Origin of the sequence: Corynebacterium sp. HMSC065H09, from assembly GCF_001812845.1 — a bacterium.
GTDB lineage: Bacteria > Actinomycetota > Actinomycetes > Mycobacteriales > Mycobacteriaceae > Corynebacterium > Corynebacterium jeikeium_D.
This window is the reverse complement of the sequence record NZ_KV810589.1, coordinates 57,672-115,342: the sequence shown is the minus strand read 5'-3', so window position 1 is coordinate 115,342 and position 57,671 is coordinate 57,672. Positions and strand designations below refer to the sequence as shown.

Here is a 57,671-nt window from a genome sequence, read left to right as displayed (position 1 = left end):
TGGAGAATGGCTCAGCCTACCAGCTCACCGATGACGAGTACCCGGATGTGTACTTCCGCAAGACTGCCACTGAGAACTTTGGTTACGAGTCCAATTACTCGGCAGAGCAGATGGCGGAGTTCTTTGCGGAGCGCGGTGGCGACCCGGATCGCCCGGGCAAGGAGGACCCACTGGACGCGCTGGTGTGGCGTGCCGCTCGCCCCGGGGAGCCAAGCTGGGAGGCTCCTTTTGGTGCGGGCCGGCCGGGTTGGCACATTGAGTGCTCGGCGATTGCCACCAACCGCCTGGGGAAGAGCTTCGACATTCAGGGCGGTGGCTCGGATCTCGCGTTCCCGCACCACGAGTTCTCGGCGGCTCACGCTGAAGCCGCTACTGGCTGTGCACGTATGGCGCGCCATTATGTTCACGCTGGCATGATTGCGCTCGATGGCGTGAAGATGTCCAAGTCGCTGGGCAACCTGGTGTTTGTCTCCAAACTGGTGGCCGCCGGCGTCGACCCGAGTGCTATTCGTATTGGCGTGTTCGCCAGCCATTACCGCTCTGATCGCGATTGGTCGGACGAGGTGCTGGAGGCGGCCAAGGCACGTCTCGAGGCCTGGCGAGCGGCTTGCGCAGCTACTAAGACTGCCACCGATGAGAAGGCTGTACGCGCAGCAGCGGCACTGGTTGCCGATGTGCGCGCAAGCCTGGCCAATGACCTGGATACGCCGGCTGCTCTGGCCGCTATCGATGCCTGGGCTGCGGAGTGGTCCTCGGCTACCGGCAACAAGGCAGATGCTGGCACAGTAACCGGCGCAGCGGGTGCCGGAGAATTCGTTGCCGCCGCGCTGGACGCGCTGCTTGGCGTTAAAATTTGAGCATGAGCAACTCAGATCTGTCTGCTGTCGAAGTAACGCAAGAGAACATCGATAAGCTAGTTGCCGATTTGCGCATGTTTGCCACCGGCAGCTACCTGCAGCCCGAGGAACGCGAGTTCTGGGAGCCACTTTTTGACGAATCGGTAGCCGACCAGGTCGGGGAAGCCCTCCGTGGGGCCGCCGCTGGTATTGATCAGGCGGCGGAGCTGGCCGTCGATAAGCGAGAAGAAGCCGCAACGCAGGCGGTAGAGAACTGCCTACAGCGCGTGGCTGCGATTGAGCATGAGCACGGTGGCTCGATTTTTGATGAGGAGCTCGACGAGATTCTCGCGATTATCAATTCCGCAACGAAGGCTGTCGGTTTGGACCTGCCTGCGGTGAAGGCGGAAAGCTACTTTGAGATGGAATAACCAGCCCGATTAACGGCGCGGTTATGAAAGTAGACTAAGGTGTCTATTCATGACTGATCGCCACTCTTCCGAGTTCCTCACCGCACTGCACAGCCGTGTACTCATTGGCGATGGCGCCATGGGTACCCAGCTGCAGTCTTTTGACCTCGACGTTGACGCGGACTTCCTCGGCTACGAGGGCTGTAATGAGATTCTCAATGACACTCGTCCCGACATCATCGAGACGATTCACCGGCGTTATTTCGAGGCCGGCGCCGACCTGGTGGAAACCAATACCTTCGGCTGCAACTTCCCGAACCTCGCGGATTACGACATTGAAGACCGTATTCAGGAGCTAGCGCACAAGGGCACCGCAATCGCCCGCAAGGTCGCTGACGAAATGGGGCCGGGGCGCGAGGGTATGCGACGCTTTGTCCTCGGTTCGCTGGGCCCGGGCACGAAGCTGCCGTCTTTGGGGCACGCTCCGTACGCTCAGCTTCGCGACGCTTACACGGAGGCCGGACTCGGCATGATTTCCGGTGGCGCGGATGCGTTTTTGATTGAGACCTGTCAAGACTTGCTGCAGGTCAAGGCAGCAGTCAATGGCGTCAAGGCCGCCATGCGACAGGCTGAGAAGAAGATTCCGATTGTCGTCCACGTGACTGTCGAGACCACAGGCACCATGCTGATGGGCTCGGAGATTGGTGCAGCCCTGGCAGCGCTGCAGCCGCTGGGTATCGACATGATTGGCCTGAACTGTGCAACGGGTCCGGACGAGATGAGCGAGCACCTACGCTACCTGTCCAATTTCGCCTCCATCCCGGTATCGGTAATGCCGAATGCGGGTCTGCCAGTGCTGGGTAAGAACGGTGCGACCTACCCGCTGACCGCCCCAGAGCTGGCCACAGCGCTGCGCGGCTTTGTTGAAGAGTTTGGCCTGGCGATGGTCGGTGGCTGCTGTGGTACCACACCGGAGCATGTTTCCGCTGTTCGCGATGCTATTACCGGTGCAGGCGCTTACGCTGAGCAGGGCCCTGCTGTTCAGGCAGCACGCCCATCGACGGATCCGAATGCAAAGCCAATCGATGAGGTCGCTTCTCTGTACTCGGCAGCCCCGCTGACGCAGACAACCGGCATCACCATGATTGGTGAGCGCACCAACGCCAACGGTTCCAAGGCTTTCCGCGAGGCCATGCTGGCCGGCGATTGGGAGAAGTGCCTTAACACCGCCCGCGGTCAGGTCACCGATGGCGCACACATGATTGACCTGTGTGTGGACTACGTGGGGCGCGACGGTCGCGATGACATGGCAACCCTGGCATCGCAGATCGCCACCTCGGTGACGTTGCCGGTCATGCTGGACTCCACGGAACCGGAGGTTTTGAAGACTGGCCTGGAGCACCTCGGTGGTCGCTGCGCGGTCAACTCTGTGAACTTTGAAGACGGCGATGGCCCGGACTCGCGCTACCAGCGCATTATGCGCCAGGTTGTTGAGCACGGTGCTGCCGTGGTCGCTTTGACTATCGACGAAGAAGGTCAGGCGCGTACAAAGGACAAGAAGATTGAGATCGCCGAGCGTCTCATCGCCGACATCACCGGCACGTGGGGACTGCGCGAGCAGGACATTATTGTCGACTGTCTGACTTTCCCGATTTCCACTGGCCAGGAGGAAACTCGCCGCGACGGCATCGAAACCATCGAAGCCATCCGCGAACTTAAGCGTCGCCACCCGAACGTGCACACCACGCTCGGCCTGTCCAACATTTCCTTCGGTCTGAACCCGGCGGCTCGCCAGGTACTCAACTCGGTGTTCCTCAACGAGTGCATCGAGGCCGGCCTGGACTCCGCCATTGCCCACAGCTCCAAGATCTTGCCGATGAACAAGATTGACAACAAGCAGCGCGAAGTCGCTCTCGATATGGTGTACGACCGCCGTCGTGAAGCGGGACACCCCGACGGGGAGTACGACCCACTGCAGGTATTCATGGAGCTCTTTGAAGGAGTCTCCGCCGCTGACGCGAAGGACGCCCGGGCCGAAAAGCTTGCCGCCATGCCGCTGTTCGACCGCCTGGCGCAGCGCATCATCGACGGTGAGCGCACGGGTATCGAGGCTGACCTCGATGAGGGCATGAAGGAAAAGGAACCGCTGGCGATTGTTAACGAGGACCTGCTGCGTGGCATGCAGACCGTTGGTGACCTGTTCGGTTCCGGCCAGATGCAGCTGCCATTCGTGCTGCAGTCGGCCGAGACGATGAAGGCCGCGGTGGGCTACCTCGAGGGCTTTATGGATGCCGAGGATGCCACGGGCTCCAAGGGCTCGATTGTGCTGGCCACGGTGAAGGGCGATGTCCACGACATCGGCAAGAACCTGGTGGAGATTATTCTTTCCAACAACGGCTACACCGTGCATAACCTGGGCATTAAGCAGCCAATCGCTACGATTCTGTCCGCCGCCAAGGAACTGGATGTCGACGCCATCGGCATGTCCGGCCTGCTGGTGAAGTCCACTGTGGTGATGAAGGACAACCTGCTGGAGATCAACTCCGCCGGCGATGCCACCCGCTTCCCAGTACTGCTCGGCGGCGCCGCGCTGACGCGTAGCTACGTGGAAGACGACCTGTCCGAGCTCTACCACGGCGATGTCTACTACGGCAGGGATGCCTTCGAAGGACTGCGCATCATGGACGAGCTGATGGCAGCTAAGAAGGGCCTCGGCCCAGACGAGAATTCGCCAGAGGCCATTGCTGCCCGCGAGAAGAAGGAAGCTCGCCGCGCCCGCCGTGAGCGCTCCAAGCGCATCGCCGCGCAGCGCGCCGCCAAGGCTGCTGCTGAAGCCCCCGAGGTGCCGGAGCGTTCCGATGTCGCCGCTGATGTCCCCGTTGCGACACCGCCGTTCTGGGGAACCCGCATTGTCAAGGGCCTGCCCCTCGACGACTACCTGACCACCCTCGACGAACGCGCTCTGTTCATGGGGCAGTGGGGACTGCGCGGCACCCGCGGCGACGAGGGGCCGAGTTACGAGGAACTGGTCGAATCCGATGGTCGTCCACGCCTGCGCGCATGGCTGCAGCGCCTGCGCGCCGAGAACATCCTCCAGCATGCGGCTGTCGTCTATGGCTACTTCCCAGCAGTTTCTGAGGGCGATACCGTACACGTACTGCCGCTACCTGCGGAAGGGGAGCAGCCCGACCCCGCGGCAGAGCCAGTGGTGTCCTGGACCTTCCCGCGCCAGCAGCGTGGTCGCTTCCTATGCATTGCTGACTTCATTCGCTCGCGCGAAGATGCCATCGCCGCAGGACAGACCGACGTCATGCCGTTCCAGCTGGTGACCATGGGACAGCCCATCGCTGACTTCGCCAACGATATTTACGCCAAGAACGAATACCGCGACTACCTGGAGGTTCACGGTATCGGCGTGCAGCTCACCGAGGCGCTGGCCGAGTACTGGCACCAGCGCATTCGCTCCGAGCTCGCGTTCTCCGACGGCACAAGTGTTGGCGCGGAAGACTCCGACGATACCCAGGACTTCTTTGACCTGAAGTACCGCGGCGCTCGTTACTCCTTCGGCTATGGTTCCTGTCCGGATCTGACCTTCCGTCAGGGCATGATTGACCTGCTGCAGCCGGAGCGCATCGGCGTGGAGCTCTCTGAGGAGCTCCAGCTGCACCCAGAGCAGTCCACCGATGCGTTCGTGCTCTACCACCCGGAAGCGAAGTACTTTAACGTGTAGCTTCGCGTTATCCCTGCGGTCGCACCAGCAAGGTCTGCATGCTGCGGCCGATGGGGCCGTGCACATCGTAGAGCTCGCCCGCGGTCATGCCGATTCCGTCCGGCCCAATGGAACCGCGGGCGGCGATGCCCACCCAGCCGCCGTCTTCCGACTGCAACTCCGATTCCGCCGACTTCTCCGAGGCGCCGAGCTGGGGGAGTCGGTGCAGGTGAACCACTAAGTCGGTATTCATAAACGCCCACTGGTGCGGGCTCAGCGTGGCCCCGATACCGTTGGCGGTATCAGCTACCTGCATGACTCGCTCCACCGCAGTCGGCTCCTCCCCGAGCACGATTGGGTACTGCGCGCGAACCCAGTGAATTTGCGTCTCGGCCAGCTCTTCCGTCGCGCCGGCGCGGGCTTCAATTGATTCGATGTAGCCGCCACTCCAATCGTCGGTAAGCGGAATGTACTCGGCGCTGCATTCCTCGGGCCCGGGCACCTGCTTGTCGAATGCACGCTCAATATCCCGCGTATCCGCAGTGGCCATCATCCATGCGGACGCGGTGGCAACTGGTCGCCAGGCACCCTTGACGTCGGCAAGCAATTCGGCTTCGACCTTGGCGATCTGCCGCCCCGGGCGCGAGACCCATGAGCGCGCGCGGAGCTCCGTGTACGGTACAGCCGACAACAGATCCACGGCGATGCGAGTAATACGCATCCCCTCGCTTTCCAGACGGCGGCGCTCCAACATGCGCGTCAGCAGCGCCGACGGCGGCGCACCGTGCTGAAACGGCCCCCACGCCCCATAAGTGAAGCTGGTGGGCATGAAGCGCTCGTAGCTGAGCTCGCCTTCGGTGACCGTCCCTAGCGGAATGAAGTATGCCTCGGGTTGGTCGATAGCCTGGGCGAGCGAATCTTCAGTGGTTGTCATAGCTAGTCGATGCCTTTCATTCACGCGGGACACGTTCATGCGGTGATTTCATGCAGCACCGCAACATACTTTCCTTCCTGAAACTCTAAACCTTCATCCGACGGTTTTGCTGACATAATCGCTAAATGCTTGATTGCCTGGCATAGTCGCATGGTGTGAAAGCAATTTTGTGGGACATGGACGGCAGCCTCATCAACACGGAACCTCTGTGGGAGATTGCCACGTACGACCTCTCGGAATTCGTAGGCCGCCGCCTGACTCCGGAGTTGCGCATGCAGTGCGTCGGCAACACGCTCTGGGACACGCTGTCGATTTGTGCTGATCATGCGGGACGCACGCTTGACGACGAGCTGTTTGCCTCGGGCTCCCAATTCGTCGAAGGTCGCTTCACTGAATTGGTTCTAGAACATGGGGTGGAGTGGCGCCCGGGTGTGCCGGCGATTTTGGACCAGGCCCGGGCTGCTGACATTCCGGTGGTGTTGGTGACCAATACCCGTCGGCACGTGGCGCAACCCTGCATTGATGTCATGGGGGAGCAGCACTTCGCCGCAACAGTGTGTAGCGATGAGGTGGCCAACGGCAAACCGGCACCGGATCCGTACTTGCGTGGCGCAGAGCTAGCCGGATTTGCGCCAGAGGACTGCCTGGCTATCGAAGATTCCTCAACGGGGGTGCGCTCTGCACTCGCTGCGGGATGCACGGTGGTGTGGAATCCAATGCCGGATGTGAGCGTTTCGCAGGCTGATGTGGGGACGTTAGTACCCCCGGCGCGCTTCATTTCGGGCAATTTGGATACCTCGAATTTGGGCTTTTTGCGGGCTGCTTTCGCGGGCGAGTAGACGACATGGAACAATAGACCGGGTGAAGAACTTTGATGACCTGTTTGCAGAGCTGAAGGAAAAAGCACAGTCGCGCCCCGAGGGATCGGGCACAGTCAAGGCGCTGGACGCTGGTGTGCATTTCCAGGGCAAGAAAATTGTCGAAGAGGCCGGTGAGGTCTGGCTTGCAGCTGAGCACGAATCTGACGAAGCCCTCGCAGAGGAGATTTCGCAGCTGTTGTACTGGCTGCAGGTGGTCATGGTCGGTCGCGGGCTGAGCCCCGAGGATGTTTACAAGTACCTGTAGGAGAAATCAACACCATGCTGCGTATTGCCGTGCCCAACAAGGGATCGCTGTCCGAGGCGGCAGTCGAAATCCTGAAGGAAGCTGGCTACCCGGGTCGAGGCGACTCCAAGAGCCTGACCATCCACGACGAAGCCAACGACATTGAGTTTTTCTTCCTCCGCCCGAAGGATATTCCCATCTACGTTGGCAACGGCCATCTGGATTTGGGCATCACCGGCCGCGACCTGGCCGCTGACTCGCTGGCTCCGGTCGATGAGGTTCTGAATCTGGGCTTCGGCGCCTCGACCTTCCGCTACGCCGCTCCGGCCGATGAGGAGTGGACCGTAGAAGCTCTGGAGGGCAAGCGCATTGCCACCTCGTACCCGAACCTGGTGCGCGAGGATCTGAAGGCTCGTGGCATTAACGCCACCGTCATTCGCCTTGATGGTGCAGTGGAGATTTCCATCCGCTTGGGAGTTGCCGACGTAATCGCCGATGTTGTCTCCACCGGTCGTACCCTGCGCAAGCAGGGATTGAAGCCATTCGGCGATGTTTTGGTCAGCTCTGAGGCAGTTGTTGTCGGACGCAAGGGCGTAGAGGTCACCGAGGAGCAGCAGGTGTTCCTACGTCGCATGACCGGCATTCTGCATGCCAAGACGTACTTGATGATTGACTACAACATCCGTGCGTCCGCGCTGGAAGAGGCATCCAAGCTCACCCCGGGCCTGTCTGGTCCGACCGTGTCGCCGCTGGCTAACGAGGATTGGGTAGCAGTTCGCGCGCTAGTTCCGAAGGCAGAGGCCAACCCGCTCATGGATGCCCTGGCGAAGATTGGTGCCGAGGCGATCTTGGCTTCGAATATACGTATCGCGCGTATTTAGTGGAGACGTGACCTGCTCGAGGGGTGAGGGGGCGTGCCGTCTCAAGTAGGGGCCCATTTCGAGATGGATCCCCATCTCGAGCGGGGAACTGACCAATGCATTTTCACTCCCACCTACGTCGACGTAAGTAGTAGGCTTGGCACTGAGCATGCGCACGGCGTTAGCCGTACTGACATAGTCCCCTTATGCCGGAAAAGCGGCAGTTGCGCCAGCGCTGTAGTTTTGACGGTGTAACCGCAGCGCCACGAATTGTGGTTCATAAGACTGCGCCTACGAGAAGGGATTGCTTCCACATGTCCGCAACACGTACCGAGGTCGACCTGCTTGGCTCTATGGAGGTTCCGGCAGAGGCTTACTACGGCATCCACACCCTGCGCGCAATCGACAACTACCAAATCTCAGCCAAGACCATCAACGACGTGCCCGAATTCATTCGTGGCATGGTGATGGTAAAGAAGGCCACGGCCATTGCCAACCAGCGCGTCCACACGCTGCCCAGCGATGTTGCAGACATCATTGTCGCCGCATGTGATGAAATCCTGGAAAAGGGACGCTGCATGGATCAGTTTCCAATCGATGTCTTCCAGGGTGGCGCTGGCACCAGTCTCAACATGAACACCAACGAGGTCATCGCTAACCTCGCTCTGGAACTGCTCGGTCTGGAAAAGGGCCGATACGACGTCATTCACCCCAACGATGATGTCAACCAGTGCCAGTCAACCAACGACGCCTACCCAACAGGTTTCCGTCTTGCTATCCACATGTCGCTACTGAGCTTGCAGAAGCACTTCGACTCCCTGGTTGAGGCCCTACACGCCAAGGGTGATGAATTCAACGACATCATCACAATGGGCCGCACGCAGCTGCAGGATGCCGTTCCAATGACCCTGGGACAGGCTTTCCACGCATTTGCCCACAACCTTGAGGAAGAGCAGGAGTCCATCGCAACTGCGTCGGCACGCCTGCTGCAAATCAACCTGGGAGCAACCGCTATCGGTACCGGCGTGAATGCGCCGGCAGGCTACCGCGAGGCCGTGACCCAGGCACTACGTGAGGTCAGTGGCTTTAAGGTGACCTCTGCGAAGGACCTGATCGAAGCCACCAGCGATACCGGCGCCTACGTCAGCGTGCATGCATCCCTGAAGCGTGCGGCCATGAAGATTTCCAAGATGTGCAACGACCTGCGCCTGCTGGCATCGGGTCCACGAGCAGGACTGAATGAAATCAACCTGCCGGAGCGCGCCGCTGGGTCTTCGATTATGCCGGCAAAAGTTAACCCGGTAATCCCGGAGGTCGCGAACCAGGCCTGCTTCAAGGTCTTCGGCAACGACGTGACCCTGACCTGGGCAGCCGAGGCCGGTCAGTTGCAGCTAAACGTGATGGAGCCTGTCATCGGCGCATGCCTCTTCGAATCGATTGAACTGCTGCGCAACGCTACCGATACTCTGCGCGACAAGTGCATTACCGGCATCACCGCTAACCCGGAAGTCTGCCGCGGCTATGTGGAAAACTCCATCGGTATCGTGACCTACCTGAATCCGGTCATTGGCCACCACGAGGGCGATATGGTCGGCAAGGAAGCCGCTCGCACCGGCCGCTCCGTCCGGGACATTGTCCTCGAACGCAGGCTGATGGACGAGAAGGAGCTCAACCAGGTCCTGAGCACCGAGAACCTCATGCACCCGGAATATCGGGGTAAGCGCTATGTGGCAGGGGAGTCTCGCCTCGACGATTTGTCCTAAGCGGCAACAAGTCTAACGAGTGACTTTTCGGAGATACACATGTTAGTTGCCGTCCAAATCTCTATCGTTCTAGCAGCGATCCTCCTTGGCGCGCGTCTTGGTTCAATTGCTATCGGGTTCGCCGGTGGGCTGGGCGTTTTGGCGCTGGGCATCACCGGGGTTCCGGTCACCAAAGACGACATTCCGTTCGATGTCATCGGCATCATTATGTCGGTAATCGCGGCAATTGCCGCTATGCAGAAGGCCGGAGGCATGGACTATCTCGTCCACATTGCCGAACGGTTGCTGCGCAAGAATCCGCGACACATCACCTACTGGGCCCCGGTTGTCACCTACCTGATGACACTGCTCGCCGGCACCGGCCACACCGCATTTTCCACCCTCCCAGTTATCGCCGAAGTATCCAAGGAGGGAGGCGTTCGCCCGTCCCGTCCGCTGTCCGTGGCGGTCATCGCATCTCAGTTGGCGATTACGGCATCACCCATCTCAGCGGCTGTGGTGCTCATGGCTTCGCTCATGGAACCCCGCGGCGTTGGTTATCTCACACTCCTGGCGATTGTCATTCCTTCGACGTTCCTCGCCATCCTTCCGACCGCCTTTGTCACGAATCACCTAGGCAAAGAGCTTGACGACGATCCGGAGTATCAAAGCCGCTTGGAAAAGGGGTTAGTCTCCAAGCCACGTGGCCAGATGAGCGAATACGTGCCAACCAAGTCGGCCAAGTGGTCCGTGGCGGTTTTCCTACTCTCGATTCTCGCGGTGATGGTCTATGCGACCATCAGCACTGAACAGGTCGGCCTCATCGCTGATCCCACGCTCCCACGAAACGAGGCAATCATGTCAATCATGTTGACCGCCGCCACCGTTATCGTGCTGGCCTGCAAGTTGGACGCGGCAACCATTTTGAACACACCGGTGTTCAAATCGGGCATGTCCGCCAGCGTCTGCGTTCTCGGTGTGGCGTGGCTGGGAACCACAATTATCAACCACTACATCGACGACATTAAGGCCGCGTCCGGCAGCCTACTGACCACAATGCCGTGGATGCTGGCAATCGTGCTCTTCTTCGCGGCCGCATTGCTGTACTCGCAGGCGGCCACGGCAAAGGCCATCATGCCCGCTGCACTCGCGGTGGGAGTTTCTCCCATCACTGCGATTGCTTCCTTCGCAGCGACTTCCGCGCTATTCGTACTGCCTACTTACCCGACGCTCCTTGCCGCGGTGGAGATGGACGACACTGGCACAACCCGAATTGGCAAATACGTGTTTAACCACTCGTTCATCATCCCAGGAACCTTATGTATTGCCCTGTCCGTCGCGTTCGGATTCGCCTTCGGCAGCGCACTGCTGTAGTGGGGGACTACCTAAAACACCGCATAGAGAAACTGACTAGGTTTATGACAAAATCGAAGCTGTGAATTCCATTCACCTGTCATAAACCTAGTCAGTAACTTTTACTGGCACCGTTACCGCCGACGGCGGCACCCCGCGAAAGCTAACATCGCCGCGAGAGCCACCGCCATCCGCAGCTTTTACTCAGCGCCACCATCGCCGACAGCACCCGGCCAACCGGGGTACTCCGGGGTGACCCCGCCATAGGCAGGGCACAGCTCCTGGAAAGAACACCATCCGCAGAGTTTGGACTTCTTCGGCACAAAGTCACCGTTTTCACCGTCGCGCACGATCGCCGACCACAAGTCGGCAATCTCCGCTTGGAAGGCCTCTAATTCCGCCGAGGTGGGGCTGAGCACCAGGTCATCGGCAACCTTCAGGTACATCAACCGCAGCTGTTCCGGGATACGACCGGTGAGCCGCCACCACACCAGCGCGTAAAACCGCATCTGGAAGAGCGCCTCATCCTGGAAGCGAGGAGAGGGCTTCTTGCCCGTCTTGTAGTCGACAATCCGGACCTCACCGGTCGGGGCAATATCGACGCGGTCGATAAAACCACGAAGTGGCACTGACAATGGCACAGTCTGATCCGCATCCGGATCGATAACCAGCTGAACGAACTTTTCCATCTCGGCCGCATCGAAGCCCATGGGGTTTTCCATCATGAAATACCCCTTGAGCAGGCCGCGGCATTCGACCAGGAAGTCGTAGTAATCATCCTCCGGAACTAGCTCAATCAGTTCCTCGTCCTTTGCACGCATGTCCTCCCAGGTCGGCTTCAGCCGTTTCACCGCTGCGGGGTAAGTGCGTTCTTCACGGGGCCAGGCATGCATCTGTTCGAGCACAGCATGCACCAACGTGCCCTTGACCTGCGCGACAGTCGACGGCTCCGGAATCTTGTCAATCGCACGGAACCGGTACTTCAGCGGGCACTGGCGGTAGTCATTAGCTCTCGACGGCGACAGCGCCAACTTAGAGCGGCGGGAAGGTTGAACTGCTGACTTAGAACTTTGGGCATTGTCGGGCATACTAGCCAGGTTAGAGTACCGCCCGGATTTGGCTGCACCCGACATGACCCGACCCAACCAAACCGAACCAGACCCAACCCGACATGACCCGACCCAACCAAACCCCAAAAGGAGCCCACACACCTATGGCATTGAGCGGACCATTCCAAGTCGGCGACCGAGTCCAGCTGACTGACTCGAAGAATCGCCACTTCACCGTCATCCTCGAGGAGGGTGGCAAGTTCTTCACTCACCGCGGCACCATCCTCCACGACGACCTCATCGGCGCCAAGGAAGGCACCACCGTCACCTCCAGCGAAGGCACCGTCTACCTGGCCATGCGTCACTTGCTGGTCGATTACGTCCTGTCCATGCCGCGCGGTGCTGCGGTGATTTACCCGAAGGATGCTGCACAGATCATCGTCGAGGGCGACATCTTCCCAGGTGCGCGCGTGTTGGAGGCCGGCGCTGGCTCCGGCGCGCTCAGCCTCAACCTGCTCCGCGCCATCGGCGCTGACGGGCAGCTTATTTCCTACGAGGTCCGCGAGGATCACATCGAGCACGCGGAACGCAACGTTGTCGACTTCATGGGTCACAAGCCCGACAACTGGGACTTGCGCCTGGGCGATCTCAACGAGGCCTCCGTCGAGTCGCTCGGCGGCCCGGTCGACCGAGTCATTCTGGACATGCTCGCTCCGTGGGAATGCCTGGACACCGTTTCGAAGGTGCTCCAACCGGGCGGCGTGCTCATGGTCTATGTCGCCACCGTTCCGCAGCTAATGAAGGTCATGGAAGGCATCCGCGCGCAGAAGTGCTTCACCGAACCACGCGCCTGGGAATCCCTGGTCCGCGACTGGAATGTTCAGGATCTCTCCGTCCGCCCGGCGCACCGTATGCAGGCGCATACCGCGTTCCTGGTGTGGGCACGCAGGCTTGCCGACGGCACGGTGCCTCCGCGTCCACAGCGACGAAATCAAAAGAAGCTGTAAGACCGCCGCTTCGCGCTGGGAGGTGTAGCCGTCGTAAAGCGTGATACGACATACGGTCTAAATCGACCAAGCGACAACAGCGGCGGACCCAATGGGTAATCTGGGGTACATGACAACGCCGTCTGACAAAATCCGTGATCTAGAGCAGAAGAACTACAACCTCGGCATTCGAAATAATCGCCTGGTTGAGCTGTTGCGGGACTCCCGTAACAAGCTAGAGCTACTGCGCCAAGACATGGAGGACATGCTGGAGCCGCCTAGCACGTACGGTATTTTCCTTAAGCCGGGACCGGAGAAGAGCACCGCAGAGGTGTTTACCGGAAACCGCCGGATGCGACTGAGGGTGCAGCCGGAGATTAACGAGCGGGCGCTTCGGCCGGGCGCGCAGGTGCGCCTGAATGAGGGCTCGATAATCGTGGAGGACTGCGGTTATCCGGAGAGCGGCGATATCGCCAATGTTCGTGAGGTGCTGCCGGATCGGGAGCGCATTCTGGCCTCGGATACTCACGGTGAGGAATTCGTGGTGTCTCTGGCTGGGGACTTGTCGCCGAAGCCGGGGGACTCGGTGATGATTGACCGCAAGTCGGGCTATGCGTTTGAGGTCATTCCGAAGTCCGAGGTGGAAAACCTGGTGCTGGAAGAGGTACCGGATGTCACCTACACGGATATCGGTGGTTTGGACAGTCAGATTGAGCAGATTCACGACGCCGTGGAGATGCCGTTCCTGCAGCCAGAACTGTTTGAGCAATACAACCTGCGTCCTCCGAAGGGTGTGCTGCTCTACGGCCCTCCCGGCAATGGTAAGACGCTGATTGCCAAGGCTGTGGCTAATTCGTTGGCTCGCAAGATTGCGCTATCCCGAGGTAAAACCGAGTCGGAGGCGCAGCGGGCGCAGTCGTACTTCTTGAATGTCAAGGGCCCGGAGCTGCTGAACAAGTTCGTGGGTGAGACGGAGCGTCAGATTCGCCTGATTTTTGACCGCGCTCGCGACATTGCTGAGGATGGCAAGCCGGTTATTGTCTTCTTCGATGAGATGGACTCGATTTTCCGCACTCGTGGTTCGGGCATCTCCTCGGATATGGAGAACACTGTGGTTCCGCAGCTGCTCAGTGAACTTGACGGTGTGGAGGGGCTGGAAAACGTCATCGTGATTGGTGCCACCAACCGCGAGGAGATGATTGACCCAGCAATTCTGCGCCCGGGACGCCTGGATGTGAAAATCCGCATTGAGCGCCCGAATGAGGCTGCGGCGAAGGATATCTTCCGCAAGTACTTGCCCCCTGAGCTGCCGTACAACGCAGCCGAGGTGGAAGCGCGCGGTGGGGTGGAGCAGAATGTCGCACACCTCATTGACCAGGTTGTTGAGCGGATGTACGCCAAGACAGTAGAAAACGAGTACGTGCGAATTCGCTATGCAGATGGCACCAGCGAGGTTATGTACTACCGCGATTTCAACTCCGGCGCGATGATTTCCAACATCGTCGACCGTGCGAAGAAGTCCGCCATCAAGTCGGTTATCGCTGGCGGCGAGGCTGGTATTAGCCTGGATCACCTGCTGTCCGCAGTGGCGGAGGAGTTCGCGCAGAACGAGGACCTGCCGAACACCTCGAACCCGGATGAGTGGGCTCGCATCTCCGGTCGTCCAGCGGCGCGCGTTGCCTCGGTTGAGGTGATTCGCCATGGCTAATTCCGCCGCCAGTTCTGCACAGCCGAACCGCTTCTTCGGCACGGAGATTGAGTACGGCATTTCCAGCCCAGACAACCCCGATGTCAGCCCAATTCTCACCTCCACGCAGGCCGTGCTGGCTTTCGCGCATGAGCAGGAGGAGAGCCTGTCGGGGCGCATCCGCTGGGATTACGCACCAGAGTCGCCACTGCGCGACAGTCGTGGCTTCGACCTGCGGCGTTACCACCAGCCACCGATCGTGGACCCGAACGCCGTCGGCGCTGCAAACCTGCTGGTGCAAAATGGTGCTCGCTTCTACGTCGATCACGCGCACCCGGAGTACTCCTCACCGGAAACGGCAACTGCCCGCGAAGCGGTTATCGCTGACCGCGCAGGTGACAAGATTATGCTGCGGGCAGCTCAGCTTGCCGCAGAAGCCACCGATGCCGAAGGCAACCCCGGCCCGGTGCTCAAGCTCTACCGCAACAATGTCGATGGCAAGGGTGCCTCGTATGGCGCCCACGAGAACTACCTTTTCTCCCGGGAAACCGAGTTCGATGACATTGTCGCCGGTCTGACGCCATTTTTCGTCACCCGCCAGGTATTCACGGGCGCTGGTCGCGTAGGTCTGGGGCAGACGGGGCAGGAGTCGGGTTTCCAGATTTCGCAGCGCGCGGACTACATCGAGACTGAGGTCTCGCTGGAGACCACTTTGAACCGCGGCATCATCAACACCCGCGATGAACCACACGCCGACTCCGATCGCTTCCGCCGCCTGCACGTCATCATCGGGGATGCCAACATGAGCGAGGTCGCCACCTTCCTCAAGCTGGGCACCACAGGTTTGGTCATCGACGCCATCGAGGACGGCGTGCGTTTCGACGACCTGCAGCTCCGCAACCCCGTCGAGGCCGTCCATAAGGTCTCCCGAGACTTGACTTGCACCGAGAAGCTGCAGCTGGCAGACCATGTCACGTGGATGTCCGCAGTGGAAATGCAGTACGAGTACCTGCGTCGCGTGGAGAGCTACGACCAGCAGGGCGACGTCGTCAAGCTCTGGCGTGAAGTGCTCGACGTGCTTTCCGACGACCCCCGCAAGGCAGCCCATCTGCTGGATTGGGTGGCGAAATACAACCTCATGGAGGGCCTGCGTACCCGCCTGGGCGCGGGCTGGGACCACCCGAAGTTGGCGTTGATTGATATTCAGTACTCGGATATTGACCCTGCTCGTGGGCTGTACCATGCGCTGGTGCGCCGCGGTTCGATGCGCACACTCGTGACCGAGGAAGAAGTCGACCGAGCGGTTGAATACGCACCGGAGTCTACGCGTGCGTATGTACGCGGTGGCATTCTGCGCCGCTTTGGCAAGGATGTCGTCGCGGGCAGTTGGACCAGCTTGGTGGTGGACACCGCGGGGGTGTATCGGAGCACTCGTGACGTGGAGTCGCCTGGAATTACGCTGGCCTACATTACGCTGGATGAAGTTGACCGTTTCACTGCCGCAGAATGCGGTGACGTGTTGGAGTCTGCGGAGACAGTGGCCAAGGTGGTTGAGCATCTGCGTACTCTCGGGGCTATCCGCGAACAATAGGCACACATAGTGCAGTAATAGAGCAGTAATACTCAAAAGTTCATTTTTAAGGAGCAATATCATGGCTGGTAACACTCAGGTTTTCGGCGGCGGTTCCGGCGGAGGCGACGAGGAAGAGTTCGGCGAGGTCGCTGGCGGCGGTCAGGCTCAGGAGCACGTTGCAGCTGCTGACGACCTGCTGGATGAAATTGATGGTCTGCTGGAGAACAACGCCGAGGAGTTCGTGCGTTCGTATGTCCAGAAGGGTGGCCAGTAAAAAGTGACTGACCAGCAGGTAGGGCAGCAGGAGCCGGAAGCAACGCCGACACCGGTACCGGCACAGGCGTTGACCCGACGCATCACCGGTATTGAGACCGAGTTCGGCATCACTCTGACGCTGGATGGCTCGCGCCGTCTGGGACCGGATGAGATTGCCCGCTACATGTTCCGCCCGGTGATCGCTAAGTACGGGGCAACCAACATTTTCACCCCCAATGCTGGTCGTATGTACCTCGATGTCGGAAGCCACCCGGAGTACGCTACCGCTGAGTGCGATTCGGTCTCGCAGCTGGTAGCGTACGACCGCTCGGGCGAGGTCATCTTGAATGAACTCGCTGAAAAGGCTGAAGCAGAGCTTGCCGACGAGGGCATCGGTGGCAAGGTCTACCTGCTGAAGAACAACGTTGATACCGTCGGTAACTCCTACGGTTGTCACGAAAACTACCTGGTTGGACGTGAACTGGGACTGAAGTCCCTGTCCAAGCTGCTGCTACCTTTCTTGGTTACGCGACAGCTCATCTGTGGCGCGGGGAAGATTTTCCTGCCGTACCCAACCTCGCCGTATCACAACGATCCGATTCAGTACTGCTTCTCGCAGCGCGCGGATCATGTGTGGGAGGGCGTCTCCAGTGCAACGACGCGCTCCCGGCCGATTATTAACACTCGCGATGAGCCACACGCGGACTCCAACCGATTCCGCCGCTTGCACGTCATCGTGGGCGACTCCAACATGAGTGAGACGACGACTGCGCTCAAAATTGGCTCCACTCAGCTGGTACTGGAGATGATTGAAGCCGGCGTGAAGTTGCCGGACTTCGAAGTCGCCAACGAAATCAAGTCCATCCGTGCGGTGAGCCGCGATATGACCGGCAAGGCCGAGATTCCACTGCGAAGTGGCGAAACTGCCACCGCACTGCAGATTCAACGCGAGTTCCTGGACGCTGCGACGGAGTGGCTGAAGGTCCGCGAAGAAAACATGGTCAACGAGGACAAGGGCATTGCCGGTGCCGGCACGTCCAACGAAGAAATGAGCCGCATTGTCGAGCTGTGGGGTCGCGCGCTCGATGCCGTGGAAACCGGTGACTGGTCTCTCATTGAGCACGACATTGACTGGGCCATTAAGTACTCGCTCATGAAGCGCTACCTGGACCGCGGTCTAACGCTGGAGGACCCCAAGCTTCATCAAATCGACTTGGCCTACCACGACATCCGTCCCGGCCGAGGCATCTTCCGCGCGCTGGAAGCCCGTGGTATTGCCTCGCGGTGGATTACCGATGAGCAGGTCGCTGAGGCGGTCCGCATCGCACCGCCAACTACTCGTGCGAAGCTGCGCGGTGATTTCCTCGTTGCAGCCGAAGACTCCAGTTTGAAGACCGTAGTGGACTGGACACACCTGAAAATCTCCGGCGACGATCCCATCTCCACTATGCTCGGCGACCCCTTTGCCACGGAAAACGATGAGGTCAATGAGATGATCGAGATTCTGACGGCCGCGAAGAAGACCTCGGATACGGATTCGAATAACTAGTTCCGTCCCCGGAAACTGCCCCAGGAAAAGGAGCCCCACAGTCGTGTCTGTCTCACCGGTATCGGAAAACCCCGGATCCGCTGCGATCAGTGAGACCCAACGCCAGGTTCAGCTGCTGTTGGCGCTTGCCGACGACACCGGGTGGGTCAGCGAGTCGTGGATCTCCAAACATGTCGAGGGTTACTCCCGTGTTTCCGAGGATTCCCGGGCTCGTTATTTACGTGCGGACACCGCGGCGCTCCTGGCAGCCGGGGTCCCGGTGGAGGTTTCGTCGTCAAGCGCGGGCGATAAGGTCAAGCGTCTGCGCCTGAACAGACTACGGTGGACCCAGCACGACCCCGAGTTCACTGAAGCGGAGGCTTCGGTGGTTTTCCAGGCGGCGAATGCGGCGTTTGGTTCGGAGGAGCTGAGCTCGACGGCTGTGGCGGCGTGGCGGAAGCTCGCATCGTTTGCGCAGCGCAGCGCCATTGCGAAGCCGGATGAGTCGGTGGTGGTGGCCGATGCGGTGGATATGAGTCGAGTGGATTTCAGCACACTGCTGACTGCAATGACCTCGCCGCGCCGGACGGTGGAGATGTGGTACTCCCGCCAGTACGGCGTGGATGATGAACTGCGCATGCTGGAGCCGTGGGGTCTGATTAACCTGCGCGGGCGCTTTTATGTGTTGGGCTTTGATTCGCAGCGTGAGGCGGCGCGTATGTTCCGGCTCAGCCGTATCCGCGATGTGTCGGATACAGGGACGTCGGCGACCCAGCCAATGCCCGATGGTGACTTGCAACAGATTGCGGAAAACATGTTGCACCGCGGTGGCAAGACCTATCAGGCGGTTGTTCGTATCGCTCCGAATACCTGCGCTGATGTGGTGATGAAAGCGACCGCGTTGGGGGATGGGCGCTACGAGTTGCCAGCGGCACCTGTGAGTGAGATTGTGTCCACAGGTTTGAGTTACGCACCGGATTTGATTGTGGAATCACCTGAAGAGGCACGGTCGGAGATTATTGCTCGGTTGGAGCAGGTACTCGCTCGCCATGGCGGATTGAATGGTGCGAAGAACGCTTTGGAGGGCAACTAATGACAGTGCATGCAGCCCGGGAACTGGACGCAGGTGTCAGCGTCGACGAGTTGTTGGCGGTCGTACCGTACTTTTCGCAGCACCGTTCAATGACAGAGGCCGCTACCGAGCTGGCCATACCTTTTGCCCGAATTCGGGCAATCGTGGAGCAGATTGCCGACATCGACCAGCCGGGACTCCTCGGAGTGCGGGCTTTTGAAGTTGATTACCGCAACAGCTTTGATGTCCGCATTCGGCCTCAGGCAAGGGTGCTCAGCCAGCCACGTGCGCTCACAGCCGAAGAAACCGCGACCTTGCTGCTCATCCTGGAAACCATCGAGGACTCCGCAGCCACCACTTCCTCCGAGGCCGCGCAGACGGCCGCGACAAAACTACGCAGTGCTCTGGGAATAAACGTCCCCATCATTGACTCGACCGCTGCGGAAAATGGCAAGGCCTTTTCCTTTTCTGAGCAGATTTATTCCGCGCTGCATCAGCGCAAGGTGTTGAAGGTGCGCTACCGGAATGCCTCAGGGCAGATTACAGTCCGTGAGCTTGACTGTGTCAACGTTTATACAGTTGAATCCACGACGTACCTCCGCGCTGTGGACCGTGCGCAGGAAGACCGTCGCCAGAAGAGCTTCCGCGTCGACCGCCTGGAGGCCGCCGAGGTCCTCGACACTCCCGCCGGTTTCCACCGCCCCGAGCCTTTCGATATCCGTGATCCCCACGCCTTTGGTGCGGAAACGGGAACGTCCGAATGGGCAAGTGTGCTTATCGACGCCGACGCCACCTGGATCGCAGACTATGAACCGGTCTTCTTTACCGAAGATGAGGGAGAAGAAGAGGATACCGAACTGGTCTCTGACCAAGGCTTAGGGCAGTCGGAATATGTCGCTGACGTGCCGATGTCCGACTTGGCCGCAACAGTCTCCTTTGTGCTCCGCCGTTCACCGAGCGTAACGGTCGCTGAGCCCTTAAAATTGAAAAACGCCGTTGTTGCGCGAGCCCGCGAAGCTTTGGCAGAGTATGGTCGAAACGACAAGGCTTAAATCAAAGCTTTAATCGCGCACGATGTGGCAACTTGCCACTTGTATTTGTATTCATTCGAAAGGTCTCTAAGCGGATGCCGAACCTAGGTCCCTGGGAAATCATCATTATCCTGGTCGTTCTTGTCTTGCTCTTTGGTGCAAAGAAGTTGCCGGATGCCGCACGTTCGCTCGGCCGCTCCATGCGTATCTTCAAGTCCGAAGTCAAGGAAATGCGCAACGATGACGAGCACCAGGAGCAGGCTGCAATTCAGCAGGCTCCGCAAGCCCAGCCACAGCAGCCGTACCAGCCGCAGCAGCAGTACCAGCAGCCGGCACCGCAGGCTCAGCCGCAGCAGCCGTACCAGCCGCAGCCTGGCCAGAACAACCCTGGCCAGCCGCAGCAGTAGTAGAAGGCCGGTTGAAGCGTGACTTCAGCTACATCCACATCACGTCCTCGGAAGCGCCAGCGTAGGCGCAATCCCGAGGGCGTGATGACTATTGTCGAGCACATTCAAGAGCTCCGGCGTCGCCTCGTTCTCGCCCTCGCTGGTATTGCCGTTGGCACTGTTGTGGGCTTTATCTGGTATCAGACAGCCTTTACCATTGGTCAGTTCCGCATACCGCTTACCTCGGTCAATGTTGGCCCTGTGCACTTTAAGTCCCTGGGTGAGTTGCTCAAGGATCCGTACTGTCAGCTTCCACCCGAGATGCGTCTCGGCGGCGGTGAGGGCGCGGAGTGTCGTCTGCTGGCGACCAGTCCGTTTGAAATGTTCATGCTGCGTCTGAAGGTCGGTGCGCTGGCCGGTCTGGTGATGTCGTCGCCATGGTGGCTCTACCAGATTTGGGCCTACATCACTCCCGGCTTGGTTCGGAAGGAACGCCGCACCACGCGCAGAGTTGTGACTGCCGCCGCGCTGCTGTTTGTCATGGGTTCCGTCCTGGCCTACTACGTTGTCGCCATCGGTCTGGAGTTCTTGCTCCAGATTGGTGAAGAGACGCAAATTTCTGCACTCACCGGTTCGCAATACTTCGGTTTCCTCTTGGCGCTCATCGTCTGCTTTGGCGTGAGCTTTGAGGTTCCGCTTTTCCTGGTCATGCTGAACATGGCCGGTGTCGTTACCTACGAGAGCATCAAGGACAAGCGCAGCATCATCATTATGTCGCTGTTCATCTTTGCGGCCTTCATGACTCCGGGGCAGGAACCAATATCCATGGTCGCAATGGCAACGGCACTGACGTTGCTGGTGGAAATCGCAATCCAGATTTGTCGTCTCCATGACCGTCGTAAAGCAAATGAGCGACCTGATTGGTTGGACGTCGATGACGAGCAAGGCTCCGGACCCATTACAGCGTCCGGCCCGATTGGCTCCGCCGGCGGTATCGGTGATGTGGGCGGCATTGACGCCCCGACTTCAGTAAGTGCGCCGACGTCGATTCAGCCGGGCGGCATGCCGACGGCATCAGCGGCCCCGACGACCTCTCCGGTCTCTGGCCCCACGCCAGTGAACGCGCCGACGCCGACGCGGGCATCCCAGATGCGTCCTACTCGCAATTCGCGTCCACCACGGCCACAGGGCATGATTCCGGAGACTCCGATGCCGACGCAGGACTTGCGAAATCGTCCGACGAGCGACTTTGATGATGTTCTCTAGCGCGGTTTATGACACTCTAGAGGCATGACTCTTCTCGGCGATTTCGTCAGCCAACAGGATTTCGATCTTGACGACTTTCAGCTCCGCGCCTGCCAATCAATTGAGGCAGGGCGGGGCGTTGTCGTCTGTGCACCCACCGGTGCGGGCAAGACCATTGTTGGCGAATTCGCTATTTATGCAGCTCTTGAGCGCGGTGGCAAGTGCTTTTACACCACACCTATCAAGGCGTTGAGCAACCAGAAGTACCACGACCTAATCGAGGACTACGGCGAGGACCGCGTAGGCCTGCTCACTGGCGACACTTCTATTAATGGCGACGCGGACATCGTGGTGATGACCACCGAGGTGCTGCGCAACATGATTTATGCGGACTCGCCGACGCTGAAGAGGCTCACGCATGTGGTGATGGACGAGATTCACTACCTCGCAGACCGCGAGCGCGGCGCTGTCTGGGAAGAGGTTATTTTGAACCTCGACCAGTCCGTGGCCGTCATCGGTTTGTCCGCGACGGTGTCCAACTCCGAGGAGTTCGGCCGCTGGCTGTCCACGGTGCGCGGGCACACGGACGTCATTGTCACGGATCTGCGCCCGGTTCCGCTGCATCAGCACATGCTGGTGGGAAACCGGCTCTATCCGCTTTTCGAGGCGAAGTCGGACAAGGTCAATCAGGACCTGTTGGAGGCGTGCCGTCGTGCCGAGTTCGGCTACGGCGACGCTGGGGCCAGGGAGCGCTACCAGTACAAAAAGCACAAGGGCGGTGGACGCTCGTATAGCTGGGGCGATAAGGGGCAGCGCAAGTTCCGCCCGCCGAAGCGCGGCGATGTTATCCGCATGCTCGGCTCCATGAACATGCTGCCCGCGATCGTTTTCATCTTCTCCCGCGCGGGCTGCGAAGGCGCGCTGGCGCAGGTCGGTGCTACGCGCGCAGAGCTCACTGACCGGGATGAGCAGGAGCGCATCGCCAAGATTATCGATGACGGTGTTGCACACATTCCGAAGGAAGATCTGCAGGTTCTCGGTTTCCTGCGCTGGCGCCGCATTCTCATCCGTGGTTTTGCGGCGCACCATGCGGGCATGCTGCCTGCGTTCCGGCACATTGTGGAAGAGCTCTTTAACGAAGGCCTGGTCAAGGTTGTCTTCGCCACCGAGACGCTTGCGCTGGGCATCAACATGCCTGCCCGCACGGTCGTGCTGGAGAAGCTGGTCAAGTTCAACGGCGAAGCACATGTGGATCTCACGCCGGGTCAGTACACGCAGATGACCGGTCGCGCTGGCCGCCGCGGTATCGACACTGTCGGCAATGCAGTGGTGCAGTGGGCCCCGGCAATGGATCCGAAGGCTGTCGCAGGGCTGGCATCTACGCGCACATACCCGCTGATTTCCACCTTCGCGCCGAGCTACAACATGAGCGTCAACCTCCTGCAGACGCTCGGTTACGAAGGCTCGAAGCGCGTCATGGAGCGCTCATTCGCCCAGTTCCAGGCGGATGGCGACATTGTCGGAGTCGCCGCCGAACTGTCCAAGGCCAAGCAGGAAGCCGCGGCCCTGCGTGCGGAATTGCTCGGCAGGGGAGCCGATGCGCACGCTGAAGGGGCGGAGGCTGAGGGGTCGTCGTCAAGCGAGGAAGGCAGTTCGCGTGACGACGAGCGCCTAACCCAGATGCTTGAATACCTGGATCTGCGCGCGAAGCTGACCCAGGAGGAGAAGAACGCCAAGCGCCGCAATATTGAAGACCGCCATACGGAAACAGTGACCGCGCTGCGCAGACTCCGTCGAGGCGAGGTTATTCCGCTGCCGAAGGGTAAGAAGGTGCAGTTGGCGGTGGTGTACCGAGAGGACCATTCGAAGTCGAATCCACGTCCCGGTGTCATCAGTGTCGGCGGGTTCGTGGGGCGTGTGGAGCCGCATATCTTCCCAGCGGCGCCGCAGACGGTCGGCGCGATTAAGCTGCCTCGGGATGCGGACCGGCATCCGCGACGTGCGCTCGGAATTGTGCGCGCAGAGATTGGCCGCAAGGGGCTAAAGGGACCAAAGAGGCTGAAGCGTCGCACTGGTGGCAACTCGCCGGCGGTGAGGAAGTTGCGCCAGGAGCTGCGCGAGCATCCGCTACATGGCGATCCTGCGGTGGAGACGATGGCTCGTCACGCCGATACGCTGCGGCAGGCCGAGGCGCATGTGGCCAAGCTGCAAAAGCGCGTCGATTCCGCCTCGGATACATTGGCGCGCACATTCGACCGCATGCTGCAGTTGCTAACACAAATGGACTACGTGGAATGGCGGGAGGGCGCGGAGCCGACAATTACCGAGGAAGGCCTGCGGCTGGCGCAGATTCACAACGGCTCGGATTTGCTGGTGGCCACGTGTCTGCGCCGCGGTATTTGGGATGACCTGGACCCCGCGGAACTGGCCGGTGCGGTGTCGAGCTTGGTCTTTGAAAACCGCAAGGCCAGTCAAGGCAGTGACGAGGTGCCTACCGAGCCGCTGGCCAAGGCGCTGGGGAACACCTACCGCATCTGGGAGGAACTGTCGGAGGATGAGCGCCGTTACCGGCTGCCGGTAACGGACTTGCCGGATATGGCTTTTGCTACGGCAATTCATCAGTGGACTGCGGGTGCACCGCTGGGGTACTGCCTGCAAGCCGCCGCCGAGAGTGGCGCGGAGCTGACTCCAGGTGACTTTGTCCGCTGGTGCCGTCAGGTCATTGACCTGCTGCAGCAGATCAAGAAGACGGGCTACTCCACGGACATTCGCGACAAGTCCGCCGAGGCTATTCAGGCAATTCGCAGGGGCGTAGTGGCGCTGAACAATTAGTTGCCGGTTACGTTGGTCAGCCGAAGCCTCGTCGCCCCGAGGCCACTCAACCGGCGACGGGCACAGGCCGACGGGTACAGTTGGCAACTATGAGCAACGGTATCTTTAGCTTTGACATCTATCAGCAGCGTCTGGATCGCACTGCGGAGCTACTCCGCAGCCGCGATGCGGACGCTGCAGTCTTTGGAACCGGCGCTGACCTGCAGTATCTCATTGGTTCTGCGGTCACTTCGCATGAACGCCTGACCGCGCTGGTGGTCACTGCATCCGGCACCACCACGTTGGTACTGCCCGCCGTGGAGCGCGGGGATCTGCCGCTGTGCGCTATCGGTGATCTCAACGCCGATGTGGTGTTGTGGGAAGACGGAGAGAATCCGCACCGCATTGTCGCCGACTTGGTGGGCCACGTGGGCACCCTCGCAGTGGGAGCCTCTTTGACCGCTGACCACTTGATTCCCATTCAGGATCTCACCAGAGCTAAAACTGTGTTGGCCGGAGACCTTCTGAAGGAACTGTTCATGCGCAAGGACGCCGCTGAGATTGAACAGCTGCGCGAGGCCGGCGCCGCTATTGACCGCGTTCACGCTCGTGTGCCGGGCATGCTGCGCGCAGGTCGCACTGAGCGCGAGGTCGCCGACGAGATCTCGGCTGCCATCCTGGAGGAGGGGCACGTCGCCATTGACTTCGTCATTGTCGGCTCCGCTGAAAATGGCGCGAATCCGCACCACGATTTCTCCGACCGCGTCATCGAGGAAGGCGACGTGGTGGTCGTCGATATCGGAGGCACCTTGCCGCTTGGCTACCACTCCGATTGCACGCGCACCTATGTCGTCGGCAAGCCGGGGGAGAAGGAAGCTGCAGCGTGGACGGCTCTGCGCAAGGCGCAGGAAGCTGCCGTGGCGGCGGTGCGCCCCGGTATAACGGCTGCAGAGATCGATGCGATTGCGCGCAATAGCCTCACCGCTGCGGGCTACGGCGAGTACTTCATCCACCGCACTGGTCATGGCATTGGCCTGTCCACCCATGAAGAGCCGTTCATTATGGCTGGCAATGAGCTCAAGCTCGAGCCTGGCATGGCGTTTTCGGTGGAGCCGGGTGTGTACCTGCCGGGTGAGTTCGGTATGCGGCTGGAAGACATCATCGTTGTCACCGAAGACGGCGGAGAATCGGTCAATAACGGTCCGCACGATTTAATTACCGTCTAATCGAGGTTTAGAGGAAAGGTATTTTCTAGCGCATGGGACACGTACTCGTTCTTGGTGCCACCAGCGAAATCGGCGGGGAAGTTGCCGCGCGACTGGCCAACCACAACACCTTCACGCTCGCTGCGCGCCGCACTGAGGCGCTCGACGGCATTGCCGGTCGGCTCATCGACTCCGGTGCCGTCGCGGTGCACCGCATCCACTTTGATGCCGATGACATCGCCGCACACCGCCAGTTCGTCGAGCACGCCTGGCAGCACGGTCCCATCGACACGGTGATTGTCGCGTTCGGCATCCTCGGTGATCAGCGGAAGTGTGAAGAGTCCGGGGAGGCTGCGGCGGCGGTCATTCACACCGACTTCACGGCTCAGGCATCGATTCTCACCGAGATTGTCGCGCGCATGGAGTCCGACATCGCCGCCGGCAAACTGCCTGTGCGCGACAAGGTCGCGGGCCGCATCATGGCCTTTTCCTCTATCGCAGGCGCCCGCGTGCGCCGCGCCAACTATGTCTACGGTTCGGCGAAGGCCGGCCTCGACGGTTTCCTCCAAGGCATGCAGGACCGCCTGCACGGCAGCCATATTCAGCTGACAATCGTCCGGCCGGGCTTCGTCATCGGCCGCATGACCGAAGGCATGAAGCCGGCGCCGATGTCTTCGCGCCCCGCCGAGGTCGCTGAGGCCGCCGTCACCGCCTTCGATGGCCGGAAGCCCCATGTCTGGGTGCCACGGAAACTGGCGTTGCTCGCCCGTGCCACACATCTGACTCCGCGCTGGATTTGGCGGAAGATGCCCCGATGAGCCAGAAACTTCGCGTCGTCGGCATTGGCTGTGACGGTTACGAGGGTCTATCTGCCCGCGCAGTCGAGGCGCTGTCGTCGGCACGCCGCATCATTGGCTCTCCCCGTCAGCTCCATTTGCTTGCCGACGTCAACCTGGACGCCGATCTCACTCCTTGGCCCAGTGGCTTCTGGAAGGACTGGCAGGCCACCCTGGCAGATATTGACCCCGCAGTCGATGTCATCCTGGCCAGTGGCGATCCAATGTTCCACGGTGTCGGCGCGTCCCTGGTCCGCGAGATCGGCCGCGGTGGCGTGGAAGTTATTCCAGCACCGTCGTCGGCCTCATTGGCCTGCGCCTACCTCGGCTGGCCCTTGCATGACACTCCGGTGATTTCGCTGGTGACAGGGGAGCCGGGGCTACCTGGAGCCGCGCGTGTGGTACCGGTAGCGGATTCACTACGGCCCTTCCTGGTGCTGTGCCGAAACGCGGACTCAGTGAAAGAGGTCGCTACGGTTTTAGCCGACCGCCCAGACACCAAGCTCACCGCGCTGACCAATCTCGGCGGCACGGAAGCTACAGGGCTGCCGGAGTCCGTTGCCGCAGGCACGGTGGCGAACCCACCAGTTCCAGCTGGCAACCTCACGGTGCTGGCGGTGGAGCCGTCGGGAAGCGCGCGCGGCTGGCTGCGCGACGGTGACTTTGATTCGGATGGTCAGCTGACGAAGGCGCCGATTCGCCAAATGACGGTCGCTGCATTGGATCCGCGGCCGGGAGCTCTGCTGTGGGATGTCGGCGGTGGCACGGGGTCGATTGGCATTGAGTGGGCTCGGCACGGCGGACGTGCGGAAATTTTCGAGCGCGATGCTGTTCGTGCAGAGCGAATTGCTAAGAATGTGGCGGCTCTGTCTGGCAATGTGACCGTCCACCACGGCGCAGCGCCGGGGGTTTTGGCTGACTCGAATCTTCGCCCAGATGCCATTTTCATCGGCGGAGGTCTCACTGCTGACGGAATGATTGAAACCTGTTGGCAACGCCTTGCCCCGGGTGGCATCATCGTCGCAAACACCGTGACGCTGGAGTCGGAGGCTTTGCTGTGGCAGGCGCGTCGCGACTATGGCGGGGATGTCACCCGGCTTTCCGTGGAGCGCGCAGGTGCAGTCGGCAGTTTCACTGCGTGGCGCCCTGCGTTGCCGGTGGTGCAGTGGGTGGCGGAGAAGCCAGTAGCGCCTGCGCTACCATAGACGTAATATCTCTGTCTAGAAAATATTGAGGACTCTGTAACTCACAATGACTGTGTATTTCATCGGTGCAGGCCCGGGGGCAGCGGATTTGCTGACGCTGCGCGCGGACCGGCTTATTCGTTCCTGCCCAGTGTGTCTTTACGCGGGATCGATTGTCCCGCCTGAGGTGCTGGAAAACTGCCCCGAGGGCGCAGAGATTATCAATACCGCGCGTATGCCGCTGGATACCATCATCGAGACCATTCAGGCGGCACATGCGGCGGGCAAGGATGTCGCACGCCTGCAGTCCGGTGACCCGTCGGTGTGGTCGGCGCTGGCAGAGCAGGTTCGTCGTCTCAGCGAGCTCGGCATTGACTACGAAATCGTTCCGGGTGTGCCGGCATTTTCCGCGGCGGCGGCCGCTCTGGGCCACGAGCTCACGGTGCCAACCGTTGGTCAGTCAGTGGTGCTGACTCGTATCTCCGGGCGCGCTTCCAAGATGCCGGAGGGCGAAACCTTGGAGAACTTCGGTCGCACGGGCGCGACCCTGTGCATTCACTTGGCCGCCCACGATATTGACCGTGTGGTTGAGGAGCTCACCCCGCATTATGGTGAGCACGGCCCGGTGGCAGTGGTAGCTTTCGCATCCCGTCCGGAACAGGTTATTCTCCGTGGCACGCTCTCTGATATTGCGCAGCAGGTCAAGGATGCAGGTGTGACTCGTACAGCGGTCATCATTGTCGGCAAGGTACTAACCGCCGAGGCGTTCCCGGATAGCTACCTCTACAGCGATGATCGCCCGCGCGATGAACACGGACGGACCATTCCATGCGTGCACTAATTCTGGGTGGAACTGCTGAGGCTCGCGCCCTGGCCAAGCGCCTAGTGGGCGAGGGCTGGTTTGTCACCTCCTCACTGGCCGGTCGCGTATCCAACCCCAAGCTGCCCGTCGGCAATGTCCGCATCGGTGGTTTTGGCGGTCCCGCAGGACTGACTCGATGGCTGATCTCCGATGCCACCGAAGTCATCATCGACGCCACGCATCCTTATGCGGAGCGAATCAGCGAATCTGCCGCTGAAGCTGCCCGCGCCACCGGTCTTCCGCTCGTGGCGCTGCATCGCCCTGCGTGGGAGAGGCAGCCCGGCGACAACTGGATTGAGGTGTCCTCCATGCAGGAGGCCGCGGACGTTGTTGCCGACCGTTTCTACAGCCCGTTTCTCACTATTGGCCGTCAGCAGCTTGCCCCATTTGCCGATGACTCCAACGGCCGTTACCTCATTCGCTGCGTGGAACAGCCCGCGCCGCCGTTGCCCAAGAATCGGAAGATTATTCTCAGCCGTGGGCCTTACGATGTCGCAGCGGAGCGCAAGCTCATGCGGGATTACGCCGTGGACTGCGTGGTGACCAAAAACTCCGGTGGCGCCGCTACCTACGCCAAGATTGAGGCAGCTCGAGACCTGAAAAAGCCAGTCGTTATCGTGCAGCGTCCACAGCTGCCCGGCGCGGATATCGCCACCGTCGCCACAACGGTGGATGAGGCGTACAACGCCGTCATCCGCCGGGCATAGCGGCTAATTCTGGTGTGAACTAACTTACCGCACAGGCTGCCACTCTGTTTGCTCAGTGGGGACCTGCTCGATTCCACCAGAAGGACTCAATATCAGCCATGCGATAAACATAGCGATTGTCAGGATAACAGAAATTAATGTGAAAGTAATCCATCGTCGACGATATTCATCCTCGGCTTTTTTGGCCTCGAACAGACCATAAATTCCAGTTAGAAATGGAATTGGAAACGCGATATAGACCCCCGCCACAAAAAGAATGACTGCAAGAATCTGAAATCCCCAGTCAATCAATCCCGGCACTCTTTTATTATTAGCACCTTTCGCTTGCATTATATTCTCCAGATGGTCGAATAGTCGCTGAGATACAGACCGTCCTTTGACCTGCCCCAATGCCGTCAACCACAATGGACTGCTCAAAGTTCTCCGAAGTTCGCACGAACCAACCTGCCCCTACAGCATACGAAGCTGGATTCGAGGCCGAACCCCTATACGACCATGTAGGAGTACTGGTTTCCCCACCGTGATCAAGAACTTTGACATTCTTAATCTTTTTACCTGGGGTTCCGCAGATTTCAACAGTCTGCCAGTAAGTGTATAGGGTGTTACCCATAACAGCCTTTTGCTCAAACCGGGCACCATCCTTTCGGCAGTAGTCAGCCCCGCCCTGCGCAAAAAGCTTCGTTGAAAGATTCGACGGCTGTGGCAATCGTTTTACAATCAACTCACCCGGAGTTGTATAGGCTCGCAGAAGGCTTTTTTGGTGGTTATCCAACTCCGCCATCGAAAGGCGACCTTCATCAATCGCCCTATAAAGTGATTCAGCCTGAGCTGCCACGGGACGTGCAGATTCCTCAGCGCTAGCAACGGGTGAAAAGATGATACCCGCTAAAATAAGGGCAGATTCCAATAAAAGAACTTTTTTTCCCTATCACCTAAACCTCCTTTTATGTCGGTGATCGCCCCGAGCATAACACTGTAAATGAGCTATGCTCAGAAATATCATCCGATTAAATAAGCAATCTCCGCCAAGAAAGGGGTAGACAAAAGTGGTAGGCATTTGGGCCAAACGAACCATATTTGCAACTGAACACTAAATCTCGATTCAGCAATATCACTTTTCAAATTGCCGCGGCCAGCGTAAATAATCTTCCTTTCAATTCACGCTCCGGTATTTAATAGCGACAATGTGCGCTGGAAAACCCCAAAACTAACGCAGCAACCCGCCAGTTCCACTCGTGCCGCCCTCACCGTAGTGACGTGCGGTGTAGACCCGAGTGGTCTTGCCGGCACGATACGCCTTCGTCGACGACGAACCGATAATCACCATTGTTCGCATATCGACGACGTCCGGATCGAACTCCGCCAACGTGGTCACGGTGACGTTTTCCTGCTCCGAGCCGACTGCCCGCGCCACAATTACCGGCGTTGTTGGTTCGCGGTACTCCATGGCCAATGCACGTAGCTCTCGGATCTGCCATCTCCGCGATTTGGACGCCGGGTTGTAGACAGCAAACGCCATGTCTGCTCCGGCTACGGCACGCACTCGCTTAACGACGACTTCCCAGGGCTTCAACCTGTCGGAGAGACTGAGCATCGCAAAGTCATGGCCAAGGGGAGCGCCCACCCGACTTGCGACAGCCTGAGCCGCAGTCATGCCGGGCACGACTCGTACGGGAATGTCTCGCCACATATCATCGTCAGCGACTTCCAACACTGCGGCCGCCATGGCGAAGACTCCAGGGTCACCGGAGCTGACCACCGCGACGCGTCCGCCGCGCTTGGCAATATCCAGCGCCATAGTGGCTCGCTCTGCCTCAACGCGGTTGTCAGAGAGGTGGCGGCGCTGACCGGCGCGCTCAGGAACTCGGTTGATGTAGGTGGAGTAGCCCACCAAATCTGTCGCCTGAGCCAGTTCCTCGGTAACTTCTGGGGTAGTCCAGCGTTCAGCACCCGGGCCCAGGCCGACAACTACGACTTCACCGACCGCTGAGGTGGCCGACTCAGTTGCTGTATCGGTGCCTGCACCGGTCGCTGCATCATCAGCTGGCGCATTAGGAACCCCAGAAACACTCCGTTCAGTGCCGTAGACAGCGGAAGGCACGATGGCTACTGCAAAGTACGGAACTTTCTCCGGGTCAGCGTCGGCCAGCGGGTAGCTGGTGCGCTCACTCATGGTTGCTCGCTCGACAACATAGGCGCGCTCGAGCATGCCCGCGGCCTGCAACGCTGTACGAACCTTCTCAACGTTTTTCCCCAGCTTCATAATGACTACACAGTCTGAGGCATCAAGAACCGCAGCGATGCGCTCGGAATCTGCAGTGGCTGGGACAACGCTGACGATTTCGGTAGCCTCGCCGAGCGGCTGGCCAATCTCTGCTGCCGCCGCAGTAATGCTGGCCACGCCAGGGACAATCTCAGTGGGGAAGTCCTCACTGAGGGCGTGATGCAGATGCTGGTACGAGCTATAGAGCATCGGGTCACCGAGCGACAGCACTGCAACACTTCGTCCCTCGGCCAAGTGCTTGTGCAGGCGAGCAGTGGCCTCTGCATAGAAACCGGCGAGCTGCTCGCGGTAGTCGGCCGGGCGCCCGGTGGTCACCGGGTATTGCAATTGCTCTTCCACGGCAGCGTCGTCACGCGCGTCAATCAGTTCGGCCGCGATTAAACGCGCCGTGGAACGTCCGTGAGTTCCGGCATGGTAGGCGATGACATCGGCTGTGCGGATGATGTCGGCACCGCGAAGTGTAATGAGACCTGCGTCGCCGGGGCCGAGTCCGATGCCGTAGAGATGACCAGGCTGAGCGCTGTAGGAGCCGGACATGGTTTAGAGAATCTCCTTTGCGGTGGCGATGGCATTGAGGGCAGCACAGGTGATAGCCGAGCCGCCGCGGCGACCGGTGACGGTGATGTACTTCAGCTCCGGGTTGTCGGCACCGGAGTCGATAGTGGCCTGCTTGGATTCCGCGGCACCGACGAAGCCGACTGGCATGGCCAAAATGGCAGCGGGCATGGGGAAGGAACCCTCATTGATGCGGTTGAGCAGGTGGAAGAGGGCAGTGGGAGCGTTGCCGATGGCGACGACCGCGCCCTCAAGGCGTGGCTTCCACAGCTCCACGGCAGCAGCAGTGCGAGTGGTGCCGAGTTCCTGGGCCAGTTCGGGGACGCGCTCATCACGCAGCAAGCAGATGACTTCGTTGTCAACAGGTAGGCGCTTGCGGGTAATGCCCGAGGCGATCATGTTGACATCGGTGAAGATAGGAGCGCCTTCCTCGAGAGCCTGGCGAGCTGCGCGCACAGCTCCCGTGGAAAAGACGATGTCCTTGGCCAGGTCGGTCTGACCTGCTGCGTGAATCATTCGGACAGCGACGGTTTCCTCATCGGCGTCGAAGCGGGAAAGGTCGCTTTCCTCGCGGATGATGGCAAATGAGTTGCGATAAATATCCGCACCGTCGGCGTTGTACTCAAAGCGCTTCATAGGCTTAAAGCCTAGTCCACAGCAGTGACTTCGTATTCTCCGTCCCCAGTGGCGAGATAGTCGAAGTAACCGCCCTTGGGCTTGCCACAGCGGCGCTCACAACCGGAGAAGTGCACGCGGCCCTCGGGCAGGCGGTCATCGGCAATTGCATGAGCGGCATCACCTCGGGTGTCAGCCAGCGACTTTTCGCAACCGGGGCGACCGGTGCAGGCGCTGACGCGCAGCCAGGTGGACTTCCGGTCGAAGATCAGGCCATTGGGCGCCAATACCTTGACGACCTGTTCGGCAACTTCCTCTTCCAAATCGTGCAGAATCAGCGAATACCACGGAGTGATATGGACTGGAACCTGCGTGTGCGAGATAGCTCGGGCCAAACGCGCCGGGAGGACGCCAAAGCGCAGGCCAGCGGCCAGGCTAACCAGCCCATCCGGCTGGTCAATCCAACCGATCTGGCGGGACAGCCCGGCGGTGGCATCGAAGTTCTCAGTCGGGGTCGGCTCCTGCCGACGGACACGCTCGCCCAGTTCCTCGACTAGGCCATCAGCAACGCGCTCGGCCGCATCTGCTTCGGCGATACGCCAGGCCGAGCCACGGCTGTCATTCCACACCTTGGCTGTGGTGATGAGGGCCTCCACGACGTCGTCACGCGAGACAATAAGCCCCGAGGTCGCGCCACCAATGATGAGTTCGAACGTGTTCTCATCGTGGGCGACAACGCCGAAGTCGGGGCGCTCACCAAGGACATCACCACGGCCGTCGTCGAAAGCCATGAGCGTGCGGCCAGGAAGTGTTGCCAGAGACGGCTCCGCAATGAGCGCCGCGTCGAAATCCTGAACCAAGTCGCGGACATCAGCATTACCGCCGACGCGACCGGACAGTGGCGACTGAAGAACGTTGCGCACGCGGTCGTGGCTCGTGGAGGGAACCAGCTTCTCTTCTTCTGCGGCATCGGCGAATGCGCCGGTGTTGGTGATGCCACGAATCTGAACATTGCCGCGGGAAGTGAAGTGAATATCGCCATCACCGAAGTTTTCGGCCAGATCGGCGAGTACGGCAAAGCCCGGCGCGGGGAGAAAACCTCCGGGGAAGCGAAGGCGACCAATTGCGCCATCAGCTGCGATATGAACCTTTCGGGTGCCGGGGCAGCCGTCCTGACGAGTGCGGGTTCCTTGATCAGATGCAGTCATACTCTCAAGAATACGCAAACACACACAGAGCTGAGCCCCCGAAAACAGGGGCACATTATCCAGCCCCTTTCCAGCCCAACGAAACCATCCTGAAGTGGAGTTTTCATACCCCTCCGCAAAAACATACAAATTCTTCACTGAAAATCCACCGATCTACCTTTTTAAAACCTTATTGTTTTTATAACCTAACTTCCTCTGAATTAAGGGAAGTTTTCATTGGGTTTTCAATCTGGGGTTATTCAGGAGATTTCATGCCACATCACGACGCTGAAGCACTCACGCACGAGGCACACGACACCGTCGGCACCGGCCGTGCCTCGACACAGACACGCTCTGCTTCACGACGAAACCGTCGCACAATCCGAACGGGAATCGGGGTAGCGCTAGCAGGTCTTATGACCATCGGCCTGGCTACACCTGCAAACGCACAGCCACTAAACATCCCGGGCCTATCGGATAGTGGGCTGGCGGATAAGGTGTCGTCGTCAAGCGCAAACCGCGAACTGCCTGGTTTCGGCCATGTACCGAACCCGAATATGGAGAGGCTACTCGGCATCGAGAAAGACGATGAGGAGTCTGGTAGCGAGGGCGCAGGCAGGCAGCTGACCCCGGAACAGGCTCGCGTGGCCGCAGCCTCTCCGCTGAATTCTCTGCCGCTGACCCCGTCGCGCACGGCAAATGCCGGCATGCTGGTCAGCAGTGAGGATGCCGAGATGATGGTGAACGACAAGCTGTGGAATGTGGATGCCAAGCGTATTCACTACAACTCCACGGATTCCCTCGGAAATCCCAGTGTGGACACAGCCCTTGTGGTGACGCCGAAGACGGAGTGGAAGGGCAGCGGTCCGCGTCCGGTCGTCGCAATCGCGCCGGGCACGCAGGGTGGCGCGGAAAAGTGCGACCCCTCGGTATCCTCGCAGACCGGCCTAAAGATTGAGTTCGGTCCGTTGGACATTATTGCTCCATACGAGACGATCCCGATGGTCGCGAACTTGAAGCGAGGCGCGACTGTGGTGATGATCGACCACCACCGCAATTCCCAGGGTAACCAGGACTACGTCGACAACATCGCCTCGGCACAGTCGCTGTTTGATGCCGTGTCTGCCTCACACGAGCTCGGCGTGGACAAAAATGCGCCCGTGGGAATTTATGGCTACTCCCAGGGTGGCTCCGCAGCCGCTGCAGCCGCTGAGCGTGCAGGTGTCTACGCTCCAGAGCTCAACGTCGCCGCATCTGCCGCCGGCGGCCCGCCGTCCGATCTCGCAAACGTCCTCGACCAGATTGATGGCACTACGCTGACCGCCGCGATTGCACTGGCAATCAATTCTGTCCTGGATAAGGATCCGGAGCTGCGCCGAGTCCTCAAGGAAGAAATCAGCCCCGAAGGCAAAGAACTGCTGGACAACGTGGGCAACTACTGCGCGGGTGGCTTGGGTTTCCATCACTCGTTTGAAACCACTGACCAGTACACGACTAGCGGTGAGTCACTCAGCGAGATGATTAAGCGCTACGAGCCGGTACAGAAGGAACTCGCACGCCAGCGCGTCGGCAACTTCGTCCCAAATGCGCCGGTGTACCTCTACTCGGGTGAGCATGATGACATCATCCCCATCAACCAGGTTCGCAAGCTGCGCGATTCCTGGCTGAATCTCGGCTTCACCGACCTGGAGTACGTCGAAAACACGACTTCACCGGTGCTACCGAAGACGGGCATTAACCATATCGTTCCGATGCTCGCGGAACTGACTAATGCCACCGACTTCCTCTGGTCCCACTTCCCAGATCAGCCGGCGGAGCAGTCGCTGGAACTCTAGCAATAGCCCCTGCAGTAGAGTGATGGAGAAATCCACTGCCATGCCGCTGACGAGAAGCTCGGTGAAAATCCGCACGGTCGCGCCACTGTCACAGTCAGACCTCGTCATCGGTTAGAAGGCAGACTCCCGCCGACCGGGGACGCGTTGCTCCCCAGGAAGTGAATGACTACACCGTGATTCTGCTGCTGTCGACCTCGGATACCGACCTTCTGTCCGCCCGCGCGGCCGCTCAGGCCAACCCGGAGGTGTCCTACCGTTGGGCAAACCCGGCGCGTCTGCTCGACGATGATTTGCCCACGCTTGCCGACGGCGCCGATGTCGTCATCATCCGACTTCTCGGTGGCCGCCGCGCCTGGGAATCCGGCATCGACTACTTTGTGAACTCCGGTATTCCCACCGTCCTCGTCTCCGGTGAGCAGGCACCCGATGCCGAACTCACCGAGTATTCGACAGTTCCCGCAAACGTCGCCACGCAAACGCACATTTACCTGGCGGAAGGCGGCGCAAAGAACCTCGCACAGCTGCACAATTTCCTGTCGGACACACTGCTTCTGACCGGTCTTGGCTTTGAAGAGCCCACTCGCATGCCGGCCTGGGGTTTCCTGGAGCGCGACTCCAAGGTGGCCACGGAAGATTCCCGCGGCACCGTCGGCATTATTTACTACCGCGCCCAGCACCTGGCGGGAAATACGCACTACATTGAGGCGCTTGCTGACGCGGTCGAGGCTCGCGGCTACGTCGCCAAGCCTATCTTCGCCGCGTCCCTGCGCACCGCCAGCGATGAACTGCTGGCAGAGCTAGCTTCCTGCGACGCGCTCATCACCACGGTGCTCGCCGCTGGCGGCAACCGCCCGGCACTCGCGCAGGCCGGCCAGGACGATGACGGCTGGGATGTCGCCGCACTCGCAGACCTGAACATTCCCATCATCCAGGGTTTGGCCCTGACTTCGTCCAAGGCGGCATGGGAGGACAACGACGAAGGTCTGTCGCCGCTGGACGTCGCAACACAGGTCGCCGTCCCCGAATTCGACGGCCGCATCATCTCGGTCGCGTTCTCGTTTAAGGAAATCGACTCCGACGAGCTCATTTCCTACGTCCCGGATCTCGAGCGTTGCGACCGCCTGGCCGGCATCGCCACCCGTTACGCCGCGCTCCGCCACATCAACAACGCTGACAAGCGCGTCGCCGTCATGCTCTCTGCGTACCCGACCAAGCACGCCCGCATCGGCAACGCTGTCGGTCTGGACACACCAGCATCCACGTTGAAGGTGCTGCACGCGCTTGCCGACGCCGGATACAACCTCGGCGACACCACCAAAATCCCCGGATATGCCACCGCCGAGAATGGTGCCGATGAACCAGATGCGTTCATGCACGCCATCATCGAGGCCGGCGGCCAAGACCCGGACTGGCTGACCGAAGAGGTTATGGAGGCAGCCGAACTCCGCCTGCCCGCTGCCACCTACGAGAAGTTCTTCGCTACCTTGCCGGAAGAACTTCGCTCCGACATGCAGGACAAGTGGGGTGCCGCGCCGGGCACCCTGTACGTCCACCCGGATACCCAGGACATCTACATTGCGGGCCTGACCTTCGGAAATGTCGTGGTCATGGTGCAGCCACCGCGCGGTTTCGGTGACAACCCGGTGGGTATCTACCACGACCCGGATCTGCCGCCGACGCACCATTACCTGGCCTGCTACCGCTTCCTGTCGCTGTCGCAGGCGCAGGGCGGTTTCGGCGCTGATGCCGTGGTTCACATGGGCAAGCACGGCAACCTGGAGTGGCTGCCGGGCAAGACCGTCGGCCTTTCCGCTTCCTGCGGCCCGGATGCTGCCATCGGCGAGCTGCCAATGATCTACCCCTTCTTGGTCAACGACCCGGGCGAAGGCACACAGGCCAAACGCCGTGCTCACGCCACTCTGGTCGACCACCTCATTCCGCCGATGGCCCGCGCCGAATCCTACGGCGACATCACCCGTCTGGAACAGCTTCTCGACGAGCACCAGAACATCTCCGCCATGGACCCGGCCAAGCTGCCGGCCATCCGCCAGGAGATTTGGACGCTGCTGACCGCCGCGAAGATGGACCGCGACCTCGGCTGGGACGAGCGCCCGGACGAGGAGGTCTTCGATGACATGCTCATGCATGTCGACGGCTGGCTCTGCGAGATTAAGGACGTCGCCATCCGCGGTGGCCTCCACGTGCTCAGCCAGGCACCGGAAGATGAATCCCTGATCGGCACTGTGACCACCATGTTGCGCGCCCGCCAGCTGTGGGGCGGCAAGCAGACCCTGCCGGGCCTGCGCGAAGCTCTCGGCCTGGCCGAGGATGGCACCGATGAACGCCACGCTGTGGACTCTATCGATGCACTGGCTACGGCGCTGGTAACCGCCGTGGTGAAGAATCCCGACCAACCGGTGACACAGATCGCGGCTGATGTGCTCGGCTCCGAGGAATTTGCCGATATCGCGGCACCAAACGGCCTTGATCAGGTTGTCGAGCTGCTGCAGTTCACCCGCGACGAAATTCTCCCGCGCCTGGCTGCTACCGCCGAGGAGATCCCGCGCATTCTTTCCGCTCTCGATGGCGAATTCGTTCCAGCTGGCCCCTCTGGTTCACCACTGCGCGGCCTGGTCAATGTACTGCCGACTGCCCGCAACTTCTACTCGGTTGACCCCAAGGCGGTGCCGTCGCGCCTGGCTTGGGAAACCGGTGTTAACCTCGCCGATGGCCTGATTGAGCGCTACCGCGCCGACCACGGTGAGTACCCCAAGTCGGTTGGTCTGTCGGTGTGGGGCACTTCCGCCATGCGTACCTCGGGCGATGACATCGCCGAGGTGCTCGCGTTGATTGGTGTGCATCCGGTGTGGGATGACGCATCTCGCCGTATTGTCGGCCTTGAGCCGATTCCGCTGGAGGAGCTGGGCCGCCCGCGCATTGACGTGACCGTCCGTATTTCCGGCTTCTTCCGTGATGCGTTTCCGCATGTTATCGACCTTTTGGATGATGCGTTTCAGCTCGTCGTCAAGCTTGATGAATCCGATGAGGACAACTACGTGCGCGCCCATGCGAAGGCCGACCAGCAGGAGCGCCCGCGTCGCATCTTCGGTTCCAAGCCGGGCACCTATGGAGCTGGCCTGCTGCAGCTGATCGATTCCGGTTCCTGGCGCGATGACGCGGACTTGGCAAAGGTCTACACGACCTGGGGTGGCTACGCCTATGGCCGCGGCGTCGATGGGGAAGAGGCAGCTGACGACATGAAGACGGCCTACCGCCGTATTCAGGTTGCCGCGAAGAATGCCGATACCCGCGAGCACGATATCGCCGACTCCGATGACTACTTCCAGTTCCACGGCGGCATGATCGCCACGGTCCGTGCACTGACGGGTTCCGCTCCAGAGGCGTATGTGGGAGATTCCACGCGCCCGGACGCCGTGCGCACCCGCACCCTGCACGAGGAGACTCGACGCGTCTTCCGAGCCCGCGTAGTCAACCCACGCTGGATGCAGGCCATGCGTAACCACGGCTACAAGGGCGCCTTCGAAATGGCCGCAACCGTCGACTACCTCTTCGGTTACGACGCGACGGCGCAGGTCATGGATGACTGGATGTACGAAACGCTTACCGACGAGTACGTTGCGAACCCGGAAAACCGCGAGTTCTTTGAACAGTCGAATCCGTGGGCTTTGCACGATATTTCCGAGCGCCTGATGGAGGCCGCCGAGCGCGGTATGTGGGAAAACCCCGACCAGGAACGCATGGATCTGCTGCGCCAGACCTACCTGGATACAGAGGGCGACTTGGAGGAGCGCGCTGACCGGTAGGTAACCGCTAGGCGACCGGTAGGCGACCGCTAGTCGTGGTCTAACCGGCCGATAGCCGTAACCACTTGCTCATCTAGTGGCGGTTACACTGGGGAACTATGAGCAAGTGGTTCACAATTATTTACCTCATCGCCGAGATTGCGGCCTTTATCGCACTTGGTGAATGGATTGGCTATGGCTGGACCGTCCTGCTGGTTCTGGGTCTATTCATTCTGGGATTGGTTTTCGCCGCCATCGAGTTCAAGCGCATCTACCAGAAGTTGCTGCTGGATACTTCTCGTACTCTTACTGAGTACGGACAGAAGCATCCGGAGGAGGCAATCAAGCGCTCGGCAAAGGGCGCGGGACACTTTGTGGCTGACTCGGCAATTCTGTTGGTTGGCTCTTGGCTGATTGCCCTGCCGGGCGTCGTCACCACCGTTGTTGGTTTCCTCATGGTGCTACCGCCGACTCGCTGGCTGATTCGTAAGAGCGGATCGGTGGCGCTGCTCAACGGACTCCGCAACTTCAGTGACCGCAGCATGATGGTGGTCTCTCAGTACGGCATGAACCCCGGTGCTCCAGGAACTGGCGCTGGTGCTGGCGGTTTTTCGGGTTTCCCTGGATTCTCTGGTGGTTTCCCGGGTGCGGATGGCAAGGCCTTCCCACAGGATAAAATCGTCCCACCGGCACCGGACAACGCCTGGGATGATGACCAGGACGACAGCGACAAGCGCTAACTCAAAAACTCGCAAACGTAGAGAGTTCTCTTATACAAGTGCACACTAACCGCCAAGCGCGCTCCAGCGAGCACGGGAACGTCGCTCAGAAAGACGCTTCGAAAGGCATTCCGGAGAATCCGAATCGCTGGCAGGCGCGCTTTCGCGCGCTTACCCCACTAAAGCAGCGCCTCGTTCTCGCCTTCATTGCAATCCTCGCTGGTGGATTGCAGTTCTTAAGCTATGCGCCCATGAGCTGGTGGTGGACGGCCTGGATCGGCCTCGCCCTGCTCATTTTTGCCTTCTTCTGCGCAGCCGATTGGAAATCCAGCGTAGTGGTGGGCTTCAGCTGGGCAACAGCGACGGCACTTTTCTCACTGCCGTGGATCGGCTCCTTCGTCGGCATTGGCCCCTACGTGGCGCTCTCAATTGTGCTGGGTCTCCTGACAATTCCGGCGGCGCTTGCGATGTGGCTGATTGCCCAATCCAGTTTCCCCCTCGCGCTGAAGCTCCCTGGCATGGCCGCTGCGCTCGTGGCAGGGGAGGCGCTGCTAGCCCGCTGGCCTTTCGGAGGCTTCCCCTGGCTCCGCGTTGCCTGGGGGCAGGTCGACGGCCCGCTGGCCCCAGCAGTGGCAATCGGCAGCACTGCATTGGTCACTTTCCTCGCTGCTTGCGTTGGTGCGGGACTGGTCGCGCTCACGCTACGTTCCTATGCAACCTCCGCTGCGCTTTTGGTGGGAGCGTTATTCGTCGGCTGGGTTCTTCCTGCGTGGACCCAACCACTGCCTGAGCCTACGGCCGCTGACAACACCCGTGTCGCGGTTATCCAGGGCAATGTTCCTCGCCTCGGTTTAGAGTTCAATGCCCAGCGCCGCGCAGTCCTGCAAAACCACGCCGATGCCACCAATGAGCTGGCACGACGTGTCCACCAAGGTAAGGAACAGCAACCGGATATCGTCATCTGGCCCGAAAACTCCTCCGATGTCAGCCCGTTTACGGATGGGGAAGCGGCACGCATTATCGAAAACGCCGCGATGAATATTGGCGCTCCCATCGTGGTCGGCACCTTTACCTACACCGATGGGGTGCAAAACACCATGGTGGTCTGGGATCCGCAGACCGGCCCCGGCGACCAGCACGAGAAAATCTATCTCCAGCCCTTCGGCGAAACCATGCCATTCCGCGAGCTACTGCGCCACTTTTCCGACATGGTCGCTCACGCCGGAGACATGACTCCGGGCAACGGCGATGCCGTGGTCACAACGCCAGGCACAGATGGTTTAAAGAAGGTCAATCTAGGCGTGGCCACCTGTTACGAAGTGGTCTTCGATGGCGCCTTCCGCAACGCGGTCAACCACGGCGCAACCATGCTGGCCACGCCCACAAATAACGCCACCTTCGGTTTCACCGACATGACCTACCAACAGCTGGCCATGAGCCGCATGCGAGCCATGGAGTTCCAACGCTCCACGGCCGTCGCCGCAACCAGCGGTGTGAGCGCGATTGTGGATGCGCACGGAGACGTCGTAAAGCAGAGCAAAATCTTCGAGCAGAAGGTACTCACTGAAACTCTGCCTCAGTACGCCCACCTGACTTTTGCAGCCCGCTTCGAGACGTGGATTGAAGGTCTACTGACCGCATTCGGTATTCTTTGTGTGGTTGGTGCCGTCCTGCGTCGCCGTGGCGGAGATGCCAGGGCAGGCGCAGATGAAGTTGATGGCCGGGATACTGAGCAGAACATGCACTAAGGAGAATCACGAGTGACTGCCCTAAATGAGTCGACGCTGGTTGTCATTCCCACTTTCAACGAGCGGGAAAACCTGCCGGGCGTGATTGCACGCCTGCGCGCAGCGGAGCCTCGCGTCGACATTTTGGTTGTCGATGACTCTTCACCAGACGGCACCGGTGAGCTCGCCGATGAAATCGCTGCCGCTGACAAGTCGGACAACGGCGAAGAACACATCTACGTCCTGCACCGCGAGGGCAAGGGCGGTCTCTGGGGTGCGTACCGCGCGGGCTTCGCTTGGGGTCTCGAGCGCGACTACGAGGTTCTCTGCGAGATGGATGCCGACGGCTCCCACGCACCAGAGCAGTTCCATCTGCTGCTGGAGAAGCTCGAGGACGGTGCCGATGTCGTCATCGGTTCCCGCTACATTCCGGGCGGCAAGACCGTCAACTGGCCAATGAGCCGTCAGGTTCTCTCCCGCGGCGGCAACCTCTACATCTCGCTGGCGCTCGGCGCGGGCATCTCGGATATCACCGCTGGCTACCGTGCTTATCGACGGGAAGTTCTCGAAACCCTCGATCTCGACAACATTGGCAAGGCTGCGTACCTGTTCCAGACCGAGCTCGCTTTTGAGGCTGTACAGGCGGGCTTCTTGGTGGAGGAGGTTCCGATCACCTTTACTGAGCGCGAGTACGGCGAGTCCAAGATGGATGGCAGCTTTGTGAAGCAGTCACTGCTGCAGGTCACCAAGTGGGGATTCAAGCACCGCTCACAGCAGGTAAAAAACCTGGGGTCGGAGATTGGTCGCCTGGCTGGTCACGAGTTTAAGCAGCGATTCCGCAAGTAGGGCTAGGGCAGCCCCAAAGATTGCGGCCTGCCCGTGTGGAGACGGGCTGCCTGTATGACTGCGGGCTGCCTGTATGAATGGGGGCTGCAAATGTGAAACTGACTTAGTTTATGACAGTTTCAGGCCATTTTTCAGGCCATTTTTGTCATAAACGCAGTCAGTAACTCGGTTCGGCCCGCCGCAGCCAGGCACCAACGAAAAATGGGTCCGAATAAGGAGCAAAACCTTATCCGGACCCGAATTTCAGTGTTTGATTGACGGCTACAAAGCTCTAAAGCTCACTAGCGCAAGCCAGCTCAAACCTTAAGCGTTCTTCTCTGCTTCTTCGGCTTCCTTCTGAGCCTTCAGCAGGCGAGCGGCGTTACGACGACGCTTGCGCAGCAAGTCAACGCGCTCATCCAGCAGCACGTCGAGCTCCTCGATGGAGCGACGCTCACGGAGCATGTCCCAGTGAGTCCTCGGCGGCTTCACCGGCTTGGCTTCAGTGCCTTCGCCTTCAACCAGCTCACCAATTTGGCCATTCTTGCACAGCCATTCACCTGGAATTTCCGCGTCATCCGCGAATGGGACCTCGAAGATCTCACCGGATTCAGTGCGGTAGCGGACCATCATTCGCGGCGCGAGGTCATGATCGCGATCGGTCTCATACGAAACGGCGCCCATGCGACTGCCACGAAGAACTCGATCTGCCATGTGGAACGTGCCCCCTTTGGTAGAAATACTAGACCACACATTATAACGCCTTAATCTGTATTCATGCCATAATTGACTTCTGTGTCAGATCAAAAGCCGAGCACAACTACCGCCAATTGCCAGTGGTGTGGCCGCGAAATGGAGGTCGCTATCCGCGGTCGCCGTCGCAAGTTCTGCAGCCAAGCCTGCCGGCAGCGCGCGTATGAAAAACGCACTGGCGTAGCAAAAGGCGCTTCCAGGCCGATTGCCGAGCGAATCAATTCGGATCTCACGCTGAAGACCGCCACCGATGCCACGAGCAGGCCGGCGGGCGATGACGTCGTAAAGCGAATAGGGGACGGGCTCTTCGAAGTACGTTGTCTCGCCGAAGACTTGCGCACCGCGCTTGACGACGGCATGGAGACTGCCGTCCTGCAGGAGATTACGCAGGAATTGATTATGAAAACGCGTGAAGTGGAACGGTTTATCCCATAGCGGATTAAAAGGATAGGATGAGCACTATGAATTCTGGTGTCCGTAAGTCAATTATTACTTTGATAGCCGTTGCAGTTGTTGCGCTCGCAATTGTTATTGTGGGGCCAGTTTTGTATCGCGTTTTCACGCATGAAGGGGTGCGTACTGGGGATTTCGAGGCCACGGAGCTGCCTGCAGCAACGACTGATGCGAATGGCACCTGGAAGATTGTCGGTGGCGATAACTCACAGAACACCTCCGTTGGCTTTACTTTTAATGAGGTACTGCCGGGCAGCAGGCGGACGACGTCTGGTTCCACCCACGATGTCACCGGCGAGCTGAAGGTTGCTAACAACAATCTTGAGGACGCATCCGTTGTTGTTGATATGGCAACTCTGACTAGCGATATTGAACGTCGTGACATCAATGTCCGCAACAATATTTTCAGTGTTGAGCAGTACCCAGAAGCTAAGTTTGAGCTTGCAGAGCCGCTCGATATTTCAAACATTCCAGATAACGGCCAGTGGGCGAATATCGAGATTCCGGGACGCCTGACCATCCGCGGTGTCACCAATGATGTCACCGTGCCGATGAAGGCCGCTCGTACCGAAAACCTGGTTTTGCTGTCGGGCACTCTGCCAATCAACCGACTGGATTACAACGTGCGCCTGCCACAGTTTGTAGCTGCATCCATCGAGGAAAACGGCGAACTCAATCTACGCATTGTCGCAGAGAAGCAGGACGCGTAGGACGGGTAGGTTTCGCGGCTGGCAGGCACCGCCATCTAAAGAAAATCGCAGCGGAGCTATTCCGAAAGAGGCTTCTAGCCAGCGGAAATATACCTCGATTCGTCACTGTGACGTAATAAAGCCATTTAGTCACACACCACAGACATCCCACCAAAAACATTTTTGGTGGGCTAGTTGGGAGTCACAACGATATGAACACCTACGAAGCAATGTTGCTCGCACGAAAGGTGCGAATGGTGCTGCTCATTATCTTCATCGCGTTCGTGACCTACAAGGGCGTGTGGTGGCTCGCGGCTGTCGGCGCATTCCTGATTGGCATGACTCTGTGGCAGAACAAGCGACTGCGGGAAGAGATTGCCGTCCGCAACGCGGATGAGCTTGCAGCGAACGCCAAGGACAATGAGCAATAGACCCGACGGCATGGATCAAGCGCCAAGGTAGAACGCGGCGGCGGAAAAGGCGGCGGCGGAAAAGCGGCAGCCCTGGGAATTCGGAAAACCCCAGGGCCAACCACTTTCAATATTTGTCCGATAATATACATTATGACATTTTGCCCTTAGGATCCCGTCCTCCCCATTACCGCCGATGCGCCATTACCGTCAGGTCTAAGGAATTTTTAGTAAGATTTCTCGCATGCCTGAACTCTCAGACACATCCAGCAGCTCAGACAGACCCAATGCGTCCGACACATCAGATAGCTCTGGCTCGTCCGACGACCCAGAGCCTCGCGCCAACGTTGACGGGCTCTCTGTAGCCGCAGTAAGCGCAATCACCGCAGCAACCGCCGCAGCATCCCCAGCGAACGCCGCAGCATCCCCAGCGAACGCAGCGAACACTTCAGGTGATGCCGCGTGATTGTATCCGCACTCATCGTCTTAGCGGTCTTTCTATTCCTCGTTTTCGCCAACGCAATTTTCGTTGCTGTCGAGTTTTCCTACCTCACGGTTAACAGGAACGATGTCAAGAAGGCCGCAAACGCCGGCTCAAAGTCCGCATACTTAGTAGACCGTGCTCTATCACGCACCTCTACTAACCTCTCCGGCGCACAGCTGGGAATTACGGTCACCAGCCTCGTCGCTGGTTTCCTGACCGGTCCTTCCCTCGGCGTCCTCCTCGAAGCCGCATTTGGTGGCACTAGCATCTCTCCCGCCACCGTCACTGCAATCAGCACTACGGGCGCTTTCATTATCGCGACCTTCACTCAAATGGTCTTTGGCGAACTCGTCCCCAAAAACTGGGCCATCGCCGAGCCCACTAAAGTCGCAAACCTCGTGGTCAGGCCACAGAATGCCTTCATGTTCGCATTCGGCTGGCTGGTCTGGCTACTCAACAGCGCGGCTAATTGGGTGCTCAAACGGCTCGGCTTCTCCCCTGAGGAAGAGGTCGCCAGTGCCAGGACCGCGGAGGAACTCCGTGCCGTCGTCACGCGCTCTAGCGATGAAGGAAAGATTAACCCGCAGACCGCCGAGTTGGTGGCACGATCGATTGAGTTCGGCGAGCGCACGGCGGCTGATGTGATGACGCCACGCACGCAGATTATCTTTATCGAAAATCAGAGCGTCGCAGAGATGCTGACGGTCGTCGCAGATTCTGGACATGCACGCTTCCCCGTCGTCGGCAACAGCGTCGACGACATTCGCGGCGTGGTGCATTACACCGACCTGCTCAGCGTGCCACACGCACAACGCTTGACGACGTCGGCTGCGAGCCTGGCCAAAGATGTACTCGTGGTAAACGACTCGACCACACTTGATCCGCTGATGCGTCAACTGCGTGAGGATGCATACCAGTTCGCGGTGGTTGTCGATGAGTACGGCGGCACGGACGGCATTGTGACGTTGGAGGATCTCGTCGAGGAAATCGTCGGTGAAATTGACGATGAACAGGACGATCGTTCGTTGCTCTACAGCCGGATTAGCCCCAATACGGTGATTGTTTCCGGTCTCATGCGCCCTGATGAGTTGGGAGAGATCCTAAACCTGGTCCTGCCGGAGGGCGAAGAATCCGACACTATTGGTGGATTTATCACCGAACGCTTGGATCGCATGCCTCGCTTCGGCGACACGATTACGGTCGAAGCCACCGACCACGAAAACCTCGATGAGGAGCACTTGCCTACCACCGCTGAAGTTGCTTTTCGAGTCGAGCGCATGGCGCGTCACCGCGTTGGCCGTATTCGTGTCCAGGTGGACCGCGCCGGCAACAAGGTCACGCGCACGGATGAAGGCGCTGACCAGGACGGCACCAGTCACAACCACGTCGAGCACAACAGCGAAAAGGAGGGCTAGAACATGCCACTACTTACTCTTATTTTGCTGTTGGCCCTCAATGCCTGGTTTGTCGCCGCTGAATTTGCGATGGTCTCGGCTCGCCGCGATCAAATTGAACCGGATGCCGTCAGCGGCTCTACCAGCGCAAAGTACGCGCTGCGCGGTATCGAAAACGTGTCGGTCTCCCTGGCGGCAACACAGCTGGGCATTACCGCCTGTTCCCTGCTCATCGGTGCCGTCGGCGAGCCTGCGATTGCGCACTTCTTCGAGCCCTACATGACAGCACTGGGACTCCCCGCGGGCACCGCCCACGTGGTTGCGCTGGCGTTGGCGCTGCTGATTGTCACTTTCTTACACATGGTTGTCGGCGAAATGGTGCCGAAGAACATCGCTATTGCGGCTCCCAGCCCGACGGCGAAGTTCGTGGCTATTCCGCTGTATGTGATTGTGCGGGTGCTCAATCCGGTTATCTGGGCGATGAATACGACGTCGAACATCGTGGTTCGCAAGGTTCTTCGCGCCACTCCGAAGGACGAGGTCGATTCCTCCTTCACCGCTAGTCAGGTGCAAGATTTCGTCGCCGAGTCCGGGCGTCAGGGCCTTCTCGACAATGACGAGCTCGCGCTCCTCCACAAAGCTCTCGGCTTCGAGCATCTCACCGCCGCGGATGTCACTATGCAACTCGACACCCTCGTCACCATTGGCTCCGACGCCACCGTCGCCGACATCGAAGAGCTCAGCGCACGCACGCGCTTTTCCCGCTTCCCCATCACCGATGCCGACAGCAGCTTCATCGGCTACCTTCATGTCAAGGATTTGCTCTCGCTTGACGACGGTCACCGCGACCGACCCTTCCCGCGGAATCTGATTCGCACCTTCGCAAGCGTCAGCCCGGATGCCAAGCTCCAGACGGTCATGCGGCTGATGCAGCGCGAGCAGGCTCATTTCGCCTTGGTGACGGAGGAAGATAGTACTTCGGAGAACTCTGTCAACGGAATCGTTGCGCTGGAGGACGTACTAGAAGAGCTCGTCGGCGAAGTCCGCCAGGCAACAGCCTAGCGAGTGCGCCGACGAGCCCCGTCGATTCCAGCTGGTTACTTGCTGCTGAAAGCTTGTTAGCTAATTACTTCAGTGCAGCCAGTGCGGAGTCGTAGTCCGGCTCCGTGGTGATCTCATCGACCAGCTGGTTGTAAATGACCTTGCCCTCTTCGTCAGTGACGACTACGGCACGAGCAAGCAGGCCAGCGAGCGGGCCATCCTGCTGGACAACACCGAAGGCTTCGCCGAAGCCGTGGCGGAAGTCCGAGGCAACCTCAACGTTGTCCAGGCCTTCTGCAGCGCAGAAGCGGCCGAGAGCGAACGGCAGGTCACGCGAAACATTAACTACGACGGTGTTGTCCAGCCCAGCAGCGTCCTCGTTGAAGTGACGCACCGAAGCTGCACAAACACCAGTATCTACGGACGGGAAGATGTTGTAGACGACCTTCTTACCAGCGAAGGTCTCATTGGTGACCTCCCCGAGGTCACCACCGGTGAGGGTAAACTCCGGAGCCTTGTTGCCCACCTGGGGCAGGTCTCCGGAAAGCTGGACTGGGTTGGACTGAAATGCGATTTGTGTCATAGCGCCCTTTTTACCGCCTTTCGTCCGGATCCTCCAGGCTGTTTCCTGGAAATCAGTAGAATCGTGACAGAAATGAAATTCCGGGCCGCAGTATCTTGAGCAATCTTGCGTACCTTGCGGTCCGGGCCACGCTATTCAGCGGGCCCCACGTTTAAACTCCGAGGAAAGGCAGCCATGAGTTTGATTACCGCAATTGTGTCCATCGATGTCGAAGCTGACAAGATTCCGGAGGCCGCCGAGACCATCGTCGAGATCGACGGCGTGACTGAGGTCTACTCCGTTACTGGTGACTGGGACTTGGTCGTCGTGGTGCGCGCAACTAATCACGATGATTTGGCGGAAATCATTCCAAATCTCATCAGCAAGGTCGACGGTGTTATTCGCACCCAGACTCAGCTGGCTTTCCGCACCTACTCTCAGCACGACCTGGAAAGTGCATTCTCCATCGGGCTGGAGTAGGCGCGGTTTCTTCCACCGAGCCGTGCGGTATGCGGGAGCTACTTAACCACTTCCGCCATCGCGCGGCCTGCCTGGCGGCCACTGAAAATACAGCCGCCCAGGAATGTACCTTCCAGCGCGTTGTTGCCGTGGACGCCGCCGCCACCGAAGCCAGAGGCCTCGCCTGCGGCGTAGAGCCCCTCGAAGGGAGTTCCGTCCGGGTGCAAGCACTGGCCGTCGAGGGTGGTCTCGATGCCTCCGAGCGTCTTGCGGGTCAGCATGCGCAGACGAATAGCAATCAGTGGGCCGTTCTTCGGATCCAAAATCGGTGATGGCGGCACGGAGCGGATGATCTTGTCCCCGAGGAAGTTCCGGGCCACGTTGACGTAATTGACCTGGTAGTCCTTGGAGAAGGGATTACCGGTCTGCATGTCGCGCTGACGAATCTGTTCCTCGAGCTTCTCCAGGTCAATCTTCGGCGCTGCGGCTCCGGACTCTCCGCCCGAGCTCGCCTCCACAATCTCGTTCATCCCCTCGACCAGCTTTGGCAGATCGTCGGCAACCACCCAGTCTTCGCCGTTGTCCATGAACGCCTGAATAGGTGCGGCGACACCAGAGGTCACCTTGCCAATCAGCTTCTTGATCTCCTTGTCGGTCAGATCCGGATTCTGTTCTGAGCCAGAGAAAATAAACTCCTTGGCCACGATATTCTTATTCAGCACAAACCAGGAGTACGAGTGTCCGGTGGCCAGAATGTGCTTCATCGTGCCGACAGTATCCGCGCCCGGAATATATGGCGCTGGCAGGCGATTTCCTTCTGCGTCAAACCACATGGCCGACGGCCCCGGGATGATACGGATACCGTGATTCGGCCACACGGGATTCCAGTTCTTCATGCCCTCGGTGTAATGCCACATGCGGTCACGGTTGACGAGGTTTGCGCCGGCCTGCTCTGCAATCTCGATACCACGGCCGTCAACATGCTCTGGCACACCGCAGACCATATCCTTCGGCATCTCGCCCAGGCGCTCGGTCGGCCAGCACTTACGCACGGCTTCCAGGTTGCCGCCAACACCGCCCGTCGCAATGCACACGGCCGACCCGCGGATCTCAAAGTCCTCCCCTGTTTCCTCGCGTGACGACGCCACTCCTCGCTCTAAGGATTCACAGGGAACCAGAATCTTGCCACGCACGCCGACGGCGCGGCCATCTTCCACAATCACCTCGTCAACGCGGTGGCGATGGCAGTATTCCACCAGCCCCTTCTTCGCAGCTTCAGCGACCGGCTCTGCGAATACGCGGACGATTTCGGGGCCTGTGCCCCAGGTGAGGTGGAATCGGGGTACCGAGTTGCCGTGACCGTCGGCACGCCCTTCACCGCGCTCAGCCCACCCGACGACAGGCAGGAACTTCACGCCGAGATTGCGGAGGTAGTCACGCTTCTCCCCTGCCGCGAAGTTCAGGTAGGCCTTGGCCCACTTGCGTCCCCAGTTGTCTTCCTCGCGGTCGAACTGCGCGGAGTTGAACCAGTCAGCTTCAGCGAGCTCGCGGTTGTCCTTGACTCCGAGGCGGCGCTGCTCTGGCGAGTCGACGAGAAAGATTCCTCCCAGCGACCAGAAAGCCTGTCCGCCGAGGTTGTTGGCATTCTCCTGATCGACAAGGATGACCTTCTTGCCGGCCTGCGTGGCCTCATACGTCGCGACCAATCCGGCAAGTCCGGCGCCGACGACAACAATGTCTGCAGTACGTGTGGTGCTCTGTGCGTTCATAGTTTCGTTTTTAGACCCTAAACATCACCTTTGAGGTGGTTTTGCCTAAAAACGTGATTTATTTTTACAGGCATTATTTATCTGGCGAATTTCCAACGCGCCCGGAGCCGCCCACTGCTAGTGAGGCCTGCGTGGCGCATGCACGAGCTCGACCTGTACGAGCGTGACTTTCTCTGCGCGCACGAGCGCTTCAAACAGCGACAGATAGTAATTCCACATCCTCCGGAACACTCTGTCGTAGCCGATACCAGCGGCTTCGCGCGCATGCGCCGCAAAGAAATCTCGCTGGAGCTGCAAGGTCGTCGCGAAGTGCGCCGGAATGTACTCTTCCGCCGCGATGCGCAGGCCGGTTTCCCGGTCCACCATCTTGCGCAGCTCTTCCATGGTGAAAAGCTGCAGCTGCGGCCACACATAAGCGCGTACGAGGTCCAAGCTGCGCTCGGCGAGCGCATCGAATTTGTCCGTCGCTACCACCATTTGGACGACGATGGTGCCGCGGTCGACAAGCAGACGCTCGGCGCTCTTCAGCCAGCGCAGCGCACCTGCACGACCGAAGGTCTCCAGACGCCCGACGTTGATAACCGCCTCGAAGTCGGACTCGAATTCGCGTGGCGACGGAATGTTGCGATCCATCTGGATCACATCGACCGCGCCGCGCAATCCGGCTTTTTCCACCCGTTCCAGCACCGTTTCGGTGTGGTCATCAGAGACGGTAATAACCTCCGCGCCCGCTCCTCTTTCTGCAGCCCGAAGGGAAATTTCTCCGCCTGCCGACGGCCATTCGGCGACACGGTCTCCGGCCCGGACTCGAGCAAGATCGAGGATGTGCTCAATATTGCGCACCTGGGCATGCAGAAAATCGGCACGCGCGACGGATTTCGGGGCATCGACATAAGTCACGTCAACTGACCAGTGCGAGGGAACCCCACCCTTGCCAGCACCACGGGCATAGTTTTGAATCTGTTCCCGCGACGAGGTTCGCACTCCGGAGGCGAACAGGCCGGAACCGCCCATCAGCAATTCGCCGGAATAGAGCTCGAGCAATGAGGTCGGCAACTCTCCCGCCATATCTGGCCCATCGAGACGCGGACGTGAACGCGCGACTTTCATCAGACCACGTGCCAGCGGCCCCAACGAAGCAATATCAAGCTCGACGCTGAGCAGTCGGCTGAGAAGCTCTGGCAAATCATCACTGGACCATTCGCCCGCGAGATAGGCCTCCCCCAATCCGAGCCATTCTGAATCAGCTAGTCGAGAATAGAAAACAGGATCAATGACGCTGAAAACGACTGGACGAAACGATTCAGAACTAGTGGGAGATTCACTGCCGCCGCTAGAGCTGGCACCACCGACTCCGTCGATAGCCAAATCGGCGTCACCCGTCGACCGAGTAATGAAAGACTCCCCGACAAACTCACCGGATTCAACCAGTTCAATGCCGTTATCCTGGCAGAGTCGCTCAAAAGAGCGTTCCATCATTTCGGCACGTTTCGCTAGAAAACGCCCCTCTGGAATACGCGCAACCCGAGGCCATCGCTCTGCGTCAATTGCCTGCCGGCTTGCCGAATTCACCCTGCCCGAACCTCCTAACAATCGCGCCGCATAAAGGTACGAATAACGAACTGAGTTTGCTCTCGAAGCCTACCGCGCAGGGACCCAGAATAGGCGGTGGCGCACCGAGAGGATTACTATTGTGGCTTGCCGGCTAAAAGCCGAATCTAAAACTTCGAGAACTTTCAAGTCTGTGAGGAGAAAATACATGACCGAGACTCCGTACCGCCCGCACTCCGGACGCCCGCACGTGGTCGTCATCGGTTCGGGTTTCGGTGGCTTGTTCGCGGCGAAGAAGTTGCAGGGCGCCGAGGTCGACGTCACTCTCATCGACCGCACTAACCACCACCTGTTCCAGCCACTGCTCTACCAGGTAGCAACGGGCATCCTGTCCTCGGGCGAAATCGCTCCGTCCACTCGTACGATCTTCGACGGTGTTCAGAACGTTCGTGTTGTCAAGGGCGATGTCACCGACATCGACGTCGAAAAGCAGGTTGTGACTTCGGAACTGGGTCACCAGACTTCCAAGTGGGAATACGATCACCTCCTGGTTGCCGCTGGCGCTGGCCAGTCCTACTTCGGCAATGATCACTTTGCCGAGTTTGCTCCGGGCATGAAGAACATCGACGACGCACTCGAAATCCGTGCCCGCATCATCGGCGCGTTTGAGCGCGCCGAGCTGACCAACGATCCGGCTGAGCGCGAGCGCCTGCTGACCTTCGTTGTTGTCGGCGCTGGTCCGACTGGTGTTGAGCTTGCTGGCCAGCTGGCCGAGCTGGCTAACCGCACCCTCGCATCGTCCTACCGCAGCTACAACCCGCACGCTGCACGCGTCGTCCTGCTCGACGGCGCACCGCAGGTTCTGCCGCCGTTTGGCAAGCGTCTGGGCCGCAAGGCTCAGAAGTCCCTGGAGAAGATGGGCGTCATCGTCAAGCTGGGCGCGATGGTGACTGACGTCAATGAAGAGGGAGTCACCTACAAGAACATGAAGGATGGAACCGAGGAGTTCATCCCGTCGTTCTGCAAGATTTGGTCCGCCGGCGTGTCCGCTTCCCCGCTGGGCAAGATGATTGCCGAGCAGACTGGCGCCGAGACCGACCGCGCTGGCCGTGTCGTTGTCAACGAGGACATGACAGCTGGTGACTACAAGAACGTCTACGTCGTGGGCGACATGTCCAACCGCGAGAACCTGCCGGGTGTTGCTCAGGTTGCTATTCAGGGTGGCGAGTACGTCGCCGCCAACATTGCAGCTGAGGCCGACGGCCGCGACGTCGCTGAGCGTCAGCCGTTCGAGTACTTCGATAAGGGCTCCATGGCAACCGTCTCCCGCTTCTCCGCAGTGGTGAAGATGGGCAAGGTTGAGGTCACCGGCTTCATCGGCTGGATTCTGTGGCTGGCCGTCCACCTGATGTTCCTGGTGGGCTTCCGCAACCGCCTCGTCTCCTGCGTCAGCTGGGGCCTGAACGTCCTGGACCGCAACCGTTGGCAGATGGTTTCCACCCGCCAGCAGATGTACGCACGCAACGCCATCGACCGCCTGGCCGAGTTCAACAAGGACAAGGCTGAGCAGGATCTGCCGCTGGAGGTTCGCGACACTCGCCGCGAGCACCGCGCAAAAAGGAACAAGTAGTTAACTTGCAGGTGGCCAGATTAGAAAACAGCTAATCACGACAAGCCACCTGCGAGCTTCCTACCAGGCCCGTTACCACCTATAACGATTTGCTACAGCGGCTTGTCGAGTACCGCAATTCGTAGGTTGGTGCGGGCCAACAGTTTTTCATCTGCCTTGCGGGTGTGCTCAATGCGCCACAGTTGCATGGTGCGCCCCAGGTACTCTGGCTCCGCCGTGGTAACGATTACCTCGCCAGCCCGGGCGGAGCGGTAGAAATCGGTGTTATTGTTCACACCGACGACCGGCTTCTTCGCACCGCAGGCAACGAAACCAGCAATAGAGCCAGCAGTCTCACCTAGCGAGCAATAAACACCGCCATTGGCTAGGCCCCACGGTTGCAGGTGGTCGGGCCCGACCTCGAGCTCCATCTGAATTCGCTCCGGCCCGACATGGACAAACTTCGTGCCCAGCAAGGTATCTAGACCGCCGATTCCGTTATCGCCCAAGGTGCTGTTAAAAACAGCCAGCTCCTCATCGCTCAGCGCTTCCTGGCTAGCCTTCGTCGCCAGTGTCATATAATCGCGCAGCGCCTTCCTCTTCGCCTGCTCGGCGACGGAAGCTGCAGAGTTAGAGTCCTGTGAACTGCCATTATTCGCAATAGTCTCGTCAGTCATGCCAAACATTGTGCCAGCGCACGCCATCACTCGTGGCAGTTTCAACGTTAAAAGCAGTAACAATTTCTGAGTCCCAGATACAACGAACCCCGGCCAGGCTTTAAGATGGTGGGCATGACCGATAACAATGAACTCGCACAAATTGGTGTCGTCGGGCTCGCCGTCATGGGCTCGAATATCGCACGCAACTTCGCCCACAAGGGACACACCGTTGCCGTGTACAACCGCAGTCCGGAGAAAACTCGCACCCTCATCGCTGAACACGGTGATGAAGGCTCATTCATCCCGTCCGAGACCATTGAAGAGTTCGTCGCTTCGCTGGAGCGCCCGCGTCGCGCTCTGATCATGGTTCAGGCAGGTGCCGCTACTGATGCGGTCATCGATCAGCTTGCCGACGTGATGGAGCCCGGCGACATCATCATTGATGGCGGTAACTCTCTTTACACGGACACCATCCGTCGCGAGAAGGCTATTCGCGCCCGTGGCCTGCACTACGTTGGCACTGGTATTTCCGGTGGTGAAGAAGGTGCTCTGACTGGCCCATCCATTATGCCGGGTGGAACGAAGGAGTCCTACGAGTCCCTCGGCCCGCTGCTGGAGTCCATCTCCGCTCACGTTGATGGCGTTCCGTGCTGTACTCACATTTCTTCCGATGGCGCTGGCCACTTTGTAAAGATGGTCCACAACGGCATCGAGTATGCGGATATGCAGGTCATTGGCGAGGCCTACCACCTGCTGCGTGAGGCCGCTGGCCTCACCCCTGCCGAGATTGCAGATATCTTCCGCGAGTGGAATAAGGGCGACCTGGACTCCTACCTGGTCGAGATTACCGCTGAGGTTCTCTCTCAGGTCGATGAGAAGACAGGCAAGCCGCTGGTGGATGTCATCGTTGATGCTGCTGGTCAGAAGGGTACCGGCCGTTGGACGGTCAAGGCCGCTTTGGACTTGGGCATTCCAGTAACTGGTATTGGCGAGGCCGTGTTCGCTCGCGCCCTGTCGTCTTCCCTTGCTCAGCGTGAGGCTGCCCGCAACCTGCCGTCGGGAAGCCTGGCTAAGGCACCGGAAGATCGCGATGCTTTTGTGGAGCGCGTCCGTAAGGCGCTCTACGCTTCCAAGATCGTTGCCTACTCGCAGGGCTTCGATGAGATTAACGCTGGTGCCAAGGAGTACGGCTGGGAGATTGACCGCGGTGCGCTGGCGACCATCTGGCGTGGTGGCTGCATCATCCGCGCACAGTTCCTGAACCGCATCAAGGAAGCGTACGACCGCAATCCGGAGCTGCCGGCGCTGGTACTCGACGAGTACTTCCGTGACCAGGTCACCGAGTGCCTCGACGCGTGGCGCGACGTTGTCGTCACTGCAGCACAGATGGGTATCCCGGCTCCGGTGTTCTCCTCTTCGCTGGCTTACTACGACGGCCTGCGTGCGGAGCGTCTGCCGGCAGCACTGGTTCAGGGGCAGCGTGACTACTTCGGTGCGCACACTTACCAGCGTGTTGACCGCGAGGGTGCTTTCCACACCCTCTGGTCTGGCGACCGCTCCGAGGTTGAAGCGTAGTCTTGAAGTCTGTCGCTTCACGCTCTTGAAGTTAAAAGGGGTCTGAGATGCCATTTCCCAAGAAGGCAAAGCCTGATTTTGTGCCACGAGTTCTTTCCATCGCCGGCACAGACCCAACAGGTGGCGCTGGGCTCCATGCCGATTTAAAATCAATCGCCGCCGCCGGTGGTTATGGTATGGGCGTGGTCACCGCTTTGGTATCTCAGAACACCGTGGGCGTTCGTGCCGTCCACACCCCACCTGTTGACTTCCTCGTCGAGCAGCTGGCTGCTGTAACTGAGGATGTCACCATCGACGCGGTGAAGATTGGCATGTTGGGTTCACGCGAACTCACGCAGGCCGTCACCAACTGGGTTCGGGAGACCAAGCCAGCCGTGGTTGTTCTCGATCCGGTTATGGTCGCCACCTCTGGCGACCGTCTGCTTGACGAAGATGCCATGGACGCAATGCGTGACTTGGTCGCGGAAGCCACCGTCATCACGCCGAATGTTCCCGAACTGGCATTGCTTGCCGACGCCCCGGAGGCCAGCGACTTCACTGAGCTGATTGAGCAGGCGCTGGAGTTCGCGAGCAAGAACGATGTCATCGTGATTGCAAAGACTGGTCACTTAAGTGATGAGGAAGCCGGCAATGCCGTGGCCTTCCCCGATGGCCAGGTTTTCTTCAGCTCTTCTCCCCGCATTCACACTGAGAACACCCATGGCACGGGTTGTTCGCTGTCCGCAGCTCTTGCCACACGGATTGGTGGGGGCTCTGCGATTAATGATGCCCTGCGCTGGACTACGCGCTGGCTCAGCGAGTCCATTCGTTTCGCGGATAACCTCAACGTCGGCCAGGGGCACGGCCCCATTGACCACGGCCACAGGGCTCGTCGCCTGGAAAAGGTCGCGCTTCGCCGAATGCAACCAGTGCATCTGAACTCTAGTTTTTACCCGGCGGCCATCGAAGGCACTGATACTGAGCAGACGCCGAAGGAGCTGGAATCTTTCTTCGGCCACTCACTCCAGATTGCGCCGGCGGGCCCCTTTACTTCCCAGCTGTGGCGGGACATCGAGGACATCGTTGCCGAGATTGGCGGAATGTTCAGCGTCCCCACGATGCTCCGCGGCGACCTTTCCTCGGACGAAACCAACTTCTTCGTAGCGCAAGAGGCCTGGTACTTGCACCAAGTTTTCCCAGTCCTGTCGCATCTGGCAACCAAAGCACCCTGCGCTAAGGAACAGGTTCTGTGGTCGTCACTCGCACAGGAAGCCCTGGTGCGTGCGTTGGAATTGAGCAATAACGCGCTGGAAGAGACTTCTTCGGCGCTCGAGGACATCGAGCCGACAACCATCACGCAGCTTTTGCT

50 protein-coding genes (2 of these 50 cut by a window edge) are annotated in these 57,671 nt (G+C 59.5%); 37 read left to right on the top strand and 13 right to left on the bottom strand.

Annotated features, from left to right (window positions below; genetic code table 11):
* The 3 genes in view from mshC to metH are tightly spaced (at most 49 nt apart) and all read left to right on the top strand, a layout consistent with a single transcriptional unit that may run on beyond the window.
* On the top strand, window positions 1-857 hold the 3' portion of the coding sequence (gene mshC / locus HMPREF2878_RS06490) for a cysteine--1-D-myo-inosityl 2-amino-2-deoxy-alpha-D-glucopyranoside ligase (protein WP_049170567.1). Its footprint begins 499 nt before the window's first position; only the last 857 of its 1,356 coding nucleotides appear in the window; its start codon lies off the left edge, out of view; the stop codon is at window positions 855-857.
* Window positions 858-859: 2 nt separating this feature from the next.
* Window positions 860-1,267, top strand: a complete 408-nt coding sequence (locus tag HMPREF2878_RS06485) for a hypothetical protein (RefSeq protein ID WP_049170565.1) — start codon at window positions 860-862, stop codon at window positions 1,265-1,267.
* Between the two features lie 49 nt (window positions 1,268-1,316).
* Entirely contained in the window at window positions 1,317-4,976 is a 3,660-nt protein-coding gene (gene metH, locus HMPREF2878_RS06480) for a methionine synthase (RefSeq protein ID WP_070653074.1), read from the top strand.
* Window positions 4,977-4,983: 7 nt separating this feature from the next.
* Here metH and HMPREF2878_RS06475 read toward each other — a convergent pair whose 3' ends face one another.
* Window positions 4,984-5,889 carry a thioesterase family protein gene (locus HMPREF2878_RS06475; protein ID WP_016422790.1) on the bottom strand — a complete coding sequence of 302 codons (906 nt, stop codon included), beginning with the start codon at window positions 5,887-5,889 and terminating at the stop codon, window positions 4,984-4,986.
* A 155-nt stretch (window positions 5,890-6,044) separates the two neighbouring features.
* Between HMPREF2878_RS06475 and HMPREF2878_RS06470 the strand changes: the two genes are divergently transcribed.
* The 5 genes from HMPREF2878_RS06470 to HMPREF2878_RS06450 all read left to right on the top strand — a co-directional run bounded on the left by HMPREF2878_RS06470 (window position 6,045) and on the right by HMPREF2878_RS06450 (window position 10,969).
* Window positions 6,045-6,728 carry an HAD family hydrolase gene (locus tag HMPREF2878_RS06470; protein WP_083276364.1) on the top strand — a complete coding sequence of 228 codons (684 nt, stop codon included), beginning with the start codon at window positions 6,045-6,047 and terminating at the stop codon, window positions 6,726-6,728.
* 22 nt (window positions 6,729-6,750) lie between these two features.
* Window positions 6,751-7,014, top strand: a complete 264-nt coding sequence (locus HMPREF2878_RS06465; protein WP_005510825.1) for a phosphoribosyl-ATP diphosphatase — start codon at window positions 6,751-6,753, stop codon at window positions 7,012-7,014.
* A 14-nt stretch (window positions 7,015-7,028) separates the two neighbouring features.
* Entirely contained in the window at window positions 7,029-7,874 is an 846-nt protein-coding gene (gene hisG, locus HMPREF2878_RS06460; RefSeq protein WP_016422792.1) for an ATP phosphoribosyltransferase, read from the top strand.
* 293 nt (window positions 7,875-8,167) lie between these two features.
* Window positions 8,168-9,616, top strand: coding sequence for an aspartate ammonia-lyase (gene aspA, locus HMPREF2878_RS06455; protein ID WP_070429707.1), 1,449 nt, complete (start codon window positions 8,168-8,170; stop codon window positions 9,614-9,616).
* 39 nt (window positions 9,617-9,655) lie between these two features.
* Window positions 9,656-10,969 carry an anaerobic C4-dicarboxylate transporter gene (locus HMPREF2878_RS06450; protein WP_070429706.1) on the top strand — a complete coding sequence of 438 codons (1,314 nt, stop codon included), beginning with the start codon at window positions 9,656-9,658 and terminating at the stop codon, window positions 10,967-10,969.
* Window positions 10,970-11,148: 179 nt separating this feature from the next.
* Here HMPREF2878_RS06450 and HMPREF2878_RS06445 read toward each other — a convergent pair whose 3' ends face one another.
* On the bottom strand, window positions 11,149-12,036 hold the full coding sequence (locus HMPREF2878_RS06445; RefSeq protein WP_070567070.1) for a RecB family exonuclease: 888 nt from the start codon (window positions 12,034-12,036) through the stop codon (window positions 11,149-11,151).
* Window positions 12,037-12,161: 125 nt separating this feature from the next.
* Here HMPREF2878_RS06445 and HMPREF2878_RS06440 point away from each other — a divergent pair, with 125 nt between their 5' ends.
* The 15 genes from HMPREF2878_RS06440 to HMPREF2878_RS06370 all read left to right on the top strand — a co-directional run bounded on the left by HMPREF2878_RS06440 (window position 12,162) and on the right by HMPREF2878_RS06370 (window position 29,365).
* Window positions 12,162-13,004, top strand: a complete 843-nt coding sequence (locus HMPREF2878_RS06440) for a tRNA (adenine-N1)-methyltransferase (protein ID WP_049170556.1) — start codon at window positions 12,162-12,164, stop codon at window positions 13,002-13,004.
* A gap of 109 nt (window positions 13,005-13,113) precedes the next feature.
* The gene (arc, locus tag HMPREF2878_RS06435) at window positions 13,114-14,691 is read left to right on the top strand and encodes a proteasome ATPase (protein WP_224783747.1); all 1,578 of its coding nucleotides are present in this window, start codon (window positions 13,114-13,116) and stop codon (window positions 14,689-14,691) included.
* Entirely contained in the window at window positions 14,684-16,261 is a 1,578-nt protein-coding gene (gene dop / locus HMPREF2878_RS06430; RefSeq protein WP_070437457.1) for a depupylase/deamidase Dop, read from the top strand. Before arc ends, dop begins: the two co-directional genes overlap by 8 nt.
* A 61-nt stretch (window positions 16,262-16,322) precedes the next feature.
* Window positions 16,323-16,517, top strand: coding sequence for a ubiquitin-like protein Pup (locus tag HMPREF2878_RS06425; RefSeq protein WP_005510795.1), 195 nt, complete (start codon window positions 16,323-16,325; stop codon window positions 16,515-16,517).
* A 69-nt stretch (window positions 16,518-16,586) separates the two neighbouring features.
* Window positions 16,587-18,047: a Pup--protein ligase gene (pafA, locus tag HMPREF2878_RS06420; RefSeq protein ID WP_049189969.1), complete on the top strand. Its 1,461-nt coding sequence runs from the start codon at window positions 16,587-16,589 to the stop codon at window positions 18,045-18,047.
* A 43-nt stretch (window positions 18,048-18,090) separates the two neighbouring features.
* The gene (locus tag HMPREF2878_RS06415; protein ID WP_070653072.1) at window positions 18,091-19,119 is read left to right on the top strand and encodes a helix-turn-helix transcriptional regulator; all 1,029 of its coding nucleotides are present in this window, start codon (window positions 18,091-18,093) and stop codon (window positions 19,117-19,119) included.
* Window positions 19,119-20,150: a helix-turn-helix transcriptional regulator gene (locus HMPREF2878_RS06410; RefSeq protein ID WP_070653070.1), complete on the top strand. Its 1,032-nt coding sequence runs from the start codon at window positions 19,119-19,121 to the stop codon at window positions 20,148-20,150. The genes HMPREF2878_RS06415 and HMPREF2878_RS06410 overlap by 1 nt, the downstream gene beginning before the upstream one ends.
* Window positions 20,151-20,224: 74 nt before the next feature.
* Complete coding sequence (gene tatA, locus HMPREF2878_RS06405) at window positions 20,225-20,536, top strand: Sec-independent protein translocase subunit TatA (RefSeq protein ID WP_048734080.1); 312 nt, start codon at window positions 20,225-20,227, stop codon at window positions 20,534-20,536.
* 18 nt (window positions 20,537-20,554) lie between these two features.
* Entirely contained in the window at window positions 20,555-21,781 is a 1,227-nt protein-coding gene (tatC, locus tag HMPREF2878_RS06400; protein WP_065421716.1) for a twin-arginine translocase subunit TatC, read from the top strand.
* A gap of 24 nt (window positions 21,782-21,805) precedes the next feature.
* Window positions 21,806-24,592, top strand: a complete 2,787-nt coding sequence (locus tag HMPREF2878_RS06395) for a DEAD/DEAH box helicase (protein WP_070653068.1) — start codon at window positions 21,806-21,808, stop codon at window positions 24,590-24,592.
* A gap of 89 nt (window positions 24,593-24,681) precedes the next feature.
* Window positions 24,682-25,797 carry a M24 family metallopeptidase gene (locus HMPREF2878_RS06390; protein WP_070429701.1) on the top strand — a complete coding sequence of 372 codons (1,116 nt, stop codon included), beginning with the start codon at window positions 24,682-24,684 and terminating at the stop codon, window positions 25,795-25,797.
* Window positions 25,798-25,829: 32 nt separating this feature from the next.
* The gene (locus HMPREF2878_RS06385) at window positions 25,830-26,594 is read left to right on the top strand and encodes an SDR family NAD(P)-dependent oxidoreductase (protein ID WP_070653066.1); all 765 of its coding nucleotides are present in this window, start codon (window positions 25,830-25,832) and stop codon (window positions 26,592-26,594) included.
* On the top strand, window positions 26,591-27,817 hold the full coding sequence (locus HMPREF2878_RS06380; RefSeq protein ID WP_070653064.1) for a bifunctional cobalt-precorrin-7 (C(5))-methyltransferase/cobalt-precorrin-6B (C(15))-methyltransferase: 1,227 nt from the start codon (window positions 26,591-26,593) through the stop codon (window positions 27,815-27,817). The genes HMPREF2878_RS06385 and HMPREF2878_RS06380 overlap by 4 nt, the downstream gene beginning before the upstream one ends.
* Window positions 27,818-27,863: 46 nt before the next feature.
* On the top strand, window positions 27,864-28,637 hold the full coding sequence (gene cobM / locus HMPREF2878_RS06375; RefSeq protein ID WP_005510735.1) for a precorrin-4 C(11)-methyltransferase: 774 nt from the start codon (window positions 27,864-27,866) through the stop codon (window positions 28,635-28,637).
* Window positions 28,625-29,365 (top strand): cobalt-precorrin-6A reductase, encoded by a 741-nt coding sequence (locus tag HMPREF2878_RS06370; RefSeq protein ID WP_070653061.1) that lies wholly within the window; start codon window positions 28,625-28,627, stop codon window positions 29,363-29,365. The genes cobM and HMPREF2878_RS06370 overlap by 13 nt, the downstream gene beginning before the upstream one ends.
* A 24-nt stretch (window positions 29,366-29,389) precedes the next feature.
* On the opposite strand, the gene HMPREF2878_RS06365 is transcribed toward HMPREF2878_RS06370, so the two are convergent.
* The 5 genes from HMPREF2878_RS06365 to cobG all read right to left on the bottom strand — a co-directional run bounded on the left by HMPREF2878_RS06365 (window position 29,390) and on the right by cobG (window position 34,027).
* On the bottom strand, window positions 29,390-29,695 hold the full coding sequence (locus HMPREF2878_RS06365) for a hypothetical protein (RefSeq protein WP_070653059.1): 306 nt from the start codon (window positions 29,693-29,695) through the stop codon (window positions 29,390-29,392).
* Window positions 29,676-30,200, bottom strand: a complete 525-nt coding sequence (locus tag HMPREF2878_RS11170) for a hypothetical protein (RefSeq protein ID WP_141753118.1) — start codon at window positions 30,198-30,200, stop codon at window positions 29,676-29,678. The genes HMPREF2878_RS06365 and HMPREF2878_RS11170 overlap by 20 nt, the downstream gene beginning before the upstream one ends.
* Before the next feature lie 372 nt (window positions 30,201-30,572).
* Window positions 30,573-32,186, bottom strand: a complete 1,614-nt coding sequence (gene cobJ / locus HMPREF2878_RS06360; protein ID WP_070653057.1) for a precorrin-3B C(17)-methyltransferase — start codon at window positions 32,184-32,186, stop codon at window positions 30,573-30,575.
* A gap of 3 nt (window positions 32,187-32,189) precedes the next feature.
* Window positions 32,190-32,840, bottom strand: coding sequence for a precorrin-8X methylmutase (locus tag HMPREF2878_RS06355; RefSeq protein ID WP_070653055.1), 651 nt, complete (start codon window positions 32,838-32,840; stop codon window positions 32,190-32,192).
* Window positions 32,841-32,851: 11 nt separating this feature from the next.
* On the bottom strand, window positions 32,852-34,027 hold the full coding sequence (cobG, locus tag HMPREF2878_RS06350; RefSeq protein ID WP_070653053.1) for a precorrin-3B synthase: 1,176 nt from the start codon (window positions 34,025-34,027) through the stop codon (window positions 32,852-32,854).
* 251 nt (window positions 34,028-34,278) lie between these two features.
* Here cobG and HMPREF2878_RS06345 point away from each other — a divergent pair, with 251 nt between their 5' ends.
* The 5 genes from HMPREF2878_RS06345 (at window position 34,279) to HMPREF2878_RS06325 (ending at window position 42,936) form a co-directional block, all read left to right on the top strand.
* Complete coding sequence (locus HMPREF2878_RS06345) at window positions 34,279-35,841, top strand: lipase family protein (RefSeq protein WP_049170527.1); 1,563 nt, start codon at window positions 34,279-34,281, stop codon at window positions 35,839-35,841.
* A gap of 173 nt (window positions 35,842-36,014) precedes the next feature.
* Window positions 36,015-39,665 carry a cobaltochelatase subunit CobN gene (gene cobN / locus HMPREF2878_RS06340; protein WP_042388717.1) on the top strand — a complete coding sequence of 1,217 codons (3,651 nt, stop codon included), beginning with the start codon at window positions 36,015-36,017 and terminating at the stop codon, window positions 39,663-39,665.
* A 98-nt stretch (window positions 39,666-39,763) separates the two neighbouring features.
* Window positions 39,764-40,384, top strand: a complete 621-nt coding sequence (locus tag HMPREF2878_RS06335; protein WP_016422814.1) for an FxsA family protein — start codon at window positions 39,764-39,766, stop codon at window positions 40,382-40,384.
* Window positions 40,385-40,422: 38 nt separating this feature from the next.
* Window positions 40,423-42,111 (top strand): apolipoprotein N-acyltransferase, encoded by a 1,689-nt coding sequence (gene lnt, locus HMPREF2878_RS06330; protein WP_016422815.1) that lies wholly within the window; start codon window positions 40,423-40,425, stop codon window positions 42,109-42,111.
* 12 nt (window positions 42,112-42,123) lie between these two features.
* Window positions 42,124-42,936 carry a polyprenol monophosphomannose synthase gene (locus HMPREF2878_RS06325; protein WP_049170520.1) on the top strand — a complete coding sequence of 271 codons (813 nt, stop codon included), beginning with the start codon at window positions 42,124-42,126 and terminating at the stop codon, window positions 42,934-42,936.
* 303 nt (window positions 42,937-43,239) lie between these two features.
* On the opposite strand, the gene HMPREF2878_RS06320 is transcribed toward HMPREF2878_RS06325, so the two are convergent.
* Complete coding sequence (locus HMPREF2878_RS06320) at window positions 43,240-43,629, bottom strand: RNA polymerase-binding protein RbpA (protein WP_005511311.1); 390 nt, start codon at window positions 43,627-43,629, stop codon at window positions 43,240-43,242.
* Between the two features lie 81 nt (window positions 43,630-43,710).
* On the opposite strand from HMPREF2878_RS06320, the gene HMPREF2878_RS06315 reads away from it, so the two are divergent.
* From HMPREF2878_RS06315 to HMPREF2878_RS06305, 3 genes are all read left to right on the top strand, one after another.
* Window positions 43,711-44,103 carry a hypothetical protein gene (locus tag HMPREF2878_RS06315; RefSeq protein ID WP_224783748.1) on the top strand — a complete coding sequence of 131 codons (393 nt, stop codon included), beginning with the start codon at window positions 43,711-43,713 and terminating at the stop codon, window positions 44,101-44,103.
* 17 nt (window positions 44,104-44,120) lie between these two features.
* Complete coding sequence (locus HMPREF2878_RS06310) at window positions 44,121-44,831, top strand: YceI family protein (RefSeq protein ID WP_070653051.1); 711 nt, start codon at window positions 44,121-44,123, stop codon at window positions 44,829-44,831.
* A 191-nt stretch (window positions 44,832-45,022) separates the two neighbouring features.
* Window positions 45,023-45,241 carry a hypothetical protein gene (locus HMPREF2878_RS06305; protein ID WP_049170512.1) on the top strand — a complete coding sequence of 73 codons (219 nt, stop codon included), beginning with the start codon at window positions 45,023-45,025 and terminating at the stop codon, window positions 45,239-45,241.
* Between the two features lie 195 nt (window positions 45,242-45,436).
* Here the strand turns inward: HMPREF2878_RS06305 and HMPREF2878_RS11165 are convergent, their stop codons facing one another.
* Window positions 45,437-45,667 carry a hypothetical protein gene (locus tag HMPREF2878_RS11165; RefSeq protein WP_141753117.1) on the bottom strand — a complete coding sequence of 77 codons (231 nt, stop codon included), beginning with the start codon at window positions 45,665-45,667 and terminating at the stop codon, window positions 45,437-45,439.
* Between the two features lie 15 nt (window positions 45,668-45,682).
* On the opposite strand from HMPREF2878_RS11165, the gene HMPREF2878_RS06300 reads away from it, so the two are divergent.
* Both HMPREF2878_RS06300 and HMPREF2878_RS06295 read left to right on the top strand, forming a co-directional pair.
* Window positions 45,683-47,119: a hemolysin family protein gene (locus HMPREF2878_RS06300; protein ID WP_070653049.1), complete on the top strand. Its 1,437-nt coding sequence runs from the start codon at window positions 45,683-45,685 to the stop codon at window positions 47,117-47,119.
* Window positions 47,120-47,122: 3 nt separating this feature from the next.
* Window positions 47,123-48,160 (top strand): hemolysin family protein, encoded by a 1,038-nt coding sequence (locus HMPREF2878_RS06295; RefSeq protein ID WP_070653047.1) that lies wholly within the window; start codon window positions 47,123-47,125, stop codon window positions 48,158-48,160.
* A gap of 64 nt (window positions 48,161-48,224) precedes the next feature.
* Here the strand turns inward: HMPREF2878_RS06295 and tpx are convergent, their stop codons facing one another.
* Window positions 48,225-48,722 (bottom strand): thiol peroxidase, encoded by a 498-nt coding sequence (gene tpx, locus HMPREF2878_RS06290; RefSeq protein ID WP_070653045.1) that lies wholly within the window; start codon window positions 48,720-48,722, stop codon window positions 48,225-48,227.
* Window positions 48,723-48,896: 174 nt separating this feature from the next.
* Between tpx and HMPREF2878_RS06285 the strand changes: the two genes are divergently transcribed.
* Window positions 48,897-49,181, top strand: coding sequence for an Lrp/AsnC family transcriptional regulator (locus HMPREF2878_RS06285; RefSeq protein WP_005511316.1), 285 nt, complete (start codon window positions 48,897-48,899; stop codon window positions 49,179-49,181).
* 38 nt (window positions 49,182-49,219) lie between these two features.
* Here the strand turns inward: HMPREF2878_RS06285 and HMPREF2878_RS06280 are convergent, their stop codons facing one another.
* Window positions 49,220-50,929: an FAD-binding dehydrogenase gene (locus HMPREF2878_RS06280; RefSeq protein WP_048734037.1), complete on the bottom strand. Its 1,710-nt coding sequence runs from the start codon at window positions 50,927-50,929 to the stop codon at window positions 49,220-49,222.
* A gap of 117 nt (window positions 50,930-51,046) precedes the next feature.
* On the bottom strand, window positions 51,047-52,501 hold the full coding sequence (locus HMPREF2878_RS06275; RefSeq protein ID WP_070653043.1) for a class I SAM-dependent methyltransferase: 1,455 nt from the start codon (window positions 52,499-52,501) through the stop codon (window positions 51,047-51,049).
* Between the two features lie 187 nt (window positions 52,502-52,688).
* On the opposite strand from HMPREF2878_RS06275, the gene HMPREF2878_RS06270 reads away from it, so the two are divergent.
* On the top strand, window positions 52,689-54,110 hold the full coding sequence (locus HMPREF2878_RS06270; RefSeq protein ID WP_016422826.1) for an NAD(P)/FAD-dependent oxidoreductase: 1,422 nt from the start codon (window positions 52,689-52,691) through the stop codon (window positions 54,108-54,110).
* Window positions 54,111-54,202: 92 nt separating this feature from the next.
* Here HMPREF2878_RS06270 and HMPREF2878_RS06265 read toward each other — a convergent pair whose 3' ends face one another.
* Window positions 54,203-54,766 carry a PaaI family thioesterase gene (locus HMPREF2878_RS06265; protein WP_224433479.1) on the bottom strand — a complete coding sequence of 188 codons (564 nt, stop codon included), beginning with the start codon at window positions 54,764-54,766 and terminating at the stop codon, window positions 54,203-54,205.
* Between the two features lie 105 nt (window positions 54,767-54,871).
* On the opposite strand from HMPREF2878_RS06265, the gene gndA reads away from it, so the two are divergent.
* Complete coding sequence (gene gndA, locus HMPREF2878_RS06260; RefSeq protein ID WP_049170491.1) at window positions 54,872-56,323, top strand: NADP-dependent phosphogluconate dehydrogenase; 1,452 nt, start codon at window positions 54,872-54,874, stop codon at window positions 56,321-56,323.
* A 47-nt stretch (window positions 56,324-56,370) separates the two neighbouring features.
* A protein-coding gene (locus HMPREF2878_RS06255; protein WP_049193543.1) for a bifunctional hydroxymethylpyrimidine kinase/phosphomethylpyrimidine kinase crosses the window boundary here: on the top strand, window positions 56,371-57,671 show its 5' portion. Its footprint extends 313 nt past the window's final position; only the first 1,301 of its 1,614 coding nucleotides appear in the window; its start codon is at window positions 56,371-56,373; the stop codon falls past the right edge of the window.

What these genes read in the sequence shown, in the direction of transcription:
- HMPREF2878_RS06305 (WP_049170512.1), top strand. Translation starts at nt 45,023, where the DNA reads ATGAACACCTACGAAGCAATGTTGCTCGCACGAAAGGTGCGAATGGTG.
- HMPREF2878_RS06450 (WP_070429706.1), top strand. Translation starts at nt 9,656, where the DNA reads ATGTTAGTTGCCGTCCAAATCTCTATCGTTCTAGCAGCGATCCTCCTT.
- tpx (WP_070653045.1), bottom strand. Translation starts at nt 48,722, where the DNA reads ATGACACAAATCGCATTTCAGTCCAACCCAGTCCAGCTTTCCGGAGAC.
- cobM (WP_005510735.1), top strand. Translation starts at nt 27,864, where the DNA reads ATGACTGTGTATTTCATCGGTGCAGGCCCGGGGGCAGCGGATTTGCTG.
- HMPREF2878_RS06285 (WP_005511316.1), top strand. Translation starts at nt 48,897, where the DNA reads ATGAGTTTGATTACCGCAATTGTGTCCATCGATGTCGAAGCTGACAAG.
- HMPREF2878_RS06440 (WP_049170556.1), top strand. Translation starts at nt 12,162, where the DNA reads ATGGCATTGAGCGGACCATTCCAAGTCGGCGACCGAGTCCAGCTGACT.
- HMPREF2878_RS06345 (WP_049170527.1), top strand. Translation starts at nt 34,279, where the DNA reads ATGCCACATCACGACGCTGAAGCACTCACGCACGAGGCACACGACACC.
- HMPREF2878_RS06390 (WP_070429701.1), top strand. Translation starts at nt 24,682, where the DNA reads ATGAGCAACGGTATCTTTAGCTTTGACATCTATCAGCAGCGTCTGGAT.
- HMPREF2878_RS06365 (WP_070653059.1), bottom strand. Translation starts at nt 29,695, where the DNA reads ATGCAAGCGAAAGGTGCTAATAATAAAAGAGTGCCGGGATTGATTGAC.
- HMPREF2878_RS06380 (WP_070653064.1), top strand. Translation starts at nt 26,591, where the DNA reads ATGAGCCAGAAACTTCGCGTCGTCGGCATTGGCTGTGACGGTTACGAG.
- dop (WP_070437457.1), top strand. Translation starts at nt 14,684, where the DNA reads ATGGCTAATTCCGCCGCCAGTTCTGCACAGCCGAACCGCTTCTTCGGC.
- HMPREF2878_RS06445 (WP_070567070.1), bottom strand. Translation starts at nt 12,036, where the DNA reads ATGCCCGACAATGCCCAAAGTTCTAAGTCAGCAGTTCAACCTTCCCGC.
- aspA (WP_070429707.1), top strand. Translation starts at nt 8,168, where the DNA reads ATGTCCGCAACACGTACCGAGGTCGACCTGCTTGGCTCTATGGAGGTT.
- HMPREF2878_RS06370 (WP_070653061.1), top strand. Translation starts at nt 28,625, where the DNA reads ATGCGTGCACTAATTCTGGGTGGAACTGCTGAGGCTCGCGCCCTGGCC.
- HMPREF2878_RS06410 (WP_070653070.1), top strand. Translation starts at nt 19,119, where the DNA reads ATGACAGTGCATGCAGCCCGGGAACTGGACGCAGGTGTCAGCGTCGAC.
- HMPREF2878_RS06485 (WP_049170565.1), top strand. Translation starts at nt 860, where the DNA reads ATGAGCAACTCAGATCTGTCTGCTGTCGAAGTAACGCAAGAGAACATC.
- cobG (WP_070653053.1), bottom strand. Translation starts at nt 34,027, where the DNA reads ATGACTGCATCTGATCAAGGAACCCGCACTCGTCAGGACGGCTGCCCC.
- gndA (WP_049170491.1), top strand. Translation starts at nt 54,872, where the DNA reads ATGGTGGGCATGACCGATAACAATGAACTCGCACAAATTGGTGTCGTC.
- HMPREF2878_RS06265 (WP_224433479.1), bottom strand. Translation starts at nt 54,766, where the DNA reads ATGACTGACGAGACTATTGCGAATAATGGCAGTTCACAGGACTCTAAC.
- HMPREF2878_RS06425 (WP_005510795.1), top strand. Translation starts at nt 16,323, where the DNA reads ATGGCTGGTAACACTCAGGTTTTCGGCGGCGGTTCCGGCGGAGGCGAC.
- HMPREF2878_RS06270 (WP_016422826.1), top strand. Translation starts at nt 52,689, where the DNA reads ATGACCGAGACTCCGTACCGCCCGCACTCCGGACGCCCGCACGTGGTC.
- hisG (WP_016422792.1), top strand. Translation starts at nt 7,029, where the DNA reads ATGCTGCGTATTGCCGTGCCCAACAAGGGATCGCTGTCCGAGGCGGCA.
- cobJ (WP_070653057.1), bottom strand. Translation starts at nt 32,186, where the DNA reads ATGTCCGGCTCCTACAGCGCTCAGCCTGGTCATCTCTACGGCATCGGA.
- arc (WP_224783747.1), top strand. Translation starts at nt 13,114, where the DNA reads ATGACAACGCCGTCTGACAAAATCCGTGATCTAGAGCAGAAGAACTAC.
- HMPREF2878_RS06385 (WP_070653066.1), top strand. Translation starts at nt 25,830, where the DNA reads ATGGGACACGTACTCGTTCTTGGTGCCACCAGCGAAATCGGCGGGGAA.
- HMPREF2878_RS06310 (WP_070653051.1), top strand. Translation starts at nt 44,121, where the DNA reads ATGAGCACTATGAATTCTGGTGTCCGTAAGTCAATTATTACTTTGATA.
- tatA (WP_048734080.1), top strand. Translation starts at nt 20,225, where the DNA reads ATGCCGAACCTAGGTCCCTGGGAAATCATCATTATCCTGGTCGTTCTT.
- HMPREF2878_RS06320 (WP_005511311.1), bottom strand. Translation starts at nt 43,629, where the DNA reads ATGGCAGATCGAGTTCTTCGTGGCAGTCGCATGGGCGCCGTTTCGTAT.
- metH (WP_070653074.1), top strand. Translation starts at nt 1,317, where the DNA reads ATGACTGATCGCCACTCTTCCGAGTTCCTCACCGCACTGCACAGCCGT.
- HMPREF2878_RS06475 (WP_016422790.1), bottom strand. Translation starts at nt 5,889, where the DNA reads ATGACAACCACTGAAGATTCGCTCGCCCAGGCTATCGACCAACCCGAG.
- HMPREF2878_RS06295 (WP_070653047.1), top strand. Translation starts at nt 47,123, where the DNA reads ATGCCACTACTTACTCTTATTTTGCTGTTGGCCCTCAATGCCTGGTTT.
- HMPREF2878_RS06335 (WP_016422814.1), top strand. Translation starts at nt 39,764, where the DNA reads ATGAGCAAGTGGTTCACAATTATTTACCTCATCGCCGAGATTGCGGCC.
- HMPREF2878_RS06395 (WP_070653068.1), top strand. Translation starts at nt 21,806, where the DNA reads ATGACTCTTCTCGGCGATTTCGTCAGCCAACAGGATTTCGATCTTGAC.
- HMPREF2878_RS06355 (WP_070653055.1), bottom strand. Translation starts at nt 32,840, where the DNA reads ATGAAGCGCTTTGAGTACAACGCCGACGGTGCGGATATTTATCGCAAC.
- HMPREF2878_RS06280 (WP_048734037.1), bottom strand. Translation starts at nt 50,929, where the DNA reads ATGAACGCACAGAGCACCACACGTACTGCAGACATTGTTGTCGTCGGC.